This window comes from Mitsuaria sp. WAJ17 (genome assembly GCF_014174515.1).
Lineage (GTDB): Bacteria > Pseudomonadota > Gammaproteobacteria > Burkholderiales > Burkholderiaceae_C > Roseateles_B.
Map to the genome: position 1 here is coordinate 1 of NZ_JACJUG010000020.1, position 56,539 is coordinate 56,539.

At 67.7% G+C, this 56,539-nt stretch carries 53 protein-coding genes (1 of these 53 cut by a window edge); 47 read left to right on the forward strand and 6 right to left on the reverse strand.

The genetic code is table 11. The features are described 5' to 3' along the window. Positions 1-128 precede the first annotated feature (128 nt). A complete protein-coding gene (gene rodA / locus H5407_RS16125; protein ID WP_183105497.1) occupies positions 129-1,286 on the forward strand; it encodes a rod shape-determining protein RodA in 1,158 nt (385 codons plus the stop codon). Between the two features lie 21 nt (positions 1,287-1,307). Here the strand turns inward: rodA and H5407_RS16130 are convergent, their stop codons facing one another. Further along, the gene (locus H5407_RS16130; protein ID WP_183105498.1) at positions 1,308-2,834 is read right to left on the reverse strand and encodes a sensor histidine kinase; all 1,527 of its coding nucleotides are present in this window, start codon (positions 2,832-2,834) and stop codon (positions 1,308-1,310) included. A gap of 76 nt (positions 2,835-2,910) precedes the next feature. Further along, positions 2,911-3,582, reverse strand: a complete 672-nt coding sequence (locus H5407_RS16135) for a response regulator transcription factor (RefSeq protein ID WP_183105499.1) — start codon at positions 3,580-3,582, stop codon at positions 2,911-2,913. A 170-nt stretch (positions 3,583-3,752) separates the two neighbouring features. On the opposite strand from H5407_RS16135, the gene recA reads away from it, so the two are divergent. The 30 genes from recA to H5407_RS16285 all read left to right on the forward strand — a co-directional run bounded on the left by recA (position 3,753) and on the right by H5407_RS16285 (position 32,455). Next, positions 3,753-4,793: a recombinase RecA gene (gene recA / locus H5407_RS16140; protein WP_183105500.1), complete on the forward strand. Its 1,041-nt coding sequence runs from the start codon at positions 3,753-3,755 to the stop codon at positions 4,791-4,793. Positions 4,794-4,970: 177 nt separating this feature from the next. Beyond that, positions 4,971-5,456: a nuclear transport factor 2 family protein gene (locus tag H5407_RS16145; protein ID WP_183105501.1), complete on the forward strand. Its 486-nt coding sequence runs from the start codon at positions 4,971-4,973 to the stop codon at positions 5,454-5,456. Between the two features lie 34 nt (positions 5,457-5,490). Continuing rightward, a complete protein-coding gene (locus tag H5407_RS16150) occupies positions 5,491-6,420 on the forward strand; it encodes a regulatory protein RecX (protein ID WP_183105502.1) in 930 nt (309 codons plus the stop codon). A gap of 277 nt (positions 6,421-6,697) precedes the next feature. Beyond that, positions 6,698-7,288: a DUF2889 domain-containing protein gene (locus H5407_RS16155; RefSeq protein WP_183105503.1), complete on the forward strand. Its 591-nt coding sequence runs from the start codon at positions 6,698-6,700 to the stop codon at positions 7,286-7,288. A 24-nt stretch (positions 7,289-7,312) separates the two neighbouring features. Then, positions 7,313-8,473, forward strand: a complete 1,161-nt coding sequence (sucC, locus tag H5407_RS16160) for an ADP-forming succinate--CoA ligase subunit beta (protein WP_183105504.1) — start codon at positions 7,313-7,315, stop codon at positions 8,471-8,473. Positions 8,474-8,493: 20 nt separating this feature from the next. Then, complete coding sequence (sucD, locus tag H5407_RS16165; RefSeq protein ID WP_183105505.1) at positions 8,494-9,387, forward strand: succinate--CoA ligase subunit alpha; 894 nt, start codon at positions 8,494-8,496, stop codon at positions 9,385-9,387. 212 nt (positions 9,388-9,599) lie between these two features. Next, the gene (locus tag H5407_RS16170; RefSeq protein ID WP_183105506.1) at positions 9,600-10,316 is read left to right on the forward strand and encodes a TerC family protein; all 717 of its coding nucleotides are present in this window, start codon (positions 9,600-9,602) and stop codon (positions 10,314-10,316) included. Between the two features lie 9 nt (positions 10,317-10,325). Further along, complete coding sequence (locus tag H5407_RS16175) at positions 10,326-11,393, forward strand: serine/threonine-protein kinase (RefSeq protein WP_183105507.1); 1,068 nt, start codon at positions 10,326-10,328, stop codon at positions 11,391-11,393. Then, positions 11,390-12,178, forward strand: coding sequence for a Stp1/IreP family PP2C-type Ser/Thr phosphatase (locus H5407_RS16180; protein WP_183105508.1), 789 nt, complete (start codon positions 11,390-11,392; stop codon positions 12,176-12,178). Before H5407_RS16175 ends, H5407_RS16180 begins: the two co-directional genes overlap by 4 nt. 79 nt (positions 12,179-12,257) lie before the next feature. Beyond that, positions 12,258-12,911, forward strand: a complete 654-nt coding sequence (locus H5407_RS16185) for an FHA domain-containing protein (protein ID WP_183105509.1) — start codon at positions 12,258-12,260, stop codon at positions 12,909-12,911. A gap of 203 nt (positions 12,912-13,114) precedes the next feature. Then, positions 13,115-13,891, forward strand: a complete 777-nt coding sequence (locus tag H5407_RS16190) for an MBL fold metallo-hydrolase (RefSeq protein ID WP_183105510.1) — start codon at positions 13,115-13,117, stop codon at positions 13,889-13,891. 252 nt (positions 13,892-14,143) lie between these two features. Continuing rightward, positions 14,144-14,617, forward strand: a complete 474-nt coding sequence (locus H5407_RS16195) for a pilin (RefSeq protein WP_183105511.1) — start codon at positions 14,144-14,146, stop codon at positions 14,615-14,617. A gap of 151 nt (positions 14,618-14,768) precedes the next feature. Next, positions 14,769-16,661 carry a hypothetical protein gene (locus H5407_RS16200; RefSeq protein WP_183105512.1) on the forward strand — a complete coding sequence of 631 codons (1,893 nt, stop codon included), beginning with the start codon at positions 14,769-14,771 and terminating at the stop codon, positions 16,659-16,661. Positions 16,662-16,666: 5 nt separating this feature from the next. After that, complete coding sequence (locus H5407_RS16205; protein ID WP_183105513.1) at positions 16,667-17,371, forward strand: hypothetical protein; 705 nt, start codon at positions 16,667-16,669, stop codon at positions 17,369-17,371. A 14-nt stretch (positions 17,372-17,385) separates the two neighbouring features. Further along, positions 17,386-17,838 (forward strand): GtrA family protein, encoded by a 453-nt coding sequence (locus H5407_RS16210; protein ID WP_220800643.1) that lies wholly within the window; start codon positions 17,386-17,388, stop codon positions 17,836-17,838. Beyond that, entirely contained in the window at positions 17,835-19,139 is a 1,305-nt protein-coding gene (locus H5407_RS16215) for an FAD-binding oxidoreductase (RefSeq protein WP_183105514.1), read from the forward strand. The genes H5407_RS16210 and H5407_RS16215 overlap by 4 nt, the downstream gene beginning before the upstream one ends. Before the next feature lie 14 nt (positions 19,140-19,153). Next, entirely contained in the window at positions 19,154-19,930 is a 777-nt protein-coding gene (locus tag H5407_RS16220; protein WP_183105515.1) for an SDR family NAD(P)-dependent oxidoreductase, read from the forward strand. A gap of 13 nt (positions 19,931-19,943) precedes the next feature. After that, a complete protein-coding gene (locus H5407_RS16225) occupies positions 19,944-21,428 on the forward strand; it encodes a hypothetical protein (RefSeq protein ID WP_183105516.1) in 1,485 nt (494 codons plus the stop codon). Between the two features lie 40 nt (positions 21,429-21,468). Continuing rightward, positions 21,469-22,428, forward strand: a complete 960-nt coding sequence (locus H5407_RS16230; RefSeq protein WP_220800644.1) for a glycosyltransferase family 2 protein — start codon at positions 21,469-21,471, stop codon at positions 22,426-22,428. 8 nt (positions 22,429-22,436) lie between these two features. Then, positions 22,437-22,811 carry an EamA family transporter gene (locus H5407_RS16235; RefSeq protein ID WP_220800645.1) on the forward strand — a complete coding sequence of 125 codons (375 nt, stop codon included), beginning with the start codon at positions 22,437-22,439 and terminating at the stop codon, positions 22,809-22,811. Positions 22,812-22,814: 3 nt separating this feature from the next. Then, complete coding sequence (locus H5407_RS16240) at positions 22,815-23,039, forward strand: acyl carrier protein (protein WP_183105517.1); 225 nt, start codon at positions 22,815-22,817, stop codon at positions 23,037-23,039. Positions 23,040-23,044: 5 nt separating this feature from the next. Beyond that, positions 23,045-23,785: an SDR family NAD(P)-dependent oxidoreductase gene (locus H5407_RS16245; protein WP_183105518.1), complete on the forward strand. Its 741-nt coding sequence runs from the start codon at positions 23,045-23,047 to the stop codon at positions 23,783-23,785. Beyond that, complete coding sequence (locus tag H5407_RS16250; RefSeq protein ID WP_183105519.1) at positions 23,782-25,137, forward strand: AMP-binding protein; 1,356 nt, start codon at positions 23,782-23,784, stop codon at positions 25,135-25,137. The genes H5407_RS16245 and H5407_RS16250 overlap by 4 nt, the downstream gene beginning before the upstream one ends. Further along, entirely contained in the window at positions 25,134-26,240 is a 1,107-nt protein-coding gene (locus H5407_RS16255; RefSeq protein ID WP_183105520.1) for an acyl-protein synthetase, read from the forward strand. Before H5407_RS16250 ends, H5407_RS16255 begins: the two co-directional genes overlap by 4 nt. Beyond that, the gene (locus H5407_RS16260; protein ID WP_183105521.1) at positions 26,237-27,493 is read left to right on the forward strand and encodes an acyl-CoA reductase; all 1,257 of its coding nucleotides are present in this window, start codon (positions 26,237-26,239) and stop codon (positions 27,491-27,493) included. Before H5407_RS16255 ends, H5407_RS16260 begins: the two co-directional genes overlap by 4 nt. Beyond that, the gene (locus tag H5407_RS16265; protein ID WP_183105522.1) at positions 27,481-28,263 is read left to right on the forward strand and encodes a GNAT family N-acetyltransferase; all 783 of its coding nucleotides are present in this window, start codon (positions 27,481-27,483) and stop codon (positions 28,261-28,263) included. Before H5407_RS16260 ends, H5407_RS16265 begins: the two co-directional genes overlap by 13 nt. Next, positions 28,244-29,371: a dTDP-4-amino-4,6-dideoxygalactose transaminase gene (gene rffA, locus H5407_RS16270; RefSeq protein ID WP_183105523.1), complete on the forward strand. Its 1,128-nt coding sequence runs from the start codon at positions 28,244-28,246 to the stop codon at positions 29,369-29,371. The genes H5407_RS16265 and rffA overlap by 20 nt, the downstream gene beginning before the upstream one ends. A gap of 36 nt (positions 29,372-29,407) precedes the next feature. Beyond that, positions 29,408-30,253 (forward strand): decaprenyl-phosphate phosphoribosyltransferase, encoded by an 846-nt coding sequence (locus H5407_RS16275; protein ID WP_183105524.1) that lies wholly within the window; start codon positions 29,408-29,410, stop codon positions 30,251-30,253. A 7-nt stretch (positions 30,254-30,260) separates the two neighbouring features. Further along, positions 30,261-30,677: a divergent PAP2 family protein gene (locus H5407_RS16280; protein ID WP_183105580.1), complete on the forward strand. Its 417-nt coding sequence runs from the start codon at positions 30,261-30,263 to the stop codon at positions 30,675-30,677. A gap of 20 nt (positions 30,678-30,697) precedes the next feature. After that, positions 30,698-32,455, forward strand: a complete 1,758-nt coding sequence (locus H5407_RS16285; protein WP_310737663.1) for a Wzy polymerase domain-containing protein — start codon at positions 30,698-30,700, stop codon at positions 32,453-32,455. 22 nt (positions 32,456-32,477) lie between these two features. On the opposite strand, the gene moaC is transcribed toward H5407_RS16285, so the two are convergent. After that, on the reverse strand, positions 32,478-32,960 hold the full coding sequence (moaC, locus tag H5407_RS16290) for a cyclic pyranopterin monophosphate synthase MoaC (protein ID WP_183105525.1): 483 nt from the start codon (positions 32,958-32,960) through the stop codon (positions 32,478-32,480). Between the two features lie 141 nt (positions 32,961-33,101). Between moaC and H5407_RS16295 the strand changes: the two genes are divergently transcribed. Further along, a complete protein-coding gene (locus H5407_RS16295) occupies positions 33,102-34,661 on the forward strand; it encodes a M48 family metalloprotease (protein ID WP_310737664.1) in 1,560 nt (519 codons plus the stop codon). A gap of 17 nt (positions 34,662-34,678) precedes the next feature. Here H5407_RS16295 and H5407_RS16300 read toward each other — a convergent pair whose 3' ends face one another. Continuing rightward, positions 34,679-35,038: a phage holin family protein gene (locus H5407_RS16300; RefSeq protein ID WP_183105526.1), complete on the reverse strand. Its 360-nt coding sequence runs from the start codon at positions 35,036-35,038 to the stop codon at positions 34,679-34,681. 314 nt (positions 35,039-35,352) lie between these two features. Here H5407_RS16300 and H5407_RS16305 point away from each other — a divergent pair, with 314 nt between their 5' ends. The 12 genes from H5407_RS16305 (at position 35,353) to H5407_RS16360 (ending at position 47,808) form a co-directional block, all read left to right on the forward strand. Then, positions 35,353-36,315 carry a TerC family protein gene (locus H5407_RS16305; protein WP_183105527.1) on the forward strand — a complete coding sequence of 321 codons (963 nt, stop codon included), beginning with the start codon at positions 35,353-35,355 and terminating at the stop codon, positions 36,313-36,315. Between the two features lie 239 nt (positions 36,316-36,554). Beyond that, positions 36,555-37,328 (forward strand): energy transducer TonB, encoded by a 774-nt coding sequence (locus tag H5407_RS16310; protein ID WP_183105528.1) that lies wholly within the window; start codon positions 36,555-36,557, stop codon positions 37,326-37,328. Between the two features lie 2 nt (positions 37,329-37,330). Further along, positions 37,331-38,413 (forward strand): alpha-hydroxy acid oxidase, encoded by a 1,083-nt coding sequence (locus H5407_RS16315; protein WP_310737665.1) that lies wholly within the window; start codon positions 37,331-37,333, stop codon positions 38,411-38,413. A 187-nt stretch (positions 38,414-38,600) separates the two neighbouring features. Continuing rightward, complete coding sequence (locus H5407_RS16320; RefSeq protein WP_183105530.1) at positions 38,601-40,931, forward strand: TonB-dependent receptor domain-containing protein; 2,331 nt, start codon at positions 38,601-38,603, stop codon at positions 40,929-40,931. Positions 40,932-40,972: 41 nt separating this feature from the next. Continuing rightward, positions 40,973-41,650 carry a Fe2+-dependent dioxygenase gene (locus H5407_RS16325; RefSeq protein ID WP_183105531.1) on the forward strand — a complete coding sequence of 226 codons (678 nt, stop codon included), beginning with the start codon at positions 40,973-40,975 and terminating at the stop codon, positions 41,648-41,650. Beyond that, complete coding sequence (locus tag H5407_RS16330; protein ID WP_183105532.1) at positions 41,647-42,285, forward strand: PepSY-associated TM helix domain-containing protein; 639 nt, start codon at positions 41,647-41,649, stop codon at positions 42,283-42,285. The genes H5407_RS16325 and H5407_RS16330 overlap by 4 nt, the downstream gene beginning before the upstream one ends. A gap of 27 nt (positions 42,286-42,312) precedes the next feature. Beyond that, positions 42,313-42,843 carry a DUF2271 domain-containing protein gene (locus H5407_RS16335; protein ID WP_183105533.1) on the forward strand — a complete coding sequence of 177 codons (531 nt, stop codon included), beginning with the start codon at positions 42,313-42,315 and terminating at the stop codon, positions 42,841-42,843. A gap of 11 nt (positions 42,844-42,854) precedes the next feature. Continuing rightward, positions 42,855-43,673 carry a DUF4198 domain-containing protein gene (locus H5407_RS16340; protein ID WP_183105534.1) on the forward strand — a complete coding sequence of 273 codons (819 nt, stop codon included), beginning with the start codon at positions 42,855-42,857 and terminating at the stop codon, positions 43,671-43,673. A gap of 129 nt (positions 43,674-43,802) precedes the next feature. Next, positions 43,803-44,705: an FAD:protein FMN transferase gene (locus H5407_RS16345; RefSeq protein WP_255501282.1), complete on the forward strand. Its 903-nt coding sequence runs from the start codon at positions 43,803-43,805 to the stop codon at positions 44,703-44,705. Continuing rightward, complete coding sequence (locus tag H5407_RS16350; protein WP_183105535.1) at positions 44,702-46,090, forward strand: sulfite reductase subunit alpha; 1,389 nt, start codon at positions 44,702-44,704, stop codon at positions 46,088-46,090. The genes H5407_RS16345 and H5407_RS16350 overlap by 4 nt, the downstream gene beginning before the upstream one ends. A gap of 270 nt (positions 46,091-46,360) precedes the next feature. Beyond that, the gene (locus H5407_RS16355) at positions 46,361-46,783 is read left to right on the forward strand and encodes an SWIB/MDM2 domain-containing protein (protein WP_183105536.1); all 423 of its coding nucleotides are present in this window, start codon (positions 46,361-46,363) and stop codon (positions 46,781-46,783) included. A 302-nt stretch (positions 46,784-47,085) separates the two neighbouring features. Next, the gene (locus H5407_RS16360; RefSeq protein WP_183105537.1) at positions 47,086-47,808 is read left to right on the forward strand and encodes an MHFG family PEP-CTERM protein; all 723 of its coding nucleotides are present in this window, start codon (positions 47,086-47,088) and stop codon (positions 47,806-47,808) included. A gap of 65 nt (positions 47,809-47,873) precedes the next feature. Here the strand turns inward: H5407_RS16360 and uvrA are convergent, their stop codons facing one another. Further along, positions 47,874-50,792 carry an excinuclease ABC subunit UvrA gene (gene uvrA / locus H5407_RS16365; protein ID WP_183105538.1) on the reverse strand — a complete coding sequence of 973 codons (2,919 nt, stop codon included), beginning with the start codon at positions 50,790-50,792 and terminating at the stop codon, positions 47,874-47,876. Positions 50,793-50,973: 181 nt separating this feature from the next. Here uvrA and H5407_RS16370 point away from each other — a divergent pair, with 181 nt between their 5' ends. From H5407_RS16370 to H5407_RS16380, 3 genes are all read left to right on the forward strand, one after another. Continuing rightward, positions 50,974-52,197 (forward strand): hypothetical protein, encoded by a 1,224-nt coding sequence (locus H5407_RS16370; protein WP_183105539.1) that lies wholly within the window; start codon positions 50,974-50,976, stop codon positions 52,195-52,197. Positions 52,198-52,373: 176 nt separating this feature from the next. After that, positions 52,374-54,341: a hypothetical protein gene (locus H5407_RS16375; protein WP_183105540.1), complete on the forward strand. Its 1,968-nt coding sequence runs from the start codon at positions 52,374-52,376 to the stop codon at positions 54,339-54,341. 107 nt (positions 54,342-54,448) lie between these two features. Then, positions 54,449-54,973 carry a hypothetical protein gene (locus tag H5407_RS16380; protein WP_183105541.1) on the forward strand — a complete coding sequence of 175 codons (525 nt, stop codon included), beginning with the start codon at positions 54,449-54,451 and terminating at the stop codon, positions 54,971-54,973. 6 nt (positions 54,974-54,979) lie between these two features. On the opposite strand, the gene H5407_RS16385 is transcribed toward H5407_RS16380, so the two are convergent. Further along, positions 54,980-56,539: the 3' portion of a TonB-dependent receptor gene (locus tag H5407_RS16385; protein ID WP_255501283.1), read on the reverse strand. The gene runs 1,185 nt beyond the window's last position; only the last 1,560 of its 2,745 coding nucleotides appear in the window; its start codon lies off the right edge, out of view — the gene reads right to left on this strand; its stop codon occupies positions 54,980-54,982.

Here is a 56,539-nt window from a genome sequence, read left to right on the forward strand (position 1 = left end):
TCCGCGCCGGCCGCGGCGTCCATGCCCCTGTCGATGCCAAGCCGCGGGGGGGCGCCTGCCTCGGTGCCCGCGACGCTGCCTGCGCGTCCGGCCCCCTCGGCCGCGTCCACCGCCAGCGGAGCCCGCCCATGAACAACAGCTTCAGCCTGCGAGCCCTGCGCGACCGCATCCGCCCCTGGACCGAAGGCCTGGACTGGCCCTTGCTGCTCGCGGTGTTCTGGCTGATGGGCCTGGGCCTCTTCTGCATGTACTCGGCCGGCTACGACCACGGCACGCGCTTCATCGATCATTTCCGCAACACCTTGCTGAGCCTCGGACTCATGCTGGCCATGGCGCAGGTGCCACCGCAGCGCCTGATCAAGTTCGCCGTGCCGTTGTACACCCTCGGCCTGATGCTGCTGCTGGCCACGGCCCTGTTCGGCGTGACCAAGAAGGGGGCGACACGTTGGCTCAATGTGGGCATCACCCAGATCCAGCCTTCCGAGATCCTGAAGATCGCGATGCCGCTGATGCTGGCCTGGTGGTTCCAGAAGCGCGAGGGCCAGCTGCGCTTGCCGGACTTTGCCGCCGCTTTCGTGCTGCTGGCCGTGCCCGTGGGCCTGATCGCCAAGCAGCCGGACCTGGGCACGGCCCTGCTGGTGCTGGCGGCCGGGCTCTACGTGATCTTCTTCGCCGGCCTGTCCTGGAAGCTGATCCTGCCGGTGATGGTGGCGGGCGGCATCGGCATCGCGGCCCTGGTGATGAGCGAGGAGCAGATCTGCCAGCCCGACGTCACCTGGCCCGTGCTGCGTGAATACCAGAAGCACCGCGTCTGCACTTTGCTGGACCCCAGCAAGGATCCGCTGGGCAAGGGCTTCCACATCATCCAGGGCGAGATCGCCATTGGCTCTGGCGGCGTGACGGGTAAGGGCTTCATGAAGGGCACGCAGACCCATCTGGAGTTCATCCCCGAGCGCACCACCGATTTCATCTTCGCGGCCTATGGCGAGGAGTTCGGCCTGCTCGGCGCGGCGGCCCTGCTGCTGGGATTCACCGCGCTGATCCTGCGAGGCCTTGTCATCGCCTTCGAGGCGCCGACGCTGTTCGGTCGCCTCATGGCCGGTGCGGTGACGCTGTCCTTCTTCACCTATGTGTTCGTGAACATGGGGATGGTCAGCGGCATCCTGCCCGTGGTGGGCGTGCCCCTGCCCTTCATCTCCTATGGCGGCACGGCCATGGTGATGCTGGGCCTGAGCCTGGGCATCCTGCTGAGCGTCGCCAAGTCCAAGCGCTACAAGCGGCACTGAGCCGGCGGTAGCGGCAGCGCTTCAGCCCCAGGCGGCTTCTGTGTCATCGACGCCCGCTTCGGGCCCGGCCACCGGGTGCGCATGAAAGCGGATGGTGAAGCGCGCGCCGGGCCCCATGCCGTCGGGCTCGACAAAGCCGGGTCGCCGCGGGCGGGCGTCGTCCAGCGTGAGCTCGGCCTCGTGCTGCTGCGCAATCTCGCGCACGATGGCCAGGCCCAGGCCCGAACCGTCCACATTCGTGCCCAGGGCCCGGTAGAAGGGCTGGAAGACCTGCTCGCGCTCGGCCTCGGCGATGCCGGGCCCCGAGTCCTCCACCTGCAGCACGCAAACCTGGCCGAAGGGATCCTCGACGATGCGAACGGTGATGGTGCCGCCGGCCGGCGTGTAGAGCAGGGCGTTGTCGACCAGGTTGCGGATCAGCTCGCGGATCAGGATGGGATGGCCCAGGATGCGCAGGCTGCTGTGCTCCTCGTCGGGGCCCTCGTAGCCCAGGTCCAGGCGTTTGTCGAGGGCGCGAGGGACGAAGTCGCGCACCGTCTCCATCGCGATCTCGGGCAGGTTGATCTCCGAGCGGCGTGCCGCATGTTCCTGATCCTCGGCGCGGGCCATGGCCAGCAGCTGGTTGACCATATGGGCCGCGCGCTGGCTGGACAGGGCGATCTGCTGCAGTGAGCGCTTGAGCTCCTGCGGCGAGCTGCGACCTTCGTCGATCTCGCGCTGGGCGAACTCTGCCTGCGTGCGCAGACCGGCCAGCGGTGTCTTGAGCTGGTGGGCCGCATCGGCCAGGAAGTGCTTCTGGGTGCTCAGCGACTGGTCCAGGCGCTGCAGCAGGTCGTTGATGGCGTGCACCAGGGGCGCCACCTCGTCGGGGATGCGGCGCTCGTCGATGGGGCTCAGGTCGGAGCTGTCGCGCGAGCGGATCCGCCGCTGCAGCTCGTTGAGCGGCGCGATGCCGCGCGCCAGCGCCAGCCACACCAGCAGCACGGCCAGGGGCAGGATCACGAACTGCGGCAGGATCACGCCCTTGATGATCTCGTTGGTGAGGCGAGAGCGCTTGCCCAGGGTCTCTGCCACCTGCACCAGCATCTGTCCTTTGGCATGGCCTTCGGGCGTCACCCACAGGTAGGCCACGCGCACGTTCTCGTTGCTGACTTCGTCATCGCGGAAGCGCAGCTCCCAGGGCACGATGGGCTCGTCCGGATTCGGGGCCGGCAGTTCCTTGTCGCCGCTGAGGAACTCGCCGCGCGGCCCCTGAACCAGGTAGTAAACGGTATCGGATTCGTCGGCCCGCAGCAGGGCCGCGGCCTCGGGCGAGAGCGCATAGCGCGAACGCGCGCTGGCAGCAGCCTGGTTGCGCGGCTCCGCGGCCACCTGCAGGCCCAGCGAGCGGGCCATCTCGCCCAGCTCCCGGTCATAGGGCTTGCTGGCGATGCCCTGGGCGACCAGCCAGGTCAGCGCGACGCTGATGGGCCAGATGACCAGCAGCGGGGCGAGCATCCAATCCAGGATCTCGCCGAACAGGGAGCGTTGACCGCCATCAGCTGCCATCGGGCTCGGCTCGGCAGGTGAGAGGCAAGACCTGACCCCGCATGGGATTCAAGGGCCTGGCGATGCCGGGGCGCATTCAGCCGGGGATCTTTTCCAGGCAGTAGCCCAGGCCGCGCACGGTGGCAATGCGGATGGGCCCCTGCTCGATCTTCTTGCGCAGTCGGTGGATGTAGACCTCGATGGCGTTGTTGCTGACTTCCTCGCCCCATTCACAGAGGCGTTCCACCAGCTGGTCCTTGCTGACCAGGCGGCCGGCGCGCTGCAGCAGCACTTCCAGCAGCGAGAGCTCGCGGGCCGAGAGCTCCACCATCTGCTCGTTGATGTAGGCCACGCGGCCCGTGGCGTCGAAGGACAGGGGGCCGTGCTTGATGATGCTGGACGCCGTGCCCAGGCCGCGCCGGGTGAGGGCGCGCACACGGGCCTCCAGCTCCTGCAGCGAGAAGGGCTTGGCCATGTAGTCGTCCGCGCCCAGGTCCAGGCCCTTGACGCGCTGCTCGACGCTGTCAGCGGCGGTGAGGATCAGCACCGGCATGGTGGCTCCGCGGGCACGCAGCTTGCGGAGCACCTCGAGGCCGTGCAGCCGGGGCAGGCCCAGGTCCAGGATTACCAGGTCGAACTCATGCGAGGCCAGGGCCGCATCGGCTTCAGTGCCGGTCGAGACCTGGTCCACCGCATAGCCGCTGGAGCGCAGGGCGCGCAGCAGGCCGTCGGCCAGTACTTGGTCATCTTCCGCGATCAGGATGCGCATCGGTGTCTCCTTGGCCTTTGTCGCCCGGACGGCAAGGGCGGCAGCTTTCCTGCATTCTAGGGACGGAAATCGGTTGCGAGCCCCTGCCAGCGCATGTCAGCAGCGTGTGGCAAAACCACTGTACAAACATACAGATTCGGCCATAATGCGGGCACTCACAGGAGCAATCAATGGACGCCCCCGCCAAGACCGTCAACACCGAAAAAGCCAAGGCCCTGCAAGCCGCCCTCGCCCAGATTGAAAAGCAGTTTGGCAAGGGCTCCATCATGCGCCTCGGCGAGGGCGAGAAGATCGAGGACATCCAGGTTGTTTCCACCGGCTCTCTGGGCCTGGATATCGCCCTGGGCGTCGGCGGCCTGCCGCGTGGCCGGGTGATCGAGATCTACGGCCCGGAATCCTCCGGCAAGACCACCCTGACCCTGCAGGTCATTGCCGAGATGCAGAAGCTCAGCGGCGTCTGCGCCTTCATCGATGCCGAGCATGCCCTGGACGTGCAGTACGCCCAGAAGCTGGGGGTGAACTTGCAGGACCTGCTGATCAGCCAGCCTGACACCGGCGAGCAGGCCCTGGAAATCGTGGATGCTCTGGTGCGTTCGGGCTCGGTTGACCTGATCATCGTGGACTCGGTCGCAGCCCTGACCCCCAAGGCCGAACTGGAAGGCGAGATGGGCGACGCCCTGCCCGGCCTGCAGGCCCGCCTGATGAGCCAGGCCCTGCGCAAGCTCACCGCCACCATCAAGAAGACTAACTGCACGGTCATCTTCATCAACCAGATCCGCATGAAGATCGGCGTGATGTTCGGCTCGCCCGAGACCACCACCGGCGGCAATGCACTGAAGTTCTACGCCTCGGTGCGCCTGGACATCCGCCGCATTGGCTCCATCAAGAAGGGCGAGGAGGTCATCGGCTCTGAGACCAAGGTCAAGGTCGTCAAGAACAAGGTCGCCCCGCCCTTCAAGACCGCGGAGTTCGACATTCTTTACGGCGAGGGCATCAGCCGCGAGGGCGAGATCATCGACATGGGCGTGGCCGCCAAGGTGGTGGACAAGTCCGGCGCCTGGTATGCCTACAGCGGCGAGAAGATCGGTCAGGGCAAGGACAACGCTCGTGAGTTCCTGCGTGAGAACGCCGACCTGGCCATCGAGATCGAGAACAAGATCCGCGAATCCCTGGGCATTCCCCTGATCGGTGCTGAGGCGAGCGGCGAGTAAGCTCAGGCCGGGCACGGCACCTGGCACCTGGCACCGGACCCGCCCAGTCCCTTTGTCGTGCCTGCGCTCTCCGGTGTCCGCGTCAGCTGAAGTGCCAACCGCAACAGCAACCACAACTGCAGCTGCAGCGCCAACTGCAGCGCCAGGCTACAACCCGTCCACTGAATTCCCCAGCCCATGCACGTCTTGCCCGACAACCACCAGCCCCTGTCTGCCGGCGAGGGCTCGGCTCTGGTGCGGCGCTTCTGGGCGCTGTACCAGGCGAGGCGCTGGTCCGAAGCCCAGGCCCTGCTGGCGCCGTCTGCCGAATGCCTCTGGTGGGCCACACAGGAGCGCTTCCGGGGTGCCGACGCCGTCGTGCATGTGAATGCCGTCTACCCCGAGGGCTGGACCATCCATCTGCTGGACGTTCAGGCCCTGGCGGACGGCCGTGTGCTGAGCCTGGTTCGGGTGGACCAGGACGGGCACAGCTTTTATGCCAACAGCTACTTCCTCATCCGGGACGGGCTGATCCAGCAGATCGATGAGTACTGGTCCGATGTGCAGGCTGCACCTGCCTGGCGGCGTGATCCCCTGGCGCCGCTGGTGGGGCGAGCCGCCATGGCCGTGGATCGGCGCTGCGGCTTGCCTCTGGCGCTGTCCGGCTCGCCGAATCAGGACTGAGGCCCCGCAGCCCACAAGAGGTCGGGACACGACCATGGCCAGCCGTCTCTCAGCGCTCAGCCTCAAGGCGCGCGCCATCGCGCTGCTGGCGCAGCGCGAGCACAGCGTGGCCGAGTTGCGGCGCAAGTTGCTGCGCCTGGCCCAGCAGCGGGACCTGCAGGCCTGGGACGCGGCGCAGGGATCGGCAGCTGGCGCCCAGCCTCAGCGCCGCCCGGACGCGCAAGCGGGCACTCCACAGGACGCCCGTGCGGTCGGCAGTTTTGATCTGGACGAGGACTGGGGGGAAGGCGAACTCGACGCCTTCATGGAAACCTGGGACGCGGAGCCTGCACTTCCCGGTGAAGACGCGCCGAACCGGGCTGCCCCCGGCGCCATCGATCCCGTGATTCTTGGCGATCTAGCGGATCTCGCGGCTCCAGCCCATGCCGGTGCCCTCGATGCCGGGGTGGTCGATGCCGCAGGCCCGCAGGACGACGCTGCCGCTCGCAGCCCGAGGCGCCGCCTGGACGCTTGCGCTGGCGGCCCCCATGCGCAGGACCGCGATGCTTCGCGACGCAGCAGGCGCGTTGCACCGCCCAGCCCGGAGGCCTGGGCGGCCGTCATGGACGAGACCGGCCAGCGGGCCCGCGCGGAGGAAGTCGAGCAGTTGCTGCAGTGGTTGCAGGAGCGGTCCTATCTCAGTGAAACGCGCCTGGTGGAATCGCGCATCAATGCGCGGGCCGCTCGCTACGGCAATCTGCGCATCCAGCAGGAGCTGCGGCAGTTGGGTGTCGCGCCCGACGAAGAGCAAAGGGCCCGTCTCAAGGACAGCGAGTTCGAGCGTGCGCGCGAAGTCTGGCTGCGCAAGTTCGGCGGCGAGGCGCCGGTGGATGCCGCCAGCCGGGCACGCCAGATGCGCTTTCTGGCCGCACGCGGCTTCTCCTCGGAGGTCGTGCGGCGAGTGCTGCGCGGCGATGACGACTGAGGTGTTAGGCACAGGGAATGCGCAGCCCTATGCCGACGCAAGTCCTGCCTGTAACGCAGAGCCTCGAACTGACGCGGGCAAGGCCGCCAGTGGCACCCGCCGCGACCCTCGATGGGCACACGGATTGCCCCGGACTGCACCAAAAGGAGGCACAACGACAGCCTCGTGACAGGCTTGGTGCAGCGCAACATGCTACATTGGCGGCCTGCGCAAGCGCGCCCGCCGGCCTGACGAGGCCTGCGGGCCGTTTTTTGCGCGCTTGCACCGCCGCTGTTTCATGTCCTCCTTGTCCCTCAGTCCAGAGCGTCAGCTGATGCATCGCCGCGCCATTGCCGTGCAGGTGTATTCGCGCGCCGACGGCCTGTTCGAGGTCGAGGCGGAGCTGCAGGACAGCAAGACTCGCGACATCCCCCTGGCTGGTGGCATCCGGCGTGCCGGCGAGCCTGTGCATGACATGGGCCTGTGGCTGGTCGTGGACCGGCATCTGGGCATCCTGGCCGCCACCTCCGGTACTCGCTGGATGCCGTATCCGGGCCAGTGCGACCAGCACGGCGATGCTTATCGGCAGCTGGTGGGCCTGAACCTGATGAACGGTTTCCGGGCCGCCGTCAAGCAGCGCCTGGCCGGCGTCAAGGGCTGCACTCACCTCACCGAGCTCTGCCAACACCTGCCCACCGCGGTGATCCAGGCCTTCGCGGGCGTGGTGTTGGATGTGCGCGAAGGCACGGAAGATGGCGCGCCGCCCTTCCAGATCGACCGCTGCCATGCACTTCGCAGCGACGGTGCAGTGGTGCAAACTCATTACCCTCGCTGGTATCGCGGCGCGGCGGTGACCCCGCCCGCCGCCGGTAACGGCAACCTTTCCTGACTATCCATCAAGCGAGACCTCCCCATGAAGATTCACGAGTACCAGGGCAAGGAAATCCTGCGCCAGTTCGGCGTGCCGGTGCCGCGCGGCATTCCCGCGTTCACGGTGCAAGAAGCCGTTGAGGCGGCCCAGAAGCTGGGCGGTCCGGTCTGGGTGGTCAAGGCCCAGATCCACGCCGGTGGCCGTGGCAAGGGCGGTGGCGTGAAGGTCGCCAAGACCCTGGACGACGTGAAGGCCCTGTCCGAGAAGATCCTGGGCATGCAACTGGTCACGCACCAGACCGGTCCGGAAGGCCAGAAGGTCCGCCGCCTCTACATCGAGGATGGCGCCGACATCAAGAATGAGCTGTACGTCTCGCTGGTCACCGACCGTGGCACGCAGAAGGTCGCCTTTATCGCTTCCAGCGAAGGCGGCATGGATATCGAAGAGGTCGCCCACTCGACCCCCGAGAAAATCATCACCGAGATGATCGATCCGCTGACTGGCCTGACCACCGAGCAGAGCAAAAAGATTGCCGCTGCCATCGGCCTGACCGGCCACTCCGTGGACCAGGCCGTCGATCTGTTCGCCAAGCTCTACAAGTGCTACATGGACACGGACGCGTCGCTGGTGGAGATTAATCCGCTGAACTGCGACTCCAAGGGCAACCTGATCGCCCTGGACGCCAAGTTCAACTTCGACGCCAATGCCCTGTTCCGCCACCCCGAGATCGTGGCCTACCGCGACTTGGACGAAGAGGATCCCGCTGAAGTCGAGGCCTCCAAGTTCGACCTGGCCTACATCTCCCTGGACGGCAACATCGGCTGCCTGGTGAACGGCGCCGGCCTGGCCATGGCCACCATGGACACCATCAAGCTGTTCGGCGGCGAGCCGGCCAACTTCCTGGACGTCGGCGGTGGCGCCACGGCCGAGAAGGTGACCGAGGCCTTCAAGATCATGCTGAAGAACAAGTCCGTGAAGGGCATCCTGGTCAACATCTTCGGCGGCATCATGAAGTGCGACACCATTGCCGAAGGCGTGATCACCGCCTGCAAGGCCGTGAACCTGTCCGTGCCGCTGGTGGTCCGCATGAAGGGCACCAACGAAGAACTGGGCAAGAAGATGCTGGCCGAATCCGGCCTGCCCATCATCGCCGCCGACACGATGGCCGAAGCGGCCACCAAGATCGTCGCTGCCGTCAAGTAAGCCCAGCAAGGAATAGAACCATGAGCATTTACATCAACAAGGACACCAAGGTCATCACCCAGGGCATCACGGGCAAGACCGGTCAATTCCACACCCTGGGCTGCCAGGCCTACGCGAACGGCAAGAACGCCTTCGTCGCCGGCGTGAACCCCAAGAAGGCGGGCGAGAAGTTCTCCGAGATTCCCATCTACGCCACCGTCAAGGAAGCCGCCAGCCAGACCGGCGCCACCGTGTCCGTGATCTATGTGCCGCCCGCAGGTGCCGCGGCCGCCATCTGGGAAGCCGTTGAAGCCGACCTGGACCTGGCCATCTGCATCACCGAAGGCATTCCCGTGCGCGACATGCTGGAAGTGCGCAACAAGATGAAGGCCAAGGAAGCCGCCGGCGGCAAGAAGACCCTGCTGCTGGGCCCCAACTGCCCCGGCCTGATCACCCCTGACGAGATCAAGATCGGCATCATGCCCGGCCACATCCACCGCAAGGGCCGCATCGGCGTGGTCTCGCGTTCGGGCACGTTGACCTATGAAGCCGTGGCGCAGCTGACCGAGCTGGGCATCGGCCAGTCCTCCGCCGTGGGTATCGGTGGTGACCCGATCAACGGCCTGAAGCACATCGACGTGATGCAAGCCTTCAACGACGATCCGGACACCGACGCCGTGATCATGATCGGCGAGATCGGCGGCCCGGACGAGGCCGAAGCCGCCCGCTGGTGCAAGGCCAACATGAAGAAGCCCATCGTCGGCTTCATCGCAGGCGTCACCGCCCCTCCGGGCAAGCGCATGGGTCACGCCGGCGCGCTGATCTCCGGCGGCGCCGACACGGCTGACGCCAAGCTGGCCATCATGGAAGAGTGCGGTTTCAAGGTGACCCGCAACCCGTCCGAGATGGGGCGCCTGCTGAAGTCGCTGCTGTAAGCGACATCCACGCCTGGCGGGGTGCTGCTGCGTGGTTCCACGCAGCAGCCATCCCTGAATGGCGATGGACAATCCCGTCAGGCCATGCCGGTCTGACGCATCGGGGGCTTCGGCCCCTTTGGCGCTTTTGATGCCGGCAAGGCCTGGGGCTGGGCTGCGAAACCCCGTAGACTGGTCCCGCTTGCGGCCTCATCTCTCATTACCTCGTGCACATGGACATGCTCACAAGCCCCGAGTTCTGGCTGGCCGTCGGTCAGATCATCATGATCGACATCCTGCTGGGCGGGGACAATGCCGTCGTGATTGCCCTGGCCTGTCGCAAGCTGCCGGATGCCCAGCGCACCAAGGGCATCATCTGGGGCACCATCGGCGCCATCGTGCTGCGCGTGGTGCTGATCTTCTTCGCGCTGACCCTGCTCAAGCTGCCCTACCTGAAGCTGGTGGGCGCGGTCCTGCTGCTGTGGATCGGCGTCAAGCTGTTGGTGCCGGAAGATGAAGATGAGCATGGCAACATCCAGGCCAGCGACAAACTCTGGGCCGCCGTGAAGACGGTGATCCTGGCGGATCTGGTGATGAGCGTGGACAACGTCATCGCCATCGCCGGTGCGGCCGAAGGTGCGGGCGGCGGGCACCAGATGCCCCTGGTCATCTTTGGCCTGCTGGTGTCCATCCCCATCATCGTCTGGGGCAGCCAATTGGTGATCAAGCTGATGGATCGCTTCCCCCTGATCATCACGCTGGGCGGCATGCTGCTGGGCTGGATTGCAGGCACCATGGCCCTGAGCGACCCGGCCGTGCTGCCGCGCCTGGTCCCCGGCCAGTCGGCTGCGCCTGCTCTGTGGCACTATGGCGCCGGCATCCTGGGTGCCCTGGCGGTGCTGGTGTTCGGTCGGCTGATGGCCCTGCGCGCTGCGGCCGCGAGCCACTGAGGACACCCCATGGGCACAGGCGGCTTTCTGCGCAAGTGGTTCGGGCGGGACAAGACCCCGGACGCGGCGCAGCTGGCGTCCGGGCCCACGGCCGCGCAGGAGACGCTCCCGCCTTCCGAGCAACTCAGCAAGCGCTATGCGCTGGGTGACGAGATCGGGCGGGGCGCCATGGCCATCGTCTACAAGGCCACGGACAGGGGCACGGGCCAGCAGCTCGCCATCAAACGCCTGGCACTGCAGCGCGAGTTTTCTCAGGAAGACCTGGCCGACGTGCGCGCCCGCTTCATGCGCGAGGCCCGGGCGGCGGCCCATCTGGAACATCCCGACATCCTGCGCGTGCTGGATGCCGGCGAGGCCGGCGGCGACACTTGGATCGCCATGGAATACGTGCTGGGTCGGGACCTCAGCCACTTCACTCGCCCCGGCGAGCTCCTGCCTGTGGCCGAGGTGCTGCAACTGGTGGCTCGCCTGGCGCGGGCGCTGCACTATGCCCACAGCCATGGCGTCGTGCACCGTGACATCAAGCCGGCCAATATCATGCTGGACCGGGTCAGCCACAGCGTGAAGCTGATGGACTTCGGCATCGCGCGCATCGCCGACGGCAGCCGCACCCGGACCGGCCTGGTGCTGGGTACGCCCTCCTTCATGTCGCCTGAACAGCTGGCCGGCCTGCACGTGGACGGGCGCAGCGATCTCTACTCGCTGGGCGTGCTGCTGTTCCAGCTGCTGACCGGGCAGCTGCCGCATCAGGCCGAGTCCATGGCCAAGCTGATGTACCGCATTGCCAACGAGGTCCCACCCGACGTTCGCAACTTCCGCCCCGGGCTGCCCGAGGCCCTGGCCATGGTGCTGGCCCTGGCGCTGGAGAAGCGCCCGGAGCTGCGCTATGCCAACGGCGAGCAATTTGCCCAGGACCTCGAGGCGGTGCTCCAGCAGCTGCCGGCGGAGCCCGCCGCGCCGCTGGCCAGCCCGCAAAATCCGCCGCCCGCTGAGGCATTCGCACAAACACTGCGCCTCAGTGGCCAGGATCCGGTGCAGAATTCCGCCTCCCAGCCACCGAAAGATTCCCAAGCATGAGTCTGGAGTTCTTCAGCGCGACCGACGTCGGCCGAGCCCGTGACAACAACGAGGATTCGGTCGCCGTGGACGAAGCGGCCCACCTGGCCGTGCTGGCGGATGGCATGGGGGGCTACAACGCCGGCGAGGTCGCCAGCCAGATGCTCACCAGCTTCATCAAGACCGAGCTGGGGCGCTGGCTTCGCGAGGGTGGCGCCAGCGCTACGGTCCCGGACGTCAAGCGTGCCATGGACATCTGCGTGGACAACGCCAACCGCGCCATCTTCAATGCCGCCAACACCAATCCGCGCTATGCGGGCATGGGCACCACGCTCGTGCTGTCGGTGTTCCGCGAGGGCACCCTGCTGCTGGGCCACGTGGGCGATTCCCGCGCCTACCGCCTGCGCGCCGGCCAGCTGACCCAACTGACCCGTGACCATTCCCTGCTCCAGGAGCAGCTGGATGCTGGCTTGCTGACGCCCGAGGAGGCGGTCTTCTCAAGCAACAAGAACTTGGTAACCCGTGCCGTGGGCGTGGAAGACACCGTCCTCCTGGAGCTGCACGAGCACGAAGTGCAGCCCGGCGACCTCTTCCTGATGTGCTCGGATGGGCTCTCGGACATGCTGGACGAGGCAGCCCTGGCACAGTTGCTGCTTCGCAATGCCTCGTTGTCCGAAACGACCCTGTCCCTCATTGACGCGGCCAATGACATGGGCGGCAAGGATAATATCGCGATCGTCCTGGCGCGGGCTGAGGGGCGCTCCAAGTCCGGTACAAGGCCCTGGTGGCCTTTCGGGCGCAAGTGAGCGGCTGCTTACCCGGCCATAGGCACAAGAGACAGTGCAGCAGGCTTCATCAGAGAAGCAAAAAGATTTGAGGTCAACAATGGGCAAGCTGGTGGTTTCGCTCGACGGCGTGGTGATCAAGGAAGTGCAGATCACCAAGGACAAGACCACGCTCGGTCGGCGCCCCTACAACGACATCGTGATCGACAACCTGGCGGTCAGCGGCGAGCATGCCGTGCTGCAGATGGTGGGGGCCGATGTCTTCATCGAGGACCTCAACTCCACCAACGGCACCTACATCAACGGCAAGGCCATCAAGAAGCAGCTGCTGGCCAACAACGATGTGGTGGAAGTCGGCAAGTACAAGATCCGCTATCTGGTCGAGGAAAACGCCGACTACGAGAAGACCATGATCCTGAAGCCGGGGGCGACTTCGCCAACGGGTTTCGGCCTGCCCTCCGGTTTTGGCAGCATGCCCACTGCGGCCAACACCAACCCGGCCTCCATCAAGGTCCTCAATGGCGCCGCGGCGGGCCGTGAAGTGAGCCTGACCAAGGTCGTCACCACCGTCGGCAAGCCGGGCGTGCAGGTGGCCTCCATTACCAAGCGCCCCAGCGGCTATGTGCTGGCCCATGTGGAAGGCCAGGCCCGGCCCACCATCAATGGCAGCCCCCTGGTGGGCGAGTCCATTGCGCTCAAGAGCGGGGACGTCATCGAGCTGGCCGGCACGCAGATGCAGTTCCTGCAGGCTTGAACGGCCCGGGCTTCAGGGCGCCGTGCAGAGTTCACGGCCCCGGCGACTGCAATCGTCACCCGTCCAATTAGCCGGCTGAATCGGGACTTCGACGCTACCCAGGCCTGGAGGCCCGGCGTACATTGCCTGCACCCGAAGCCACGGCAGATCTGCCTGCTCCCGCAGCGTCAGGTGCGTCGTGCGTTCCCAGCCTTGAGTTTTCCATGAACATCCGCGTCCTGGGTTGTTCCGGCTCCATTGCCGCCGGCTACAAGACCACCGCCTTCCTGCTTGACGATGACGTCCTGATCGACGCGGGCACAGGTGTGGGCGATCTGGAGCTGGCCGCCCTGGCGCGCATCGACCACATCCTGGTGACCCACGCGCATCTGGACCATGTGCTGGGCATCCCCCTGCTGGCGGATTCCGTGATGCGCCTGCGCATGCAGGCCGGTCGCCCGCCCATCCAGGTCCATGCCCTGCCCGAGACCCTGGCGGCCCTGCGTCAGCACCTCTTCAACGGCGTGATCTGGCCCGACTTCACCCGGCTGCCCGAACCGGAGCGTCCTGCCCTGCAGTTCAGGCCCCTGGCTGTGGGCGAGCGCAGGACCTTTGGCAGCCGCCAGATCGAGGTGCTCAGCGCCACGCACACCGTGCCGGCCTGCGGCTATGCCGTGGATGCCGGCGAGGCGGGCCACTGGGTCTTCACCGGGGACACCGGCCCCAACCCGGCCCTGTGGGCTCGCCTGGCCGAGATCAAGGTGGCCCAACTGGTCATCGAGACGGCGTTCGGTGACGATGAGTGCGAGTTGGCCCGTATTTCCCAGCATTTGTGCCCACGATCGCTGGCGCAGGAGCTGCGTCAGCTGGTACAGCCGGCCCAGGTCTACATCACCCACATCAAGCCGGGCGAGATCGAGGCCGTGATGCAGGCCATCCATGCCCTGGACAAGCGCCACAGCGTCACCGCCCTCCACGCAGGGCAGCTGCTGCAGCTGTGAGCCCGGTGCCGCCGGCCAAGCCGCCCGCGGCATCTGCTGACCTCCATTTACCTTCTGCAACGCCCTGGGTTGACCATTTTTGTCAGCCCCTCCGAGGGCCGACCAATCGCGCCAACAGGACTGACAAAAATGGTCAGTTCAAGGGCTAACGAGCGTGACTTTTGCCCGTAGATCCGCACAATCGCAAGCTGGCACGACCCCTGCGTTCAGGGGGGCTGTCCTACCCCCTCAATTTGCTCATAGGAGTAATTCATGAAGTACCTGCAAAAGGGTTTCACCCTGATCGAGCTGATGATCGTCGTGGCCATCATCGGCATCCTGGCTGCCGTGGCCCTGCCGGCCTACCAAGACTACATGGTCCGTAGCCAGGTCTCCGAGCCCGTCTCCCTGCTGACCGGCCTGAAGTCGCCCCTGGCCGAGTACGGCGCAGACAAGAACGCCTGGCCCACCGCCCTGGTGCCCCCGATGACCACGCCCACCGCTGGTCAACTGAACGCCACCCTCGTGGGCAAGTACAGCACGGTGACCGCCGGCGTGACCGGTACCTATCCCACTGGCACCATCACTGCCACGATGACCACCGGCAAGGCCAGCGGTGGGGTTCTGAATCTTTACACCGTCAATGGCGGCAGCACCTGGGCCTGCGGCAACACCACCGTGGACGGCGCCACCGGCACCGGCACGACCATCGACGCCAAGTATCTGCCGAACGCCTGCAAGCCCTAAACGGTTTTTGCATGCCATGATCAAAGGGGGCTCCGGCCCCCTTTGTTGTTTGTTGCGTAGCAAGCGGAGAGACAGTCCAGCTGCGCTTCGGCCCTCCTCCGTGTGGCGCGGGCGGGTGGCTTCATGAGAGACGGATTCCATGCTTGATTGGATGAAGAAGTCAGACCGCCTGCAGATGGCCCTGCTGGTGCTTGTCTGCATCGCCTTGTACGGCCAGACGATAGGGTTTGCCTACGTCTGGGATGACGCGATCATCTTCCTCAACAAGAACTCCCTGGTGGTTGAACCCCTCAGCTGGCGGCTGTTGACTGAACCCATCCTTGAGGGCACCAGCTACATGCGGCCCTTGGTTCTGCTGAGCTGGTGGGTCGAATTCCATCTCTTTGGTCAAATCCCTTCACTGTCCCATGGCGTGAATGTGGCCATACTGATCCTGAATGTGCTGCTGCTGCGCTCGATTGCGCGCTGCGTGCTGGATGGACAGGGAGAGGCGTTGCCTGCCTTCTGGGCGACGATGGCGGCCCTGTGCTACGCCGTGCATCCGGCCTTGATCGAATCCTCGGCCTGGGTTTCAGGGCGCTTTGACCTGCTTGCCACAGCGGGCATCCTGGGGTCCACACGAGCCTTTCTGGCCTATCGTCGGCCGACGGCGGTGCGTGTGGCCGGTGTGTTGCTGGGCACCCTGACGGCCCTGGCCAGCAAGGAGCTCGGCGTAGTCACGCCGGCCATCCTGCTCTGCCTGTGGATGGCGACCCAGGCCGATGTGCAGACGACCCTGGGCCAGAACCTGCGGCGCGCATTCCACACCCAGGCGCCCGTCTGGCTGGCATCGGCGCTGCTGCTGCTGGGGTATTTCGTGGTCCGGCGTCTGAGCATGGGCCAGGTCTACCACGGTATCTGGGGGCCGGACTATCTAATGGCGCTGCTGCGGTCCCAACTGCCCCTGGAAGCGCTCAAGTTCTATACCTCCATGGTGATCTGGCCGTTTGGACGGGTTGGCATTTTTCACCCTTTCTCCACCCTGAAACTGGATGCGTTTGCTGTTCTTGGCAATCTGGCGACGCTGGCGCTCACCGTGGCAGTGTTGTGGCAGGCATTTCGGCGCCAGAAGCCGTGGGCCTGGCTACTGATGGCTGCTTATGTGGGCATCGCCCTGGTGCTGCACCTGATTCCGTTGAGCGTCTCGGACAACGTCGCCCAGGAGCGCTTCATGGCAATGCCGCTGGCATTTGTCGCCATGGCTTTCGTCTGTTTCCCCTGGCGTGCCGCCGTGGATAGCCGGCTGCATCTGCGCCCACGCGCCCGGCGGACTGCTGCGGTGCTGTCCCTGGGCGGCTGGTTGATGTTCGCGACGTTCGTGACGGCCAGTCTCATCCCTTTGTGGGCCCGGCCCGAACTGCTGTGGCGGTGGGCTCATTTTCAGAACCCTGAAGTCCTCAATGTTCGCTTCAACTACATGGAGGCGGCCCTGTCCAGCGGACGGTCGGAGTGGGTGCAGGCCGAGATCGACCGACTCATCAAGAAGAACGGGGGGCTGGAAGTGGGAGAGCAGGCGATCTACGCCAGCCTGCTTATGCGCCAGGGCAATGCGGAAAGCCTGAAATACTTCGAGGGTGTCCTGCATGCGCTTCCGAAATTCCATGCCATGCCGGACGGTGAGCGAGCGCTGGCGTTCTTTCCCGTGCCCCGTTCTGTAGTTGGCGCCGTCTATACCAACTATGCGCTGTCGCTTCTGCTCTTCGAAGGTAACACGGCGGGCGCTCTCGAAAACAATCGGATCTCGCGCTGGTACATGAAGAATGTCAGCAGTGGCCACCTGAATTACAGCGATGCGGCGATTTACTATGCGCTGGGTGACCTGGAAAGGGCTGACCGGATCGTGGAGGAGAACAAGGATGTCTACTTCGACGACAAGGACAAGCTGATCCGACAGATGTATTCCATCGTCAAGGCGTTTTGCGAGAGCTGGCAGGACAAGGATGCCTCGAGTCAGCGGGCTTGTGCCAGCCTGCGCCAGCGTAAGCTCCTCGAGAACCACCCCTGATCAACATGACTGCCCGCTGGAAATTCGCCCTCGCCACCTTGGCGCTGAGCCTTCTGCTGTGCGCCCTGCCGGTCTGGCTGCTGTTCGAGCGCTGGTATCCCGCTGCCTGGCGGCCCTTCGACGGTGGCTGGCAGATGATGGTGCTTGCAGGGGTGGCTGTGTTGATCGCGCCCGTGCTGGCGGCCCTGGTCTTCAAGGCCAATCGTCGCGCCCTCGTGCTGGACATGGTCGTGATTAGTGTGCTGCAGCTGGTGACCCTGGGCTTTGCCGTGCATGCGCTGCACCAGGGGCGGCCGGCCTGGATTGCCTTCGTCAAGGACGACTTCCGCGTGCTGCGGCCGGTGCGGATGCGCACCCTGCCTGCGACCCACTGGCACAGCGGGCCGCGCTGGGTGGGCGCCCCCTATGCCCTGGACCCGGCCGTGCGTGCTCAGCAGATCACCCGTGAACTGGCCGACAACACCCCCGTGGAGAGCTTGGCCGAGTCCCATGTGCCCATCGAGCAGGTCCTGCCGGCCATCCATGCGGCGGCCCGTCCCCTGCCGCGCCTGCATGAATTCAATTCGGCGGACCAGGTGGCGGCCATGCTGGCAGCGCATCCGCAGGCCGCCGGCTGGCTGCCGCTGAAAGGCGTGGAGCGCGATGGCGTCGTGCTTGTCGATGCACAGGGCCGGCCGCTGCAGGCCGTGTCCCTGGCACCATGGCCCTGAGGCGGGCGTTCCGCATGGACAGTCCCGCAGCCGGCCCTGGCCTGCCCCGCGTGCCCCTGCCAGTGCTGTACGCCCTGCTGGCGGCGCTGGCCACGGCCGCGAACATCGGCGCGCAGGACCTGCTCCTGCGCCTCTATCACGGACCCTGGCATGTGGCGGCTTCCGTGGCGCTGGGCACCGGGACCGGGCTGGTGCTCAAGTACGTGCTGGACAAGCGCTACATCTTTCGCTTCCGGGCCCGCAATGCCGCCCATGACGCCCGGACCTTTGTCCTCTATGTCAGCGCTGGCGTGCTGACCACGGCCCTCTTCTGGCTGAGCGAATGGACCTTCGACCACGCCTTTGGCGGGGATCGCCTCATGCGCTACGCAGGGGCGGTGCTGGGTCTGGCCGCCGGCTACTGGCTCAAGTACCACCTGGACAAGCGCTATGTTTTCCGTGGTGGTGGCGCAGGAGCGCAGGCATGAGACCCATGCAGTCCTGGGGTCGGCTGGAGTCCGCCTTGCATCGCGTGGTGGAGCTCACGGACGAGGCCACGCTGCCCGCGCAGTTGCAGGCCCAGCAGCCGGGCATTGCCTATGGCCAGGGGCGCAGCTATGGCGACGTCTGCCTGAATCCCGGCGGCACGCTGTGGCGTCTGGGTGCCCTGGATCACTTCCTCGGCTGGGACGCCCAGACCGGCCTCCTTTGCTGCGAGGGTGGTGCCCTGCTGCAGGACATTCAGCGCACGCTGCTGCCGCAAGGCTGGCTGCTGCCGGTGACGCCGGGGACGCAACTGGTGAGCGTCGGGGGAGCCATCGCCAATGACGTGCATGGCAAGAACCATCATGGCTTCGGCAGTTTCGGTGACCATGTCCGGCGCCTCTGGCTGGCCCGCAGCGACGGCACGGTGCTGGAATGCAGCCGCGAGCAACTGGCGCCCTGCTTCGCGGCCACGGTGGGCGGCATGGGCCTGACGGGGGTCATCGTGCGCGCCGAGCTGCAGCTGCGCCGGGTGCCCGGCCCCTGGCTGGAGACGCACACCCAGCCCTTCCGGGGCCTGGACGAGTTCTTTGCCCTGGCCGACGGCACCGAGCCGGCCTGGGAGCACAGCGTGGCCTGGATCGATTGCCTGACGCAGTCCCGGGGCGGGGTGCGCGGCATCTTTCTGCGGGCGAATCCCTCGACGGCTCAGACCGGCCCTCAGCCCGCGAAGGGCCTCCGGCGCCTGCCGGTGACGCCGCCGGTGTCCCTGGTGAACGCGCTCACCCTGCAGCCCTTCAATGCCGCCTACTACCGCCTGCAACGCCACCGGGCCGGCAGCGCCCGGCAGCACTACGAGACCTTCTTCTACCCGCTGGACGGGCTGAAGGACTGGAACCGCATGTACGGCCCGCGCGGCTTCTACCAATACCAGAGCGTGGTGCCGCCCGGCGTGGCGCGCGAGGCCACGGAGGCCATGCTGCAGGCCATCGCACGCAGCGGGGAAGGGTCCTTCCTGGCGGTGCTGAAGACCTTCGGCGCTCGCCCTTCGCCAGGGGTCCTCAGCTTTGCGCGGCCGGGCACGACACTGGCACTGGACTTCCCCAACCGCGGCGAGCGGACCGCGCGGCTCTTTGAGCGGCTCGATGCCATCGTGAGCGAGGCGGGGGGGGCGCTGTATCCCGCCAAGGACGCGCGCATGCCGCGCGCCCTGTTCGAGGCGGGCTTTCCACGATTGAATGAGTTTTTGCAATGGCGCGACCCGGGCATGTCTTCGGCCCTATCGCGTCGGCTGCTGGGGAGTTGATGTTGACAGATTCCATGGGCACTACCGAGGCGGCCTCCCGGCGGCGCATCGTCATCGTCGGCGCGAGCTCGGCCATGGCCGAGCGTTGCGCGCGGCTGTGGCTGCTGCAGAGTCCTGACTGCGAGCTGATCCTGCTGGGCCGCCATGCCGAGCGCCTGCAGCGAGTGGCGGGCGACCTTCGCGTGCGCGCACCGCAGGCCAGCATCAGCTGCCGCGTGCTGGACTTCAGTGACCCGGAAGCCATCGCCAGTGCCGCGGCCGACTGCAGCCAGCCGAGGGCACCCGACCTGGTCCTGATCGCCCATGGCCTGCTGCCGGACCAGGCGCAGGCGCAGGATGATCTGGCGTTGGCCCGCCTGACGCTTTACGTCAACGGCATCTCCCCGGTCCTCTTCGCCGAGGCCTTCGTGGCCCGTATGCAGGCGGTCGAGGGCGCCCGCCTGGCCATCATTGGCTCTGTCGCGGGAGACCGGGGCCGCCAGTCCAACTACGTGTACGGCGCCGCCAAGGGGCTGCTGGAACGCTACGCCGAGGGCCTGCAGCATCGCCTGGCACTGCAGGGTCGTCCGCTGCGCGTGGTGCTGATCAAGCCGGGGCCGACGGCAACGCCCATGACCGCCGGCCTGCAAGGCGGTCCCGGGGCCCTGGCGCCGGTGGAAACGGTGGCCGAAGGCATCGTGAAGGGCATGGCGCAGGGGCGTCCGGTGGTCTATGTACCCGGGAAATGGCGCCTGATCATGGCCATCATCCGCTGCCTGCCCCGGGCCGTGATGCATCGTCTGAAGATCTGAGTCGAGGCCAGGCATGATGCAACTCCTTCGCAATCCCTGGCTCTTCGGCCTCGCCTGCCTGCTGTGCGGCCTGCCGGTCATGGTCGCCAGCTATCCGCCCATGGCGGACATGCCCCAGCACGCGGCCCAGATCACCGCACTGAAGGCCATGCTGTTTTCCCACGGCTGGCCCTACGAGCCGCTGTTCAGCCTGCAGCCCTTTACCCCCTACTGGCTAGGCTATGGCCTGGTGATGGCGCTGTCGGTTCCGCTGGGCATCCTGCTGGCGGTCAAGGTGGTGGTGGTGGCGGCGCAGGCCTTCTTTGTCTGGGCTGCTGCGCGCTACTGCGTGCGCGCCGGGATGCCGCCCGCCTGGCGCTGGGCCTTCCTGATGCTGCCCTTCGGCTTCGCCTTCCAGTGGGGATTCCTGAACTTCCTCGTGGCTGCGCCGCTGGTGTTCCTGTTCCTCGGTTGGCTGCAGCGGTGGCGGGAGTCGCCCGGTGGACTGAGGCCGGCGCTCCAGATGGTGGCGGTCCTGCACCTGCTGTTCTTCGCGCATCTGCTGATCACGGCCTTCGTCTGCATGGTGGCCGTGCTGCTGCTGGCGCATCCTTGGCAGGGCCTGCTGCGTTGGCTGCGGCGCTGCCTGCCCATCTTCTCCATTCTGCCCATCACGCTGGCCTGGATGGGCGTGGGCATGGCCTCGGCGCCGGCCGCGCGGGCGCCCATCGGCTGGGAGATTGGCCTTCACCGGCTGGTGGAGTTCCTTCCGGGCCTGGTATCGGTGCCGGACCCCACCGTGGGGGTGCTGGTGGGGAGCCTGCTGCTGGCTCTGCCTTGGGTGGCGGGCTTTCGCGTCAAGAAGCACTGGACCGCGTGGGTGCCCTTCGGGGTCTACCTGTTTTTCATGATGTTCGTGCCGCATTTCCTCGGCGGCAACTACTACACCTACCAGCGCTTCGGCTTCCTGGGGCTGCCGCTCTACTGGGCCAGCTTCGAGGAGCCGGCGTCGCGTCTGGACGCCAAGGGGCAGCGCTGGGTCGCTGTGGGGCTGGCGGCGCTGGGCCTGCTGATGCTGGGCTGGCAGACCTTCCGGGCGGAGGTCTTCAACCGGGAGGTCGCCGGCTACCAGGCGGTGATGACAAGGGCCGAGCCTGGCCGAAGAATCCTGATGCTGGCAGCCGACCCCTACAGCCGGGTGAGCGCTGCGCCGGTGATGCTGCATTTCGCGAGCTGGTACCAGGCCGAGCACGGCGGCCTGTCCGAGTTCAACTTCGCCCGCTTCTGGGGCATGCCGCTCAAGTACAAGGACAGCCGGGGGCCGGGGATTTACGCCGGTTTCGAGTGGTCGCCCGGGAGCTTCGACTGGGAAGCCAATGCGGGCAGCAGCTTTGACTACCTGCTGGTCCGCTCGTCGGACGACGCCAGGGAATGGGTGCGCGGCAAGACGAATGGCCGGATGATCCCGATTGCGGGGAATGGCGGATGGCAGTTGTTTGGAAAGGCAGCCCATGAATAACCAAGCACTGCACCCAGGCGCGCGACAGGACCTGCGACAGGTGCCGCAGGCCGGCCCTGACGCGCCTGCCATCTCCATCGTCATCCCCTGCTACCGCTCGGCAGACAACCTGCCCGATCTGCATCGACGGCTGGATGCCGTTTGCACCGCCAAGGGCCTGTCGGCGGAGTTCGTGCTGGTGGAAGACGGCGGCGGAGATGGCACCTGGGACGTCATCAGTCAGCTCGCGCGGACAGACCGCCGGGTGGTGGGCATCCAACTGGCCAGAAACTATGGTCAGCACAATGCGCTGTTATGCGGTATTCGTGCTGCGCGTGGGCAGGTCATCGTCACCATGGACGACGACCTGCAGAATCCGCCGGAAGAAATCCCCCGCCTCCTCAGCAAGATCGATGAGGGCTTTGATGTCGTCTATGGTTCCCCGGTGCAGGAAAGCCATGGACTCCTGCGGAACGTTGCCTCGCTGGTCACCAAGCTGGCGCTGCAGCATTCCATGGGGGCGGAGACGGCCCGCAAGTCCAGCGCCTTCCGCGCCTTCCGGACCCGCCTGCGAGCCGCCTTTGCGGACTACAACAGCCCCACCGTGAGCATCGAGGTGCTACTGACCTGGGGCACCACGCGCTTCAGCTCGGTCGATGTCCGGCAGGACCGGCGCGAACGAGGGCAGTCTGGCTACACGGTCCGCAAGCTGATGACCCACGCCCTCAACATGATGACGGGCTTCTCCACTCTGCCCCTGCAGATCGCCAGCGTGGCCGGCCTGCTGTTCGCCGCCGGCGGCTTCGTGGTGCTGATGTATGTGCTGGTGAGGTATTTCATCTCGGACGCGGTGGTGCCGGGCTTCAGTTTCCTGGCGTCCATCATCTCCATATTTTCCGGCGTGCAGCTTTTCTCGCTGGGAATCATCGGCGAATACATTGCGCGCATGCATTTCCGCGCCATGGAGCGCCCGCCATATTCTGTTCGGTCCAGCACCGAAGATACCTCGCAGCAGGCGTGAGGAAAAGAATGTCGATCAGCTATCTATTTGTCGCCCTGACCATTGTGCTGACGGTATACGGGCAACTGGTCCTGAAATGGCAGATGGGGCTGCATGGAGCCTCCGTGAACTGGACGGACCTCTGGAGCATCGCCCGCCTCCTTTGCCGGCCCTGGATCGTTTCCGCCTTCGGTGCAGCATTTCTCGCCTCGCTGTCCTGGATGGCGGCCATCAACCGTCTGCCGATCAGCCGCGCCTACCCCTATATGGCCATCAATTTCCTGCTGGTGGCGGTGCTGGCGACGGTGCTGTTCGGTGAGAAAATGGATATCTATCGCTGGGCGGGCACGGCGATCATCATGCTGGGCGTGGTGGTGCTGTCATTTTCAAAGTCGATCGGATGAAGTATGGAAGATAAGTTGCGCGAGGTTTTTTCGCAGGTGCTGGGCATGGACGCCTCGCAGGTCACGGATGAGCTGCAGTACGCTGTTGCCGAAGGCTGGGATTCGGTGGCCCACATGTCGCTGATTGCGGCCATCGAGGAAGCCTTCGACATCATGATCGACGCCGAGGACGTGATCGACATGAGCAGCTTCAGGAAGGCCCGGGACATCGTCGCCAAATACCTCTGAGCGCCATGGACAAGCCTGTTGCCTTCATCACCGGCGCCTCGCGGGGCATCGGTGCCGCCTGCGCGAAAGCCCTGGCCGAGGAGGGCTTCGAGCTGGTCCTGCACGCCCGAAGCCAGGCGGCCCTGGACGCCTTGATGCAGCAACTGCCGGCTGGCGTGGATGCGGCCAGCGTGCTGCCCCTGGTCTACGAACTGCAGGACAGCGAGGCCATCGGGCAGGCGTTCCAGACGATCTTCAAGCGCTTCCGCCGCCTCGATGTGCTGGTGAACAACGCCGGCGTGATGGAGTCCGCCAGCCTGGGCATGATCGCCCGCGACAGCCTGGCGCGCACGCTCGAGGTGAACCTCGCGGCCGCCATCCTGCACCTGCAGGGCGCCGCGAAGCTGATGGGCCGGGCGGGGCGCGGCTCCATCATCAACATGTCGTCCGTGGTCGGTCGCTGGGGCGCCGAGGGGCAGGTGGCCTATGCAGCCTCGAAGGCCGGCCTGATCGGCGCCACGCTCGCGGCCGCCAAGGAGCTGGCCCCCCGCCAGGTGCGCGTCAACGCCGTCGCGCCCGGCCTCATCGACACCGATCTGCACCGCCAGGACAGCCCCGAGCAGCACCGCCGCAAGCTGGCCCTGGTGCGCATGGGGCGCATGGGGGAGGCCCGCGAAGTGGCCCAGCTGGTCAGCTTCCTGGCGTCGGAGCGCTCCTCTTACATCACCGGCCAGGTGATCGGCATCGACGGAGGCATGAGTCTGTGAACTTCTGGGAGCTGAGCCCGGTCCACGGCGAACGCATCCTGGCCATCGACGCGGATGGCAGCGAGGTGTCCGCTGCCCGCTTGGCCGCGGGCATCCGGACCTACGAGGAGGCGCTGGCCCGCCTGGGTGCGCGCACGCTGGGCTTGATGTTCTGCAGCAACCGTCTCAGCGACGTGACCCTTTACCTGGCCTGCCTTCGCCAGGGGCATGTGCCTCTGCTGCTGCCAGGCGACATGCCGGCCCGGCAGGTCGAGGCCCTGCAGGCCCTCTACCGGCCCCAGTGGGTGGCCGGCCTGGACCCTGCGAACCCCCTGCCCATCGAGCAGCCCAAGGCGCCGCCCGTGGCGCTGCATCCCTCGCTGGCCTTGCTGCTCAGCACCTCGGGCAGCACGGGGAGCCCGCGCCTGGTGCGGCTCTCGCGTGAGGCGCTGCAGGCCAACGCAGCCTCCATCGCCCGCTACCTGGCCCTGGGCCCCGAGGAGCGGGCGATCCTGAGCCTGCCCATGCACTACTCCTACGGGCTGTCCGTGCTCAACAGCCATCTGCTGGCTGGCGCCAGCGTCGTGCTGGGCGGGCCGGGCATCATCAGTCCGGACTTCGTGCCGCTGATGCGCCGCCATGCCGTCACCTCGCTGGCCGGCGTGCCCTACATGTACCAGATGCTGCATCGCACGGGCTTCTTCCAGAAGGCGTTGCCAGCCCTGCGAACCCTCACCCAGGCTGGTGGCAAGCTGGACGAGCGCCTGGCCCGCCTGGTGAGCGAGCATGCCCAGGCCGCCGGGCGTCGCTTCTTCGTGATGTACGGTCAGACGGAGGCCTGCGCGCGCATCAGCTATGTGCCGCCCGAGCAGCTCGCCGCAAAGATGGGGTCTATCGGTGTGGCCATTCCCGACGGGCGCCTGCGCCTGGATCCTGACACCCGGGAGCTGGTCTACGAAGGGCCCAACGTGATGCTGGGCTATGCCGAGACGCGCGACGATCTGGCACTGGGCGACGTGATGCGCGGCGTCCTGCCCACGGGCGACTTGGCCCGCCGGGACGAGGACGGCTACTTCTTCCTCGAAGGCCGGATCAAGCGTTTCATCAAGGTGTACGGCAACCGGATCGGCCTGGACGAGGTCGAGCGCGCGCTGGAGGCCCTGCTGCAGCGGCCCGTGGCCGTGTCCGGCCGCGACGACAGGCTGGTCGCTTGGATCGAGGCGGGCGATGCCGCGCTCGTCGCGCAGGCCAGTGCCATCGTGCGGCAGCAGTTCGGCATCCATCCGAGCGCCACACAGTGCCGCGCCGTGGACGCGCTGCCCCTGCTGGCCTCGGGCAAGAAGAATTACGCAGCGCTGATGGACGGCTCATGAGCGCCTCTCCGCCGATCTCCCCGGGCTGGCCGCCCCTGCCACTGGAAGGCCAGGGACCCTTCGACGCGCCTGCCAGCGTCAAGGACCCCGCCTTCCTGCACACCATGCAGGCGCTGACGCAGTGGCATAGGGCGCGCTGTGCGCCGTATGCCCGCGTCCTCGAGCGGCTGTTCCCGACGGGCGATGCCACGCATCTCCATGAGCTGCCCTACCTGCCGGTGCGGCTGTTCAAGACCCGTGAGCTGCGCAGCGTGGAGCCGGCGCAGGTCATCAAGACGCTGACCTCCAGCGGAACGAGCGGGCAGGCGGTATCGCGCATCTACCTCGACCGCGAGACCTCGCTGCGCCAGAGCCGAGCGCTGGCCGCCATCATGGCCTCCTTCCTGGGCCGCAAGCGCTGGCCCATGCTAATCGTGGATTCCAGCGAACTGCTGAAGGACCGCCGGCAGTTCAGCGCCCGCGCGGCCGCCATCCTGGGCTTCTCCCTGTACGGCCGTGACCACAGTCATTGCCTGGACAGCAGCCTGTCGCTCGACGCGGCCGCCCTGCAGGACTTCCTGGCCCGCCACGCGGACACGCCCGTCCTGCTCTTCGGCTTCACCTTCGTCGTCTGGCAAGGCCTGTACCAGAGCGCCCTGCGCCAGGGCCTGAAACTGCGACTGCCACCTGGCAGCCTGCTGATCCATGGTGGTGGATGGAAGCGGCTGGCTGACCAGCAGGTCGATAACGCGAGCTTCAAACGCTGCATGCAGCAGCAGTTCGGCATCGAGCATGTCCACAACTACTACGGCATGGTGGAGCAGGTGGGCTCCATCTTCATGGAATGCGAGCACGGCAGCCTGCATGTGCCCGCCTTCGCGGACGTGCTGGTGCGCCACCCTCATACCCTGCAGCCCCAGCCCCTGGGTGAACGCGGCGTCATCCAGGTGCTGAGCGCCCTGCCGCTGAGCTATCCCGGCCATTCCCTGCTGACCGAGGACGTCGGCATCATCCACGGTCGTGACGACTGCCTCTGCGGACGCCAGGGTGCCCGGCTGTCGGTGCTCGGGCGCTTGGCGCAAGTCGAGCTGCGCGGCTGCAGCGATACGAGGGCCATGGCATGACAAGACCGCGCTACCTGCTGGGAGCGGATCCCGAGGCGCACCTGGAGGAGGTGCTGCGGCGCCTGTCCGCGCAGCCAGCCTGGCAGCCCTTCGACGAGCGCGTGCTCGCCTTCGTCCGCCGCTTCTCGCAGCGCCTGCTGACCGCGCCGGAGATCCGCCGCTTTCCCGAGCTGGCCGCGCTGGGCCACTGGTTCCGCGGCGCCCAGTTGCGGGACCTCTCCGTGCGGTATGTGCCGCAGGCTGAGGACCACCTGTTGCTGGGCCGGGGCCTGGCCTTCCACCTGGCGCCAAGCAATGTGGACTCCGTGTTCATGTACTCCTGGCTGCTGTCCCTTCTGGCCGGCAATGTGAACCTGGTGCGCGTGTCGCAGCAGCCCAGCGAGGGGCAGGACTTCCTGATCGAGATGCTACGCAGCACCCTGGACGAGGACGTGGGGGACGCCGTGCGCGAGCGCTTCGTTCTGCTGACCTACGCCCACGACGAGCAGCTCACCCGCCAGATCTCGCAGGCCTGCATGCTGCGGGTGGTCTGGGGCGGCGATGCCACCGTGCAAGCCATCCGCGCCATTGCGCTGCGACCCACCGCGGTGGAGGTCTGCTTCCCCGATCGCTTTTCCGCCTGTGCCATGCAGGCACAGGCCGTGCGGGACGCTTCGGACGAGAGCCTGGACCAGCTGGCGGCCGACTTCTACAACGACGCCTTCTGGTTTGCCCAGCAGGCCTGCTCCTCGCCGCGCCTGGTGGCCTGGATCGGCACGGACGAGGCCGCCGAGGCCGCAGCCGCGCGGTTCTGGCCCGCTCTGGGCCGGGTGCTGGCGCGCAGGCAACTGCAGGACAGCGAGGCTGCCTGCATGGCCCGGCTGGCGGCGCGCTTCGAGTTCGCGGCCGCCGGCCTGGCACGACCGGCCGAGGGCGCAATGCCGGCGGCCGTCCTGCCCACCCGCCTGCGCCTGGAATCAATGCTGGACGCCGAAGCCCGGGCGCTGCACTGTGGCCACGGCCTGTTCCTGGAGGTCCGGCTGCCGCAGCTCGCCGAGCTGGCCGCCCACCTCAGCGACAAGGAGCAGACCCTGGCCGTGCACGGCTTCTCCCGGCAGGCTCTGTTGGAGCTGGTCCAGGCCTTGCCGGCGCGGTCGTTGGACCGCCTGTGCCCGGTCGGGCAGGCGCTGGCCTTCGCCCCCACCTGGGACGGCGTTGATCTGATCTCGGCCTTCAGCCGCAAGCTTCTGCTGCCACCGCCATGCCACAACTGAGCTGCCGATCCGCCTCGCTGCAATGCCGGTTGACGCCTTGGGACGAGCGAGTGTTCGGCCATCGCTGTGCCGAGATCACGGCGTTGGACGTAGGTGATGCCGCGGACCTGGGCCCGCTGCTGTCCCAGTTCAACGACTGGGCTGCGCAGGAGCAGGTGGCCTTTGCCTACGGTCGCTTTCCGCCTACGGCGCCCATCAAGGCGGCTTTCCATGAGGCCGGCTTCTACTTCGCGGAGGCGAGCTACCGTCTGCGGCATGCGCGCATCCAGCAGACGGCGGGCCTGGACTCGCTGGCCCGGCCCGGTCCGGTGCTCCAGCCGGCCCAGCCGGCCGACCTGGCCCGTGTGCAGGACATCCTCGCCGAGGACTTCCACCACGGTCGCATCCACGAGGATCCCTGGGTCGATCCCGCGGACGCCGCGCAGCGCAACCGCAACTGGCTGGCGGACCTGCAGGCCCAGCGGCATGACATCCTCACCTACCAGCTCAAGGGCGAGGTCATCGGCCTGCATGTGCAGCGGACCGCCGCGCCGGGGCCGGGCATCGAGTGGGTGCTGACCGGCGTGAAGCGAAGCCATGCGCTGCTGGGCGTGTCCCTGTGGGCTGAGGTGATGAAATGGAACCGGGCGCAGGGCGTCCGCGAGGTTCACACCCTGATCTCAGCCGCCAATGTGCCGATCCTGAACCTTTACCGGCGGCTTGAGTTCCAGTTCGAGTCCTTGCTGATCGGATTTCACAGGCGCTATAGACATGACAAGAATCCCCTTTAACAAGCCCTATCTGCACGGCCGGGAGCTGGTCTACATCGCGCAGGCCGTGGCCTCGGGCAAGATCTCCGGCGATGGCATGTTCACCCGCAAGTGCCACCAGTTCTTCGAGCAGCGCTGGGGCTTGCAGAAGACGCTGATGACCACCTCCTGCACGGATGCGCTGGAGATGTGCGCGCTGCTGCTGGACATCCGGGAGGGCGACGAGGTCATCGTGCCCTCCTTCACCTTCGTGTCGACCGCCAATGCCTTTGCTCTGCGTGGGGCCAGGCTGGTGTTCGCCGACAGCGAGCCGGACAACCCCAACCTAGACCATCACGTCCTGGAGGCGCTGATCACCCCGCGCACCCGCGCCATCGTGGTCGTGCACTATGCCGGGGTCGCCTGTGACATGGACCCTATCCTGGCGCTGGCCGCCAGCCGCGGCATCGTGGTGGTGGAAGACGCCGCCCAGGCCATCGATTCGTACTACAAGGGTCGTCCGCTGGGAAGCCTGGGCGCGCTCGCCACCTTCTCCTTCCACGAGACCAAGAACGTCATCGCCGGCGAAGGCGGCCTGCTGGTCATCAACAATCCCCAGCTGACGGAGCGCGCGGAAATCATCCGCGAGAAGGGCACGAACCGAAGCGCCTTCTTCCGGGGCGAGGTGGACAAGTACGGCTGGGTGGACATCGGCTCCTCCTTCCTGCCCTCCGACATCGTCTCGGCCTATCTCTATGCCCAGCTGGAGGTGCTGGACGCCATCCAGCTGCGGCGCAAGACCCTTTGGCAGCGCTACTGGGACAATCTGGCCGCGGCGCTGCCGGCCAAGGGGGTGAAGCTGCCCCTCGTGCCCGCATGGGCCAGCAACAACGGCCACATGTTTTACCTGGTGTGCGAGAGCCTGGCCCAGCGGACGGCGCTGATCGAGGCCCTGAAGAAGGCAGGCATCGACGCTGTCTTCCACTACCAGTCCCTGCACCGGAGCAAGTACTACGCCGCGAAGCACGATGGCCGCGAGCTCCCGAACTGCGACCGCTTCGCGGACTGCCTGGTCCGCCTGCCCCTGTTCTACGAGCTGCAGGACGCCGACGTGGACCGCATCTCCGAAACCGTGCTGGCGGCCCTTTGATCGGCTGGCGCGCAAGCCAGGGTCAGGAATCAATCGATGGAACTGCTGAAACTCATGCGCCCGCGCCAGTGGGTGAAAAACATATTCGTGCTGGCACCGCTGGTGTTTGCCGGAGCCTTCAGGAGCCCGGCCGCGCAGTGGTCGGTGCTGCAGGCTTTCGTGCTCTTCTGCATGGCCTCGTCAGCGGCCTACATCGTCAATGACATCCAGGACATCGACAAGGACCGTCGCCATCCCGTGAAGTCCAGAACGCGGCCGCTGGCTGCAGGCACGGTCTCGCTGCGGGCCGCGCTGCTGCTGCTGGGGCTCCTTTACGGCCTGTTGGCCTGGGCCTGGTGGTGGCAGCCAGGCGTGGTCAAGGTGCTCGCGGTCTACCTGGCGCTGAACCTGGGTTATAGCTTCGGACTCAAGCACCAGCCGGTGCTGGACATCTTCCTGGTGGCCTTCGGCTTCGTGCTGCGCGTGTACGCCGGTGCGGAGGCCCTGGCCGTGCCGGTGTCCTCCTGGATGTTCGTGACCACCCTGTGCCTGGCCCTGTACCTGGCAGCCGTCAAGCGCAGGCAGGAGCTCAGCCAGCGCGGCAGCGAGGCTCGCGAGGTGCTGCAGCACTACTCTGTCGCGCTGGTGGACCGGTATGCCGAGATGGCCGCCATGGGCGCCCTGGTCTTCTACAGCCTCTTCGTCATGTCCAGCCGGCCCGAGTTGGTCGTGACCGTGCCCGTGGTGCTCTTCGGCCTGTTCCGCTACTGGTACGTGGTGGAGTCGCTGGAGGGCGGGGAGTCGCCGACGGATGTCCTGCTGTCTGACCTCCCCCTGCTGCTGACGGTGCTGGTGTGGATGGGCGCCTGCCTGTGGGTGCTCTGGCCCGCGGCCGGAGGGTGAGGCCATGATGGACATGGCCTACCTTGTGACGCCCTTCCTGGCCTGGCTGGTGGCGGGCAGCCTGAAGTTCCTGATCAACAGCATCCGGGCACGGCGATGGGCCTTCGGCCTGATCGGCTATGGCGGCCTGCCCAGCAACCACAGCGCCATCGTCAGCAGTACGGCCGCGCTGATCGCGCTGCGCGAAGGGCTGGGGCACCCGGCCTTTGGCGTGGCCCTGACCCTGGCCTTCGTCGTGATGATGGATGCGCGCAGCCTGCGCCGCCAAGTGGGCCGCCATGCCGAGGCCATCAACCGGCTGGCCGGGGAGGCGCCAGGCCAGGTCCCGCTGCGGACCCGCATGGGGCACAGCGCGCTCGAGATCGTCGCTGGCGTCGCCACTGGCGCGGGCGTTGCCCTGCTGGTGTTCCATGGCCTTCGCTGAGGCCGACTAGACTGCGCACCGTGAATCCGACCGCCCTCATCCTCGCCGCCACCCTCCCCACGCTTCTTGCCTACAGCCTCTCGCCCTCCACGACGCTGCTGAACCAGTTGCTGGCCCTCGGGCTGTGGGGCGGCGTGCTGCTGACCCAGCAGGTCCAGACAAGCCAGGCCGGCTGGGGCCTGCTGCCGCGCAGTGCTGCGGGCCTGCTGGCCATGGCGCTTGCCGTTGTCGTTGCCGTGGCGCTGCTGGGCGTCTCACTGACGGCACTGGCCCTGCTGCCGGCGCTGGCCCTGCTGACGTCCGGCCTGCTGGTGCTGGCTGGCGCCCGCGCGGGGGCCTCGGGGCAAGGCCTGACCCTGGGGCGTGCCTTCGCCCTGGGCCTGCTGCTGGCGGGGCTGGGCGGCGCGCTGGTGTCGCTGGTGCAGGTCTTCCTGCCGGACTGGACCGATGCCGCCTGGATCGCCCGCTCGGGCATTGCCGGGCGCGCGGTGGGCAATATCCGCCAGCCCAATCACCTGGCCAGCCTGCTGCTGTGGGGCTGCATCGCAGCGGTGTGGCTCAGCGAGAGCTGGGGGCGTGAGCGCCCGGCGCTGCGCGCGCTGCTGCCGCTGCTGCTGTGGCTGTTGCTCTTTTGTGTGGTGCTGAGCGCCTCGCGCACGGGCATGTGGTTCGGCGTCGCCCTGCTGGCACTGTGGGGCGTGCTGGATGCCGCGCTGAGCCGCCAGGCCCGGCTGAGCCTGCTGATCACGCCCCTGCTGACCTACGCCTCCTGGCAGTTCATGCATTGGTGGTCCGCCGCCAGCGGCCATGCCTTCGGTGCCGAGGCGCGCCTGGCCGAGGGCGCCGGCTCCCCCTCGCGGGTGGCCATCCTGAAGAACAGCTGGGCGCTGCTGCAGCAGCATCCCTGGCGCGGCGTGGGCTGGGGCGACTTCAACTTTGCCTGGACCCTGACGCCCTTCCCCGACCGCCCGGTGGCCTTCTTCGACCACTGCCACAACCTGGTGATGCAGGTCCTGGTCGAGATGGGCTGGCCCCTGGGCCTGCTGATGCTGGGCGGCCTGGCCTGGCTGCTCTGGCTCGCGCTGCGGGCTGCGCGGCAGGCCCGCGGCGCCGTGGCGCTGCAGCGCCGCTGCGCGCTGATGGTGGTGTTGATGATCGGCCTGCACAGCATGCTGGAGTACCCGCTGTGGTACCTCTACTTCCTGCTGCCCACGGCTTTTGCCCTGGGTCTGGCGCTGGCGGCACCTGAAGGGCAAGACCTGACCCCATCTGAGCAAGACCTGACCCCGTCAGTCATGACGCCAGCCGCAGGCACCGCGCTGCGTCAGCACCTGCTGCAGGTCGCAGGCGCGCTGATGATCGCGGGGGCCGCCTTCGCAGGCTGGGACTACCTGCACATCGTCGATATCTACCGGTCCGGACCGCGCATGGCGCCGCTGGACGAGCGCATCGCGCGGGGCCAGCGCAGCCTGCTGTTCTCCGCGAGTGCCGACTACGCTGCGGCCACGGTGCCCGCGCCCTCGCGGGCCACGCTGGATGCCGCCCGGCGCACCGGACACAACCTGATCGATGTGCGGCTGATGATCGCCTGGGCCCAGTCCCTGCATGCGGTGGGAGAGACCGACAAGGCGCGCTACCTCGTGCAGCGTCTGCGCGAGTTCCACAGCACGGCCGCCGAGGAATGGCTGGACGAATGCGTGAACTGGCCGGCCCATGCCCTGCGGCCTTTCCAGTGCGACGCTCCGCAGCGGAGCTACCGCTACGAGGACTTCCGCTGAGCCGCGGTCGAGCCGGGAACGATCAGCCCTCAGCCACCCAGTCCCCGCTCTTGCCGCCCTTCTTCTCCATCACGCGGATGCCCTCCATGACCATGCCGCGGTCGGCGGCCTTGCACATGTCGTAGATGGTCAGCAGGCCGACCTGCACGGCGGTGAGGGCTTCCATCTCGACGCCAGTCTGGCCCAGGGTCTCGACCTGGGCCTCGCAGTGCACGGTGGACGCCGCCTCGTCGATGCGGAATTCCACCGCCACCCGGGTGATGGGCAGGGGATGGCACAGCGGGATCAACTCGCTGGTGCGCTTGGCACCCTGGATGGCGGCGATGCGGGCCACGCCCAGCACGTCGCCCTTCTTGGCGTGGCCGCCCTGGATCAGGGCCAGGGTGGCGGGCAGCATGCGGATGCGGCCGCTTGCGCGTGCGACCCGGTGAGTGACCGCCTTGGCGGACACATCGACCATATGGGCCTGGCCCTGGGCGTCAAAATGGGTGAGCGGCGAATTCATGGTCAGCAACACAGGCTTAAGGATTGGCTGCCATGATAGCGAGCGACCCGGCCCACCGGCCGGGCCTGCACAGAGGTTCTGACGGGCCGTGGAGAGAGGATCTTGGTGAAAAGAATGCATGCCGAGGCAGGGAAGTCGCCCGTGGCGAAGCGCCTGCTGGCAGCCTGCTGCGCGGGCCTGATGCTGCTGCCGGCCGCCCCCCTGCGTGCGCAGGTGAACCTGCCGGCCTTGGGCGATTCGGTGTCCGACGACCTCAGCGTCGGCGCTGAGAAGCGCCTGGGCGAGCAGATCATGCGCCAGGTCCGCCCGGATCCCGACTACCTGGACGACCCCCTGCTGCTTGAGTATGTGCAGGGTGTGTGGAGCCCCCTGGTCGAGGCCGCCCGGCGCCAGGGCAATATTGGCGACGACACCCACGAGCGCTTCGCCTGGGAGGCCTTCCTGGTCCGCGACCGCAGTGTCAATGCCTTCGCGCTGCCGGGCGGCTACGTGGGCGTCCACCTGGGCCTGATCGCCATCACCAGCTCGCGCGACGAGCTGGCTTCGGTGCTCGGGCACGAGCTCTCGCACATCACCCAGCGCCACATCGCGCGCCGCATCGTCGGCGACTCGCGCAGCAGCATGGCCGCGATGGCGGGCATGGTGCTGGGGCTTATCGCCGCGTCCAAGGCGGGCAGCGTGGACCTGGCCAATGCCGCCATCATGGGCAGCCAGGCTGCGGCGGCCCAGGCCTCGCTCAATTTCTCGCGCGACATGGAGCGCGAGGCCGACCGCGTGGGCTTCAACGTCATGGTGGGTGCGGGCTTCCAGGGCCTGGGCATGGTGAGCATGTTCGAGCGCATGGACCAGGCCTACCACCTGATGGACTCGGGCGCCTACCCCTATCTGCGTTCCCACCCCCTGACCACCGAGCGGATCGGCGACGCCCGGTTGCGCCTGGGCACCGAGGCGCCTGTCGCGCTGGAAACCGTGCCGGAGCATGCGCTGATGGCCGCCCGCTCACGGGTGCTGATGGACGCGCGAGCCGAATCCTGGCGCCAGCTGCAGGGCATGGACGCCGGTGTGCGCCAGACCCTGGCTCACGGCCACGAGCAACTGGCGGCCCGCTATGCCAGCGCGCTGGCCTCGATCAAGCTGCGCGACTTCAGCCGCGCCGAGACCGCCCTGCAGCAGGCCGAGCAGCTGCAGCGCCAGACCGTGCCGGACGACGCCCGGGCCCGGCGCGACCTGGCCTTCCTGCGCGCCGAGCTGGCCCAGGCCCGCGGCGATGCCAGTGCCGGCTATCTGGCGCTGTCGGCCCTGCCTGAGAAGAGCCGGGCCGTGCTGATGATGCGCGGCCAACTGGCGCAGATCGACAAGCAGCCGGAGCGGGTGCGGGCTGCTGCAGAGGCACTCCAGACCCATGTGAGCCTGCAGCCCGCCGACGCTGGGGCCTGGGGTCTGCTGTCGCAGCTGTGGACGCAGCTGGACCAGCCCCTGCGGGCCGTCCGGGCGCTGGGGGAGTCCCGCGCAGCCATGGGCGACCTCAATGGCGCCATCGATCGCCTGCGCTCCGGCCTGCGCCTGTCGCGCACCCGGGACGCCGACCAGTTCGAGGCCTCCGTCATCGACGCGCGACTGCGCAGCCTGCTCTATGAGCGCCGGCAGATGCTGCTGGAGATGTACCCGCGCGGCGCGCCGCCGGGCGCTGAGCTGCCCTGAGTGCCGCGGCAGGCGCGTCAGTCGATGGGCGAAGGGAAGAGCCGCTCCACCACGGTGTCGATCAGCATGCCGCACAGGCTGTAGATCAGGGAGCCGATCAGGGCGGCGCCGAAGCCGGTGACGGCAAAACCTTCCAGCACCCCGGCCGCAGCCCAGAACATCAAGGCGTTGATCACGAAGAGAAAGAGCCCCAGGCTCACCACCGTGACCGGCAGGGTCAGCAGCACCAGGACGGGCCGCAGCAGCGTGTTGAGCAGGCCGAGGATCAGCGCGGCGATCATGGCCGACCAGAAGCTCTTCACTTCCACACCGGGGTAGAGATGGGCGACCAGCAGCAGGGCGCCGGCCAGTAGCAGCCAACGGGTGAGCGTCTTCATGGCGGCGAGCATACCCGCGCGACCGTGAATTTGGCGCGAAGCGGCGCTTGGGACTTGCCCTGGATCATCCCCTGGTCCTGCGGGGCCATCGCGGCTGGTGCACAATGCGGGCATCCGAAAGGGGAGTAGCTCTCGGTCCTTGTGCCGAGGCGGCCGCCCGTCAAGACGGTGCTCGCGAGAGCGCCCGGGCCCCGCAGCCAGTTCGTGCCAGTCCACTGGTACGGTCCACGCCCCGCAAGACCTTTCGTGAGCCGTCGATGTCCGTGACCTCTGGGTCGGGATATCCTGTGTCCGATGTCTTGCGGGAGTCTCTCATGAGCAGTGCGCCCCTGTGGCTGTGGTTCTTTTTCGTCGCGTCCGTGCTGGGCGCCTTGTTCGTCGATTTCGTCCTGCTGCGCCGGCAGGGTGCGCATGAGGTCAGCCTGCCGGAGGCCCTGCGCTGGTCCGCGATCTGGGTGGCCCTGAGCCTGGCCTTCAATGTCCTGCTGTGGTGGGCCGTGCGCGACAGCACCGGCGACACCACCCTGGCCAATACCCGGGCCCTGGAGTTCCTGACCGGCTACTTGATCGAGAAGTCCCTGGCGGTGGACAACATCTTTGTCTTCCTGATGATCTTCACCTACTTCTCGGTGCCGCCGGCCTACCAGAAGCGGGTGCTGATGTGGGGCATCGTCGGCGCCATCGTGCTGCGCACAGTGATGATCCTGGTGGGCAGTTGGCTGATTGCGCAGTTCCACTGGGTGCTCTACGTCTTCGGTGCGTTCTTGCTGCTCACCGGCATCAAGATGTGGTGGGCCGCAGGCCAGGAGCCGGACCTCGAATCCAACCCCGCGCTGAAGCTGCTGCGCCGCGTGCTGCCGGTGAGCCCGCAGTTCGATGGCGAGCGCTTCTTCACCCGCCTGAACGGCAAGCGCATCGCGACGCCGCTGTTCCTGGTCGTGGCCCTGGTGGGTGTGACGGACGTGATCTTCGCCGTCGATTCCATTCCCGCCATCTTCGCGGTGACCACCGATCCCTTCATCGTGCTGAGCTCCAACGTCTTCGCCATTCTGGGCCTGCGCGCCATGTACTTCCTGCTGGCGGCGATGGCCACCAAGTTCCATCTGCTGAGCTACGGCCTGGCCGTGGTGCTGGCCTTCATCGGCAGCAAGATGATGCTGATCGACGTGGTCAAGATCCCGGTGCTGGTCTCGCTGGCGGTGGTCGTGCTGATCCTGGCAGTGACCATGGTGCTCAGCGTGCGCACCGCGCCGCGCTTGCCTGCGTCGCGATCCTGAGCAGGGTCACCCGCGCGCAAGAAGGCCCTCGTCGAGGGCCTTTTTTCACTGCGCTCACCGGGCCATGCCCAATGCCAGACGCCCGCCCCGTCGCAGAAGAGGTCTGCACAATGTTTGCGTGAAAGCAAATGCGAATGGTTCGCATTGTGTATGATGGCCCCATCATCCTGAATCCAACGCGTGGCGGGATGTCTGGCGCCTTTTCGGGCCGGGCTCACAAGGCTGCGCGCCCCTGCGCCATGAGCCAAGCGATTGCCTCCTTCCCGCTGGACTTCAATTCGGCCGCCGCGGCACCTCGCGCGGCCGAGCCGGCTCGCTCGACGCGCGAGCCCGCACCAAGCCTGGCATCCCTGCCGCTGCTGGGGCCCAGCGACTGGCAACCCCGGCGCAGCAAGCGCCTGCTGCTGCCTGTGCTGGGGCTGCATGCGGTGATGGCCTGGGGCCTGGTGCAGATGGGCGTCGTGCCCATGCCCAGCCGGCCGGCACCGGTGGAGGTCAAACTGTTGACGGTGGCCCCGCCCAAGACGCCGCCGCCCGCCGTCCGCCCGACCCTGGCGCCCCAGTTCCAGCAACTGACTGTGCCGCCAGTGGAGGTGCCGCTCATCCAGGTGTCGCCTTCGCCGGTGCTGGCCGTGGTGGCCGAGAATCCGCCGCCGAGGCCTGTGGTCGTGGCCACGCCCGCCCCGGCGCCTGCCGGCCCGGGTCCGGCCCACTCCGGTGGTGGCCCGCGCGAGGTGTCCGCCAGTGCGGTGCAGTACCTGCAGGCGCCGCCGATTGCTGTGCCGGCCATGTCCCGCCGCCTGGGAGAGAGCGGGACCGTGGTGCTGCGCGTCCTGGTGGATCGCGACGGCCTGCCGCGCCAGATCACCCTGCACCAGTCCTGCGGCTTCGCACGCCTGGACGAGCAGGCCCAGCAGGCCATGCGCGCCGCCCGCTTCAAGCCGCATACTGAGAACGGTGAGCCCGTGGAGATGTTGGTGCTCACCCCTATCCAGTACGAGCTTGGCAGGTGAGCGTGCGCTCACCTCTGTTGTCTTCCATCCCGCCGCACGTGGTGGCGGCTGCGGACTACGAGCCTCTGGCTCGCGAACGCCTGGACGAGGCCGCCTGGGCCTATCTGGACGGCGCCGCGGCTGACGAGCGCACGGTGGCCGCCAACCGCGCCGCCTTCGCCCGCCTGGATCTGCAGACCCGCGTGCTGCGCGATCTGCGGGGTGGCCACACCCGCTGCCACCTGCTGGGCATGGAGTTGCCGCATCCCATGCTGCTGGCGCCCGTCGCACACCAGGGCCTCTTCCATCCCGATGCCGAGGCCGCGACCGCCCTGGCAGCAGGCGTCATGCAGACGCCTCTGATCGTCAGCACTCTGTCCACCCTGGGCGTGGAAGCCATCGCCGCGCAGACGGCCGCGCCGCTGTGGTTCCAGCTGTATGCCCAGCCCCGCTGGGAAGACAGCCTTCGCCTGGTCCGGCGGGCCGAGGAGGCGGGCTGTCGTGCACTGGTACTGACGGTGGATGCGCCCGTCGCCGGTGTGCGCAACCGCGAGCAGCGAGCAGGCTTTGCCCTGCCCCCCGCGCTGGCGCCGAGGGACCTGCAGGACTGCGCGCCACTGCCGCCGGCGCAGGCGGGCACGGACCCCGTCTTTGACCGGCTCATGGGCGTCGCTCCGCGCTGGGAGCACGTGGGGGCCCTGCGCCGTGCCAGCGCGCTGCCCCTGCTGATCAAGGGGCTGACCCACCCGGATGATGCCCGCCTGGCCCTGGAGGCCGGGGTCGATGGCGTGATCGTGTCCAACCACGGCGGCCGCACCCTGGACGGCTTGCCGGCCAGCCTGGACCTGCTGCCGGCCGTCGTGCAGGCGGTGCAGGGGCGGGTCCCGGTGCTGATGGATGGCGGCATCCGGCGCGGCAGCGATGTGTTCAAGGCCCTGTCCCTGGGCGCGGATGCCGTGCTGCTGGGGCGTTGCTGGGTCTATGCCCTGGCGGCGGCCGGCGCCTTGGGCGTGGCCCATGTGATCCGCCTGCTGCAGGAGGAGCTGGCCCTGACCATGGCCTTGTGTGGCCGCCGGGCGTTGTCCGAGTTGCGTGCCAGGGCTTGAACGAGAGTTCCCTGACATAAATCAATTGCAAATGCGAATGCTTCGCATCTAGAATATTGATCTATCGCAGCAAGCCATCCGTTGCAACGGGCGGGGTGCCTCGCGCACCGAGCCTTGCAGGGTGAGCGGGGCGCAGGGTCCGGCCTTCGGAAGCCAGCCGCCCCACATCCCCCGAAACGGAGTCTCCATGTCCCACATCAAGAGCCGCAAGCACGCGGCCCCCGTCCGCCTGAGCACCACCGCCCTGGCCCTGCTGGCCGGCAGCCTTCCGGGCCTTGCCCTCGCCGCCGAGGGGGCCGCCCCTGCGCGCAAGACCGAGGAGCAGGTGCTGCCCACGCTCAAGGCCATCGCCGCGCCCGAGTCCGGCTTCAAGGCCGACACCAGCGCCAACAGCAAGCTGACCCAGCCCCTGCTGGACACGCCCAAGACCGTGCAGGTCATCAAGAAGGAGATGCTGCAGGAGCAGGGCGCGGCCTCGCTGATGGATGCGCTGCGTAACACCCCCGGCATCACCATGCAGTTGGGCGAGAACGGCAACACCTCGGCCGGTGACACCTTCCAGATGCGCGGCTTCTCCACGCAGTCCGCCACCTTTGTTGATGGCTTGCGTGACCTGGGTGCCGTCACGCGCGACACCTTCAACCTGGAGTCGGTGGAGGTGGTCAAGGGCCCGTCCGGCGCGGACATCGGCCGCGGCGCCAGCGCCGGCTACATCAACCTGATCAGCAAGCAGGCCCAGGCCGACCAGTTCAACGAGCTCAACGTGAGCCTGGGCACCGCCAGCCGCAAGCGCGCCACGCTGGACAGCAATGTGCAGCTGGGAACGAATACCGCCGCACGCATCAACGTGATGGTGCAGGACGGTGGCGTCGAGGGCCGAGACGAGGTCAAGAACAAGGGCCGGGGCATCGCGCCCTCGATCGCCTTCGGCCTCAACACGCCCACTCGTGTCTTCCTCTATTCCCAGCACCTGCGCCAGGACAATGTGCCGGACGGCGGCATTCCCACCACCGGCATGCCGGGCTTTTACAACGCCGACGCCAGGATCCAGGCCGCCGACAAGGTGCGTCGCCAGAACTACTACGGCAGCGCGTCCGACTTCGAGAAGGTCGATGCCGACATGTTCTCGGCGCGCCTCGAAATGGATCTGGGCGGCGGTACGCAGCTCAAGAGCCTGACCCGCTACGGCCGCACCCACATGGATCGCGTGCTGACCGGCATCAACGGCCTGAGCATCAACGCCGCCAGCAAGGCTCTCGAGGTGGCGCGCACCCGCCAGCGCGTGGACCAGCGCAACGAGATCCTGGGCAACCAGACCAACGTGGTGACCGGCTTCAAGCTGGGCGGCCTGAAGAACGACCTCAGCGCCGGTTTCGAGCTGCTGATGGAGACGCAGAACAACCGCGGCTTCACCAACGGCAGCACCAGCACCGTGGACGTGGTGCTCAACAAGGCCAAGGTGCCGGGCATCGCCCTGCCCAATGCCAATGTCTATGCACCCAATCCGGCCGACGTGCTGGGCATGCCCATCGCCACCGGCGCCGACACCGACGGCCGCAGCCTCACCCAGGCGCTCTACGCCTTCGACACCCTGCACATCAGCGAGCAGCTCAAGCTCAGCGGCGGACTGCGCGTGGAGCACTACAGCCTGCGCACCAGCAGCAGCACCTTGGTGACAGGTGGCACCGGCGGCAACCTGGCCACCTACAAGCCCCTGGGCTATGAGGTGGGCAGCTTCGTGCCGAGCAACCTCAAGAGCAGCGATTGGCTCAAGAGCTGGAACCTGGGCCTGGTCTACAAGCCGGTAGCCGAGGGCACGGTCTACGTCTCGCTGGCCAACAGCCTGACGCCGCCGGGCGGCGACAACTTCGCCCTGTCTTCCAGCGCCACCAGCCAGGCCAATGCCGCGCTGGATCCGCAGAAGACCAGCAATGTGGAGCTGGGTGCCAAGTGGGAGCTGCTGGAGCGCCGGCTCAATGTCAGCGCGGCCCTGTACCACACCCGCAACGAGGGCCAGATCTCCTACGACGACCTGAAGAACCCCATCCCCATGGGCAAGACCCGCGTGACGGGCCTGGAGCTCTCGGCCGTGGGCCAGATCACCAACTTCTGGCAGGTCTCGGCCGGCATTGCCCGCATGAAGACCAAGCAGTCCGACCAGTGGAACAGCGACCGCACGATCGAGACCGTCGGTGTGCGCTGGTCGCCGGACTGGACGGCCACGCTGTGGACCTCCTACACCTTTGGCGACTTCACCCTGGGCGGCGGCCTGCGCCATGTGTCCGAGCAGAAGCGCGCCATCACCACGGCGACGGCGGCCCAGAACATGCCCAGCATCCCGGCCTACACGGTGGCTGACCTGATGGCGTCCTATGCCTGGAGCAAGACCCTGAAGTTCCAGCTCAACGTGGGCAATGTCTTCGACAAGACCTACATCGCCTCGCTCAACAACAGCGGCGCGCGCATGAAGCTCGGTGCCGAGCGCAACGTGAGCCTGAGCGCCAACCTGCTGTTCTGATCGCAGCATCGACATCCACCCCTTCTCCAGGAGCCCCCCGCATGCTGCTGCACATTCCCGAAGTACTCAGCAAGTCGGAGGTGCAATCGCTGCGCCGCTCCCTGGATGAGGAGGGCTGGGTGTCAGGTCTTGCCACCGCCGGTCCGCAGGCCGCCCGCGCCAAGGACAACGAGCAGCTGAGCCCGGACTCACCGGCCTTCCTGCCCCTGTCAGAGCGCGTGGCCGCGGCCCTGCAGCGGCATCCGCTGTTCGTCTCGGCCGTGCTGCCGCGCCATGTGCTGCCGCCCATGTTCAACCGCTACCAGGGCGGTGGCCAGTACGGCAACCACATCGACAACGCCCTGCAGACCGACCGTCGCAGCGGGCAGGTGGTGCGCACGGATGTATCGACCACGGTCTTCCTGTCCGAGCCTGAGGAGTACGAGGGTGGCGAGCTGATCGTGGAAGACAGCTACGGCACGCACGAGGTCAAGCTGGCCGCGGGCGATGCCATCGTCTACCCGTCCACCTCCCTGCACCGCGTCGAGCCGGTGCGCTCGGGCGCACGCATCGCCTCCTTCCTCTGGACGCAGAGCCTAGTGCGCGATGCCTGGCGCCGAGCCATGCTTTTCGAGCTGGACATGACCATCGTCAAGCTGCGCGGCCAGCTGGGTGACAACGCCGAGGTGACCGCGCTGACCGGCCACTATCACAAGCTGCTGCAGCAATGGGCGCAATGACGGACGTCGCCAGGCCCGGCGGCAAGCCTTCGCGGGCCGGCTGGATGCGCACCCTGTACCAATGGCACTGGATCAGCTCGGCGCTGTCCCTGGTGGGCATGCTGCTGTTCGCGGTGACCGGCTTCACGCTCAACCATGCCGCCGACATCGAGAGCAAGCCGCGCGTGGTCCAGCGCGAGCTGAGCCTGCCCGCCGCGCTGCTGCCGGCCCTCGCGCCGAGCTCGCTGCAGGGCGATGCCGCCGTGCCGGCGCCGGTGCGTGATTGGCTGGTACGGGAGCTGGACGCCGAGCTGGCCCGCGACGGCAGCGTCGAGTGGTCGCCCGAGGAGCTTTACATGGCCCTGCCGCGCCCCGGCGGTGACGCCTGGCTGCGTCTGGACCGCCAGAGCGGCGTGCTGGAGTACGAGAACAGCGACCGCGGCTGGCTGGCCTACATCAACGACCTCCACAAGGGCCGCCATGCCGGCCGTGCCTGGAGCCTGTTCATCGACGTCTTCGCAGGCGCCTGCCTGCTGTTCTGCCTCACCGGTCTGCTGATCCTGCAGCAGCACGCGGGGCGGCGCCCTGGCACCTGGCCCCTGGTCGGCGCGGGCCTGGTCCTGCCGGTGCTGCTGGCCCTGCTGCTGGTGCACTGAATTCAAGGAATCTGGAAGGACACTCTCATGCAAACCTCTCTCATCAGCGCCCGCTTCGCGGCCCTCGGCGCCCTGGGCCTGGCGGGCTCGTCGGTCTGGGCGGCCGAAATCCAGCTCAAGCTCGACATCCCCCGCCTCAATGTGGCCGAGTACCACAAGCCCTATCTGGCCGTCTGGCTGGAAAAGCCCGGTGAGGCCGGCGCCGCGGCGCAGCTGGCTGTGTGGTACGACCTCAAGAAGCCCAACAATGGCGGCACGAAGTGGCTGCGCGACATGCGTCAGTGGTGGCGCCAGGGCGGCCGTTCATTGAGCCTGCCGGCGGACGGCATCAGCGGCGCCACCCGCGCGCCCGGCGAGGCCGTGCTGCAACTGGACAAGCACCCCTCCCTGGCCCAACTGCCCGCAGGCAACTACGAGCTGGTGGTGGAAGCCGCCCGCGAGGCCGGTGGCCGCGAGGTGCTGCGCCTGCCCATTGCCTGGCCCGTCAAGGCGCCTCAGCAGGCCAAAGCCCAGGGCGAGCACGAGCTCGGTGCCGTGCAACTGACCATCAAGCCCTGAGGAGGCCGACCATGTGGAGCAAGACCCGACCCCTGCTGACCGTCCTCGCCCTGTGCCTGGCCAGCAATGCCCAGGCCCATATGACCTGGCTGCTGGCCAACAGCTACCAGGTCAATGGCAAGGAGGCCGTGGTGTCCGTGGATGCCGCGGTGTCCGAGGACCTCTTCGTCTTCGAGCGCGCGCTGAAGCTGGAGCAGATCCTGATCACGGCTCCGGACGGCAGCCGGCTGGAGGCCCAGCAGCGCACGGCCGCACGCCACCGCGAGAGCTTTGAGCTGCGCCTCGTGCAGGATGGCACCTACCGCGTCAGCCATGTGAATCTGGCCCTGATGGGCAGCTATGTACTGGATGGCCAGACCAAGCGCTTCCGCGCCACGCCCGCGACCCTGGACCAGGAGCTGCCCGCAGGCGCTCAGCTGCAGGGCCTGACCCAGGTGCACAACCGCCAGCAGGTCTTCGTCAGCAAGGAGGAGCCGGGCACGCTGGCCTTCGTGCCCGAGGGCCAGGGCCTGGAGCTGCTGCCCCTGGATCCGGTGACCGAGCTGAGCCATGGCGACCGCAGCCGCTTCCGCCTGCTTCTGGATGGCCAGCCGCTGCCAGAGGCCCCCGTGCGCCTGCTGCGCGAGGGCAACCGCTACCGCTACAAGCTGGGCGAGCAGCTGATCAAGACCGACGCCAAGGGCGAGTTCAGCATCGAATGGACCGAGGCCGGCCGCTACTGGCTGGGCGTCAGCCAAGGTGACAAACCCGCCCAGGGCGTGACGGGCACGCGCGAGAAGCCATTGCGCCGCGCCAGCCTCAGCGCCAGCTTCGAAGTCCTGCCGCGCTGAGTGATGGCCCCGCCCCCGGTTCCGATGCCGGCTCCCCGGCGCGCGCCGCCGCAGGTCGCCGTCCCCCGGCAGCTGTTGCCGGAGGCGCCGTCCTGGGGTCAGGTCTTGCACAGCCTGCAGGGGCAGACCATGGGCACCAGTTGGACCCTGCTCTGCTACGGACCGTCGAACCTGCGCCTGACGCCGGTGCAGTCGGCCGTGCAGGCGCGGCTGGACGCGCTGGTGGCTGAGCTGAGCCATTGGGAACCGGCGTCGCTGCTGTGCCGCTTCAACGGCCTGGGTGCTGGCCAGGGCCTGGACCTGCCACCGGATTTCGCCACCGTCATCGAGGCCGCGCTGCAGGTGGCGTCGGCCAGCGCGGGGGCCTTCGATCCCTGCATGGGCGCCCTGGTGCAGCGCTGGGGCTTCGGTCCCCCAGGGCAGCCGCAGGCGCAGGCCCGTGCGCCGCTGCAAGCCTGGCGCGAGCTGCGCTGGGATCCGCCTCGCCGCCATCTCTTGCAGCCAGGTGGGCTGATGCTGGACTTCTCGGCCATCGCCAAGGGTCATGCGGTGGACTGCATCTCCGCCCTGCTGATCGAGCTGGGCCTGCCGCACCATCTGGTCGAGATCGGCGGGGAGCTGCGGGGCCAGGGGCTCAAGCCTGAGGGCCAGCCCTGGTGGGTGGACGTGGAGCCGCCGGCTGCGGATTGTGACCTGCCCGCGCTGCGCATCGCCCTGCACCAGCTGGCCGTGGCCAGCTCGGGGGATTACCGCCGCTTCCGCATCGATGCGCAGGGCCGGCGCCTGTCACATACCCTGGACCCACGCACCGGACGGCCCGTGGCACATGAGCTGGCCCTGGTCAGCGTGCTGCATGAGAGCGCCATGTGGGCTGACGCTTGGTCGACCGCGCTGATGGTATTGGGTCCGACGCAAGGCCTTGCCCTTGCCGAGTCCCGCGGCCTGGCCGCACGCCTCGTGCTGCGCGAGGCCGGTGGCTGGCGCCAGCTGCTGTCAACGGGGCTCCGGGATTTGCTGGAGGACGAGGCATGAGCCTGCTGCTGAGCGCCCCGCGCGTGGCCGCCGCATTGCTGCTGCTGTCGGTCTACCTGACCGGCTGTGCCTGGCTGTGGTGGCGGCATCGGCGGGCGCTGCGCGCGGAGGCTGGCCGCCTCGCGGCGGAGGAGGCGCAGGCCGATGCCCTGCTGGTTCTGCATGCCAGCCAGACCGGCCAGGCCCAGGCCCTGGCCGAGGAGACCGCGCGCCGCCTGCGCGCCGCAGGGCGGGCCGTGCGGCTGATGCCGCTGGGCAGGGTGGACGCCGCCACGCTGCAGCAGGCCCGCCAGGCCCTGCTCATCGTCAGCACCACGGGCGAGGGCGATGCGCCGGACAGCGCGCAGCCCTTTGTGAGCCAGTGCATGCAGGCCGGCGCCGAGCTCCGTCTGCAGGGCCTGCAGACGGCCGTGCTGGCACTGGGCGACCGTCGCTACCGCGCCTACTGCGCCTTCGGCATGGCCGTGGATCGATGGCTGCAGTCGCGGGGTGCCACGCCCTTGTTCGAGACGCTGAGGGTCGATTGCGGCGATGTGCGCGTGATCGACCAGTGGTGGCGCCAACTCGGCGAGGTCCTGCGCAATCCGCTGCCTGAGGCCCCGGTGGCGAAGGCCGCGGCAGGGGTGACGCGCTGGACCCTGCAGGAGCGCCGCTGTCTCAATCCGGGCAGCCAGGGCGCGCCGCTGCATCTGCTGCGCTTCGTGGCCGATGGCGCGCCTGCCTGGCAGGCCGGCGACCTGGTCCAGGTGTTTCCGCCCGACGATGCACAGCGGCCGCGCTCCTACAGCATCGCCTCGCTGCCCGCAGACGGCGCGCTGGAGCTGCTGGTGCGCGAGCGCCGTGACGAGCAGGGCGCGCTGGGCGCTGCCTCTGCCTGGCTGTGCCATCGGCTCGAAGTGGGCCAGGCACTGGACATGAGGCTGCAGGCCCATGAGGGCTTCCGGCAGTCGGGCAACGAGGAGCGGGCACTGATCCTGATCGGCAACGGCACGGGCCTGGCCGGCCTGCGCGCGCATCTGAAGCGGCGTGCCGAGCAATGGCGCGCAGGCCACACGGCTGCTCCGGTGTGGCTGCTGCACGGCGAGCGGCAGGCCCGCCACGACACGCACTTCGACGACGAGCTTCAGACCTGGCACCGCGAAGGCCTGCTCGCGCATGTGGACCGCGTCTACTCGCGCGACCTGCCGGGCCGCCACGTGCAGCAGCAGCTGAATGAGGAGTGGCAGCGCCTGCGCGAATGGCTCGCGCGTGGTGCCGCCATCTATGTGTGCGGCAGCCTTCAGGGCATGGGGCATGCCGTGGATCGCCTGCTGCGCGAGCAGCTGGGCGAGGCAGGTTTGCAGGCACTCATTGCATCAGGACGTTACCGGCGCGACGTCTATTGAGGCCTCGCGACACGAGGGCACGAGGCGCGCGAGCCCCGTGTTGATGGGCCTGCCGACGGCACCGCGGTGCTGAACTGATGCAGCGCCGCGACAAAAGCAATCCGCTCGACATCAAATGAGGCCGTCTTAGGGGCAACCTCCCCCTGCAAAGCCTTCTCTTTGCCAGAGGGCCGCAGTACCATTGGCCGCGCAGGGTGCTAGAGAGACTTGAAGGAACGACCTTCGCCCGTGGCCCGGCACATCAACTAACTTTTGATGGAGAGAATCGAAATGGCAACTGCGAAGAAGGCCGCGCCCGCCAAGAAGGCGGCAGCTCCGGCCAAGAAGGCCGCTGCGCCGGCAAAGAAGGCCGCCCCTGCGAAGAAGGCCGCTCCTGCCAAGAAGGCAGCGCCGGCGAAGAAGGCTGCGGCTCCTGCAAAGAAGGCGGCTGCTCCTGCGAAGAAGCGCACGCCCAATGCTGCCTTCATGAAGGCCCTGACTCCCAGCAGCGCGCTGGCGGCCATCGTCGGTGCAGCTCCGCTGCCCCGCACCGATGTGACCAAGAAGGTCTGGGAGTACATCAAGAAGCACAAGCTGCAGGACGAAGTGCAGAAGCGCATCATCAACGCCGACGCCAAGCTGAAGGAAATCTTCGGCAAGGCCAAGGCCGACATGTTCGAGATGACCAAGCTGATAAACAGCCACCTGAAGTGAGCGGTCGTGAAGCGGGGCTGGCAGCAGCCCCGCTTGCGCATGAGAACCCGGCCCTGCCGGGTTTTTTTTTCGCCGGGCCCTGCCCGCCTTGTGGCTGCCGCGCCGTGCGCCTGGGTCACCTCGCCGGGCGAAAAGCGTGAATACCGCATGCGCACGAGGCCCCGCGATTGGGGGGCGTCTCTCCGGGCGCTTGCTCGTCGCCTCTACACTTGCCGCCACAGGGTCCGTCCTCTTTTCACGAGGCGGGCTCAAGCATCCCGGGCTCCTTGCGGTACCGGGAGCCTCGTCGAACGGGACTCACCATGCCATTGATCGCGACGCTTGCGCTGGCGGCTTCGGGCCTCACGCTGCCTCACTGCTCCTGGGACCGCCCGGGGGTCAATCCTTTCATGGGCGATGTGGTCCAGGCCATCGACGACTACAAGGACATCCCCGAGTCCACGCGGCAGAAGCTCAAGAAGCGCATGAGCGAGCGCCAGTACGAGGACATGGTCACCATCCGGCGCGACACCATCGAGGGCAAGAGCGAGTACGGCGCCGAGATCCGCGACATGCACTACGGCGCCAGCGGCAATGTCTGCCGCACCGTCACCCGCAAGAAGTGGAGCTCCGAGCACGCCGAGCGCGGCCTGGTGTACTGCGAGGACAACCAGTGCGTGGTGGTGCCCACCGTGTGCCGCAACGTGAGCCGCATCAAACGCCTGCCCCTCAAGCCGGTGGCTGCCCTGCCGGCCCTGGCGGAGAACATCATCGGTGCCAGGACCGACGTCGATGACGCCCCGCTGCTGATCGACCCGCCGGCCGCGGGTGTGGTCGATAACCTGCCCAGCGAACGCAACAGCTTCGCCCAGGTGGCCAATCTGCCCACCGGAACCGGCGGCACCAGTTTCACCCCGACGCCGGGCGGCAGCACCCCGCAGATCCCCGCCGGCTCGGTGACGCCCGTGCCTGAACCCCAGGTCTGGCTGATGTTCGTCGCCGGCCTGGTGGCCATGGGCTTCAAGGCGCGCCGCCGCCGCGGCTGAGTTCCCGCACGCAGCAGAAGAAAGGGCCGCTTCGATGCGGCCCTTTTGCATGGCGCCGGTCGGGTTCAGCCGCGCGCCAGCAGCGGGGCCAGGTAGCGGCCGGTGTGGCTTTCTTCGCAGGCGGCCAGCGCCTCGGGCGTGCCGGCCAGCAGCAGGCGGCCCCCGCCCGCGCCGCCTTCGGGGCCCATGTCGATCAGCCAGTCGGCGGTCTTGATGACGTCGAGGTTGTGCTCGATCACCACGATGGTGTTGCCCGCGTCGCGCAGCGCGTGCAGCACCTTCAGCAGCAGCTGGATGTCGCCGAAGTGCAGGCCGGTGGTGGGCTCATCCAGGATGTAGAGCGTGCGGCCAGTGTCTCGCTTGGAGAGCTCCAGCGCCAGCTTCACCCGCTGGGCCTCGCCGCCGGACAGCGTGGTCGCGCTCTGGCCCAGCTTCACGTAGCCCAGGCCGACGTCCATCAGCGTGTGCAGCTTGCGGGCGATGCTGGGTACGGCGCCGAAGAACTCGCAGGCGTCCTCGACGGTCATGTCCAGGACCTGGGTGATGTTCTTCCCCTTGTAGAGCACCTCCAGGGTCTCGCGGTTGTAGCGCTTGCCGTGGCAGACGTCGCAGGGCACGTACACATCGGGCAGGAAGTGCATCTCCACCTTCAGCACACCGTCGCCCTGGCAAGACTCGCAGCGGCCGCCCGCCACGTTGAAGCTGAAGCGGCCGGGGCCATAGCCGCGCTCGCGGGCCGTGGGCATCTCGGCGAAGAGCTCGCGGATGGGCGTGAACAGCCCGGTGTAGGTGGCGGGGTTGGAGCGCGGCGTGCGGCCGATGGGGGACTGATCGACGTTGATGACCTTGTCGAAGGCGTCCAGACCCTCGATCTCGTCGTGCGCTGCAGGCTCCTGGTGGCTCTGGTAGAGCCTGCGGGCCACGGCCGCGTAGAGGGTGTCGTTCACGAGCGTGCTCTTGCCTGAGCCGGACACGCCGGTCACGCAGGTCAGCAGCCCGACGGGGAACTCCACCGTCACGCCCTTGAGGTTGTTGCCGCGGGCATTGACGATCCTGAGGGTGCGCGGGTCGGTGCTTTCGGCCAGGCTATGGCGCTTCTTCGGCACCTCGATGCGCTCGGTGCCGCTGAGGTAGCGGCCGGTCAGCGAGTCCGGATTCGCGGCCACCTCCTCGGGCGTGCCCTGCGCGATGATGCGGCCGCCGTGCACGCCGGCACCGGGGCCCAGGTCCAGCACGTGGTCGGCGGCACGGATGGCGTCCTCGTCATGCTCGACCACCAGCACCGAATTGCCCAGGTCGCGCAGGCGGCGCAGTGTGGCGATGAGGCGGTCGTTGTCCCGCTGGTGCAGGCCGATGGAGGGCTCGTCCAGCACATACATCACGCCGGTGAGGCCGGAGCCGATCTGCGAGGCCAGGCGGATGCGCTGGGCCTCGCCGCCGGACAGGGTGTCGGCGCTGCGGTCCAGGCTCAGGTAGTTGAGGCCCACATCGTTGAGGAAGCGCAGCCGCGCAGCGATCTCCCGAACGACCTTGTCGCCGATCTCGGCCTTGGCGCCCTTGAGCTTCAAGCCCTCGAAGTAGTCCAGGCATTCCCGCAACGTGGCGTGCTCGACCTCGAAGATGGGCCGGCCCTTCGCTGAGGCGTCGGCCGGCTGAAGCAGCACGTGACGGGCCTCGCGGCGCAGGCGCGAGCCCTCGCAGTCGGGGCAGGCCTTGGGTGCCATGTAGCGGGCGAGGTCCTCGCGCACGGCGCTGGAATCGGTCTCTCGGTAGCGGCGCTGCAGATTGGGCACGATGCCCTCGAAGGGGTGCGAGCGCTTGACGGAACGCTTCCTGCCGTTGGCTCCTTCGGCCTCGTAGACGAAGCTGATCTCCTCGGCGCCAGAGCCGTGCAGCAGCACCTGACGGGCCTGATCGGGCAGCTCTTCGAAGGGCAGCTCCAGGTCGAACTGGTAGTGGCGCGCCACCGACTCCAGCAGCGAGTAGGTGTAGCCATTGCGACGGTCCCAACCCTTCACCGCGCCGCTGGCCAGGCTCAGCGTGGGGAAGGCGACGACGCGCTCGGGGTCCATCACCGTCACCTGGCCCAGGCCTTCGCAGCTGGGGCAGGCGCCCACGGGTGAGTTGAAGGAGAAGAGCCGCGGTTCCAGCTCGGGCAGGGAGTAGCTGCAGATGGGGCAGGCGAACTTGCTGGAGAAGATCTGTTCCGTGCCGCTGTCCATGTCCAGCACCAGGGCCCGACCCTCGGCCAGGCGCAGTGCGGCCTCGAAGCTCTCGGCCAGGCGCTGGCGTAGGCTCTCGGCGCTGTCAGCCTTGAGGCGCACGCGGTCGATGACCACGTCGATGTCGTGCTTCTCGGCCTTCTTCAGTGCTGGCAGGTCCGGCACCTCCGCCGTCACGCCATTGACGCGGAAGCGCACGTAGCCCTGGGCCTGCAGGTCCTGGAACAGCTCCAGGAACTCGCCCTTGCGGTCTCGCACCACGGGGGCCAGCAGCATCAGCTTGCTGCCTTCGGGCAGGGCCAGCACGGCATCGACCATCTGCCCCACGCTCTGAGCCTCCAGGGGCAGACCGTGGTCCGGGCAGAAGGGCGTGCCCGCGCGCGCATAGAGCAGGCGCAGGTAGTCGTGGATCTCGGTGACCGTGCCCACGGTGGAGCGCGGGTTGTGGCTGGTGGCCTTCTGCTCGATGGAGATGGCCGGGGAGAGGCCCTCGATCACATCGACCTCAGGCTTGTCCATCAGCTGCAGGAACTGGCGGGCGTAGGCTGAGAGGCTTTCCACGTAGCGACGCTGGCCTTCGGCATAGAGCGTGTCGAAGGCGAGGCTGGATTTGCCGGAGCCAGACAGGCCGGTGATCACCACCAGCTGGTTGCGCGGCAGGTCGACGTCGATGTTCTTGAGGTTGTGGGTGCGCGCGCCGCGGACCCGGATCATGGGGCTCTCCATCGGGGTCAGGGCACGGGGGGTGGGCTCAGTGGACATGCGCGTCGCGGCAAGGGGAAACCCGCCATGATAGGCCGAGTGCGCCATCCTGGCCTCGCCTCAGCTGCCAGCGCTTGTCAGCAGCTTCAGACATCCGTGTTAATCCCCCGATTCGCGGCTCTCCACTTGATGCAGCATCGCTGACAATTCGTTGCATTGCGCAGTTCGCCTGGAGACAAGCTTGAGTGAAGAAACCCGTCAGCGCAAATCGTGGCTGGATGGCTTCATGGCTTATCCGCTGCCGGCGGGGCTGGACGAGGAGGTGGCACGTCGCAACATCGTGCTGCTGGACCAGAAGCTCTACCAGCTCTGGAGCCTGGGTGAGAACCTGATCTATGCCTGGACCCCCACCGAGCAGGGCCTGGAGGTGCTGCTGGCGCCGCATGCCCTGCTCACCGAGTTCACCGAGCGCGCACCCGGGGGTGCCGAGCGCATGCGCCGCGCCACCATGCTGGAGACCCTGCTGGCCCAGCAGGAGCACCTGAGCGTCGAGGCCTTCCAGGCCACCGCCCGCGAGTTGGAGCTGCAGCCTCTGCACGTGGCCCTGCCCTTCTCACCCAGCGACGGCCTGGGTCTGCGCCTGGTGGCCGCCATCGTGGAGCGCTACGGCATCCGCCTGGTCGAGGACCGCGCCGTGATCCTGCTGGACGCCGTGGGCTTCTCCTTGCTGACGCCGCTGGAGCAGGTGGTGCAGCTCAGCAGCCTGTCCTGCTCGGTCAATGCGGCTTACGCCAAGCTGCTGGACCGCGAGATCAACATCAACTTCGCGCGTACTACCACCGGGGACGGTTTCTACATCTGGAACCGCATGCGCGGCATGGCGGCCAATGTGGAGCTCTACCAGCTGCTGCAGTTCATCCTGGCCGACAACGCCCTGGCCCGCGAGCGCGCCACGCGCAAGGGCACGGTGCCGCGGCTGCGCGCCTGCTTCCACGTGGGCTCGCACTACGAGTTCTATCAGAGCGAAGGTCTGAACCCGACCTCCTTCAGCTATTTGGTGGGCCAGGTGACCATCGAGCTGGCCCGCATGATCGAGCGTGCGCTGCCGGGGCAGATCCTGGTTGGCAAGTTCTACACCGCCATGCGCGATGCCGACGGCGAGATGGTCATGGTGGACAGCAAGGACTTCGTCGATTGCACCCGCGCGCCCCTGCAGGCCCTGAACGGCCTGGCCCTGGGCGGCTCGGAGATCGACGAGATCGCCTGCTACCTCACCGGCCAGCGCGACACGGCCTTCGGCGGCAGCTATGGCATCAACGAGTACGAGATCCAGGACAAGCACGGCCTGCTGCACCGGGTCTACAACGCCAAGATCAACATCCACCGCCGCCATGGCGAGCCTATCTACCTGGGCCTGCGGGAGGATGATCTCGCGGGCTTCCACGCCCGCATCGTCAACGGCTGAATTCCCGGGGGCCTTGTCCCCTGAAAATACTCCACAATCGCGGCGTCCTCCAGTGACCCGGACGAGGACTGCGCCGCCCGTTGCAAGCCTGCGGGGCGGTGACAGCGGGCCTGGAGCCAGCCATGAACGGCGGCCGCCCTGAGCGCGCCGCTCCTCTCTTGGAGCGAGGGAATCGAATGAATGAAGGATTGAAGCGCCTGGCCGCATCATTGCGTCCGGGCCTTGTGGCAGGGACGGCGTCCGCCCTCCTGGCGGCATGCGGTGGCGGTGGCAGCGGGTTGGATCCCGCCCCGGCCTGCAGCCCGGGCACGGTGACGCTGGTGGCCTCCGGCGCGCCGCAGGCCGGCCGCAACGTGGAAGCGCAGGCCCAGGCCTGCGGCTTCACGCTGGGCGACCCGCAGTGGACGCAGACCCAGGGCGCGACCCTGCCCCTGATGTCCGCCCGTTCGGCGGCGATCAGCGTGGAGCCGGCAGCGGGTGACTACGGCTTCAGCTTCAGCTACCTGGATGCCCAGGGGCAGCGCAAGTCGCTGCCCCTGCAGCTCTCGGTGCCGGCGTCCACGGGTCCGGCCCTGGTTGTGCGCGGCGATCCCTCCCTGTGGAGCGGTGATGGCGCCTCGCTGCGCGCCTGGCTGCCCTCCTTGAGCGCCGCCGAGGCCGCCGGCGCGACCTACAGCTGGACCCAGACCGATGGCCCCAGCGCCCAGGGCCTGCAGGGCCAGGACACGGCCCGCCTGCTGTTCAAGGGTCCCGCGGTGAGCAAGGACGTGGCGATGAAGTTCCGCGTCGATGTGAAGCTCGCCAGCGGCCAGTCGCTGAGCCAGTCCTTCCAGATGCTGCTGCTGCCCCAGCCCGGCGGCACCGCGCAGCCCCTCTTTGACGCCAGCAATCCCAGCTCGCGCGTCTACCCCTATCTGCAGAATGGCCCCCGTGCGGAGGCCCTGGCTGCCTGCATCTACAGCCCACAGCTGGACCGCGGCAACCTCTGCCCCATGAGCCGCCTGCCCATGCTGGGCACCGAGACCGGTGGTGCCACGCCCACGGTGGAGCAGGTCATGGCCCGCGTGCTGGTCAGCCATGACTGGATGGCCCAGGTTTTCGAGCGCTACCTGCGCGAGCAGGACACCCACGGCGACTTCCGCAACCTGCTGAAGGCGACCACCGCCGTGGTCATCGGCGCCCGCGTGCGCCCGGCCTTCTACTGGAGTGCCACCGGCGCCATCTACCTGGACGCCAGCTACCTGTGGCTGACCCCCCAGCAGCGCGATACCGTCAGCGAGACGCCCGACCCCCGCGCCGATTTCGGCGGCGACCTGGGCTACACCATGCTGTGGCGCTACGTGAAGGACAAGGGCTATGCCGGCGGCAGCTATCCCGTTGCCGAGCGCAAGACCCGCGAGCTGCCCGACCTGCATGCACGCCTGGGCAGCCTGCTGTACCACGAGCTGACCCATGCGGGCGACTTCACGCCGCCGCGCCTGCACAGCGTGCTGAACCCGGCCCTGCGCGTGTTCCAGGTTGACGCCGGCGTGACCGCCTCGGATGACCTGGCCGCCAAGCTGCCGCTGCGTTCCGCCGAGATGGTGGGCCTGGGCAAGGTGCAGTTCTTCGGCAAGGCCTCGACCGCCGCCCAGCGTGCCTACACGCCCCAGGACATCACTGGCTTCTTCGAGCCCGACCGCGCCACGGACGAATACAACTACTCCCTGCCCGATGGCGCCAGCGTGGGCCGCGAGGACGCCGCCATGCTGGCCGAGGAGGCCATGATGCAGCTGCGCTTCGGCATCCTGCGCGACGTAGCCATCACCCCGCCAATGACGGCCGCCAGCACCAGCTCGAACATCCTGCTGAGCTGGGGCCAGCGCGGCCGCGTGGGCGAGGCGAAGATCAAGCCGCGTGTGGCCCTGGTGATGTCGCAGGTCATGCCCTGGATCGCTCCCGACGAGCTCGACAAGCTGGCCACGCCACAGGCCCTGCCCGCCGGCAAGAGCTGGCTGGCCACCCTGGACCCCGCGGCCGCAGCCCGTCCCTCCGAGGCCCAGCGCCGCCAGGCCGACGAGGCGCTGCAGGAGATGGGCGGTCGCCGCCAGGATCGTCGCCGCGCCGCGAACCTTCAGCGCGATTTCCGGCCATCTGCCCAGTGATGCGAGCCTGAGCGCCGGTGCCTGGCTGGCCGTCGGGGCATGAGCCGGGCATGATCCCGCCATGCCCCGAGCGAGCCCTCTCCAGCTGACGCTGTTCAGTGCTGGGCTTGTCATTTCCACGACCACGCCGGCTGCGCCGCCGCGTGGCGCAGGCCCTGGCCTCGGGAGAGGCCGACCGGCTGTGCGACTCTTTGCCCGCCTGGCTGCCCGAGGCCGATGGGGTCATCACCCGGCGGGATCGCGAGGCGCCGGCCTCGCTGCGCGAGCGGGCCTCCCATCATGTGGGCGCCGTGCGCGGCTACGCCTACCCCGAGCTGGAAGCCCAACTGGGCGAGGCGAACTGGCGCGAGGAGGCCCCCAATGCCGCAGCCAGCCTGCGCAGGCCGGCCCTGGGCCGCGGGGACCACGCTGCCGTGTCGCAGCGTTTCCTGCAGTATCCGCAGCGCATCGGCAGCTTGACCGTGCCCCTGCATGCGCCGCTGCCCGTCAGCAGCGGCCAGACCCGGTGCGCGCCGTCGCCGCGCGGCAGCATCGGGCTGGACGCCCTCAACCAGGCCCTTGCCGAGATCGTCAGCGACGGCAGCCTGGAGCGCAGGCTGCCGTCGCTACCGCTGAACGCCCGCCTCACTTGAAGCGGCTCATTTGAAACGATATTGCAGGCTGGCGTAGACGAAGCGGCCGCGCGGGTCGGTATAGCTCGGGTCATAGCCAGAGAGGAAGAACCAGGCTTGCTGGGAGTAGGGCGGCGCGGTGTTGAGCAGGTTCTTGATCCCGGCGCGCAAGGTCAGGTTCGAGGTGGCGTTCCACGCGCCAGTCAGATCCCACAGCGAGTAGGCCTTCACCGTGCGGTCGGGCTTGCTCAGGATCGAGTGGTCGGTGTAGCTTGAAAGGTAGCTGTTGGACAGCGTGGCGCTCCAGTCGCCCTGCTCCCAGTCGGCGCTCACCGTGTGGCGCCAGCGCTGCACCACGCCATCGTTGATGAAGTGGCCGAGGTTGCTGACGTAGGGGTCGCCGTTGCCGGTCTGCTGCTTGGAGCTGAGCGTCAGCGTGCCGTTGAAACGCAGGCCGAAGGTGCCCAGGCTGCTCTTGAGGCCGCTCATCGAGGCCGCGAAGTCCAGGCCGGCGATCTTCTGCCCGCCGCGGTTCTCCTTGACCAGGTCGATGTGGTCGATGACGTTGTCCTCGTCGCGGTGGACCAGGCTGCCGTACTTGGCGAGGTCGGCGAGGATCACGTCCACGCCCAGGGTGCTGATCAGGTCGCGCTTCTTGATGTTCCAGTAGTCGATGCTCAGGTTCACGCCCTGGCGGGGCTCGAAGACGGCGCCGAAGCTGAACTGGCTGGACTTCTCGGGCTTCAGGTTCGGGTTGCTGTAGTTGCGCGTGACCCAGAGGTCCGCGCAGTCGGTGGCGGTGGCGTCGGGGTCGGCGGCCAGGCACACCGGATCCACCACCGTGGCGGAGCTGCCTTCGGTCACGGGACGGTACAGGTCGGTCAGGCTGGGGGCGCGGAAGCCCGAGCCCACCGAGGCCCGCAGCAGCAGGGACTTGTCCGCCGTGTACTTCAGGCCCAGCTTGGGACTTACGGCGCTGCCGGTGCGCTGGTAGTGCTCGTAGCGCACGGCCGCCTGCAGTTCCAGCGCCTTCGTGACCGGCGCACTCAGTTCGGCGTAGAGGCCTGCCACGCGGCGTGACTGGCCGAAGTCGGCATCGGGCCCCTGCGAGGTCTCGCCAAGGATCAGGTCCTTCGCCAGGGCCTCCGACTGGTGGTAGTTCTGGCGTTCGCGGCGCAGCTCGCCGCCGACGGCCAGGGCCAGGTCTCCTCCTTCAAGCTTGGCGAGGGCGCTGGAGGCCTTGAAGTCGAGGCTGCTCATCGTGCCGGTGGCGTTGCGGACTTCACCGCGAATCTGGGCCTTCTCGTAGAGCGCCAGGCCTTCGGCGCCGGACGGCCCGAAGGGATTCAGCGTGCCGGCAGCAAATCCGTCCAGGATCATCTGCTCGTTCAGGTAGCCCTGGTAGTCGCGGTCGGACACCTTGTTGCGGCTGTGGTTGAGCGCGAACTCGTAGTCCCAGCCCCGCAGCGTGCCGTTCATGCCGGCGACGACGCGCTGGCCGGTGGAGACCAGCTCGCTGGTGCGCAGGCCGGCCTCGATCAGGCGGGTGCGCACCGTGATGATGCGGTCCTCGTCGGCGGCGTCCAG

Excerpts from the sequence above, each read along its gene's own strand:
- recA (WP_183105500.1), top strand. The coding sequence starts at position 3,753 with ATGGACGCCCCCGCCAAGACCGTCAACACCGAAAAAGCCAAGGCCCTG.
- H5407_RS16205 (WP_183105513.1), top strand. The coding sequence starts at position 16,667 with ATGACTGCCCGCTGGAAATTCGCCCTCGCCACCTTGGCGCTGAGCCTT.
- H5407_RS16175 (WP_183105507.1), top strand. The coding sequence starts at position 10,326 with ATGGGCACAGGCGGCTTTCTGCGCAAGTGGTTCGGGCGGGACAAGACC.
- H5407_RS16350 (WP_183105535.1), top strand. The coding sequence starts at position 44,702 with ATGAGCCTGCTGCTGAGCGCCCCGCGCGTGGCCGCCGCATTGCTGCTG.
- H5407_RS16185 (WP_183105509.1), top strand. The coding sequence starts at position 12,258 with ATGGGCAAGCTGGTGGTTTCGCTCGACGGCGTGGTGATCAAGGAAGTG.
- H5407_RS16155 (WP_183105503.1), top strand. The coding sequence starts at position 6,698 with ATGTCCTCCTTGTCCCTCAGTCCAGAGCGTCAGCTGATGCATCGCCGC.
- H5407_RS16275 (WP_183105524.1), top strand. The coding sequence starts at position 29,408 with ATGGAACTGCTGAAACTCATGCGCCCGCGCCAGTGGGTGAAAAACATA.
- H5407_RS16280 (WP_183105580.1), top strand. The coding sequence starts at position 30,261 with ATGGACATGGCCTACCTTGTGACGCCCTTCCTGGCCTGGCTGGTGGCG.
- moaC (WP_183105525.1), bottom strand. The coding sequence starts at position 32,960 with ATGAATTCGCCGCTCACCCATTTTGACGCCCAGGGCCAGGCCCATATG.
- rodA (WP_183105497.1), top strand. The coding sequence starts at position 129 with ATGAACAACAGCTTCAGCCTGCGAGCCCTGCGCGACCGCATCCGCCCC.
- H5407_RS16335 (WP_183105533.1), top strand. The coding sequence starts at position 42,313 with ATGCAAACCTCTCTCATCAGCGCCCGCTTCGCGGCCCTCGGCGCCCTG.
- H5407_RS16190 (WP_183105510.1), top strand. The coding sequence starts at position 13,115 with ATGAACATCCGCGTCCTGGGTTGTTCCGGCTCCATTGCCGCCGGCTAC.
- H5407_RS16305 (WP_183105527.1), top strand. The coding sequence starts at position 35,353 with ATGAGCAGTGCGCCCCTGTGGCTGTGGTTCTTTTTCGTCGCGTCCGTG.
- H5407_RS16200 (WP_183105512.1), top strand. The coding sequence starts at position 14,769 with ATGAAGAAGTCAGACCGCCTGCAGATGGCCCTGCTGGTGCTTGTCTGC.
- H5407_RS16210 (WP_220800643.1), top strand. The coding sequence starts at position 17,386 with ATGGACAGTCCCGCAGCCGGCCCTGGCCTGCCCCGCGTGCCCCTGCCA.
- H5407_RS16150 (WP_183105502.1), top strand. The coding sequence starts at position 5,491 with ATGGCCAGCCGTCTCTCAGCGCTCAGCCTCAAGGCGCGCGCCATCGCG.
- H5407_RS16225 (WP_183105516.1), top strand. The coding sequence starts at position 19,944 with ATGATGCAACTCCTTCGCAATCCCTGGCTCTTCGGCCTCGCCTGCCTG.
- H5407_RS16220 (WP_183105515.1), top strand. The coding sequence starts at position 19,154 with ATGGGCACTACCGAGGCGGCCTCCCGGCGGCGCATCGTCATCGTCGGC.
- H5407_RS16215 (WP_183105514.1), top strand. The coding sequence starts at position 17,835 with ATGAGACCCATGCAGTCCTGGGGTCGGCTGGAGTCCGCCTTGCATCGC.
- uvrA (WP_183105538.1), bottom strand. The coding sequence starts at position 50,792 with ATGTCCACTGAGCCCACCCCCCGTGCCCTGACCCCGATGGAGAGCCCC.
- H5407_RS16310 (WP_183105528.1), top strand. The coding sequence starts at position 36,555 with ATGAGCCAAGCGATTGCCTCCTTCCCGCTGGACTTCAATTCGGCCGCC.
- H5407_RS16170 (WP_183105506.1), top strand. The coding sequence starts at position 9,600 with ATGGACATGCTCACAAGCCCCGAGTTCTGGCTGGCCGTCGGTCAGATC.
- H5407_RS16130 (WP_183105498.1), bottom strand. The coding sequence starts at position 2,834 with ATGGCAGCTGATGGCGGTCAACGCTCCCTGTTCGGCGAGATCCTGGAT.
- rffA (WP_183105523.1), top strand. The coding sequence starts at position 28,244 with ATGACAAGAATCCCCTTTAACAAGCCCTATCTGCACGGCCGGGAGCTG.
- H5407_RS16195 (WP_183105511.1), top strand. The coding sequence starts at position 14,144 with ATGAAGTACCTGCAAAAGGGTTTCACCCTGATCGAGCTGATGATCGTC.
- H5407_RS16240 (WP_183105517.1), top strand. The coding sequence starts at position 22,815 with ATGGAAGATAAGTTGCGCGAGGTTTTTTCGCAGGTGCTGGGCATGGAC.
- H5407_RS16355 (WP_183105536.1), top strand. The coding sequence starts at position 46,361 with ATGGCAACTGCGAAGAAGGCCGCGCCCGCCAAGAAGGCGGCAGCTCCG.
- H5407_RS16330 (WP_183105532.1), top strand. The coding sequence starts at position 41,647 with ATGACGGACGTCGCCAGGCCCGGCGGCAAGCCTTCGCGGGCCGGCTGG.
- H5407_RS16340 (WP_183105534.1), top strand. The coding sequence starts at position 42,855 with ATGTGGAGCAAGACCCGACCCCTGCTGACCGTCCTCGCCCTGTGCCTG.
- H5407_RS16245 (WP_183105518.1), top strand. The coding sequence starts at position 23,045 with ATGGACAAGCCTGTTGCCTTCATCACCGGCGCCTCGCGGGGCATCGGT.
- H5407_RS16325 (WP_183105531.1), top strand. The coding sequence starts at position 40,973 with ATGCTGCTGCACATTCCCGAAGTACTCAGCAAGTCGGAGGTGCAATCG.
- sucD (WP_183105505.1), top strand. The coding sequence starts at position 8,494 with ATGAGCATTTACATCAACAAGGACACCAAGGTCATCACCCAGGGCATC.
- H5407_RS16235 (WP_220800645.1), top strand. The coding sequence starts at position 22,437 with ATGTCGATCAGCTATCTATTTGTCGCCCTGACCATTGTGCTGACGGTA.
- H5407_RS16145 (WP_183105501.1), top strand. The coding sequence starts at position 4,971 with ATGCACGTCTTGCCCGACAACCACCAGCCCCTGTCTGCCGGCGAGGGC.
- H5407_RS16180 (WP_183105508.1), top strand. The coding sequence starts at position 11,390 with ATGAGTCTGGAGTTCTTCAGCGCGACCGACGTCGGCCGAGCCCGTGAC.
- H5407_RS16265 (WP_183105522.1), top strand. The coding sequence starts at position 27,481 with ATGCCACAACTGAGCTGCCGATCCGCCTCGCTGCAATGCCGGTTGACG.
- H5407_RS16360 (WP_183105537.1), top strand. The coding sequence starts at position 47,086 with ATGCCATTGATCGCGACGCTTGCGCTGGCGGCTTCGGGCCTCACGCTG.
- H5407_RS16320 (WP_183105530.1), top strand. The coding sequence starts at position 38,601 with ATGTCCCACATCAAGAGCCGCAAGCACGCGGCCCCCGTCCGCCTGAGC.
- H5407_RS16300 (WP_183105526.1), bottom strand. The coding sequence starts at position 35,038 with ATGAAGACGCTCACCCGTTGGCTGCTACTGGCCGGCGCCCTGCTGCTG.
- H5407_RS16255 (WP_183105520.1), top strand. The coding sequence starts at position 25,134 with ATGAGCGCCTCTCCGCCGATCTCCCCGGGCTGGCCGCCCCTGCCACTG.
- H5407_RS16135 (WP_183105499.1), bottom strand. The coding sequence starts at position 3,582 with ATGCGCATCCTGATCGCGGAAGATGACCAAGTACTGGCCGACGGCCTG.
- sucC (WP_183105504.1), top strand. The coding sequence starts at position 7,313 with ATGAAGATTCACGAGTACCAGGGCAAGGAAATCCTGCGCCAGTTCGGC.
- H5407_RS16345 (WP_255501282.1), top strand. The coding sequence starts at position 43,803 with ATGGGCACCAGTTGGACCCTGCTCTGCTACGGACCGTCGAACCTGCGC.
- H5407_RS16260 (WP_183105521.1), top strand. The coding sequence starts at position 26,237 with ATGACAAGACCGCGCTACCTGCTGGGAGCGGATCCCGAGGCGCACCTG.
- H5407_RS16375 (WP_183105540.1), top strand. The coding sequence starts at position 52,374 with ATGAATGAAGGATTGAAGCGCCTGGCCGCATCATTGCGTCCGGGCCTT.